A 57,671-nucleotide genomic window follows, 5' to 3' on the forward strand; every position below is an offset into this window, starting at 1 on the left:
TCATCGAGGGCTGCCGTCGCGGCCGCGCGAAAACCGCAGGGCGGATCCAGCACCGCGATCGGCAACTCGCTGTCAGCCGTGGGCGGAGCATCCGATGACGATAGCCACAGCATCGGTTCGCGCAGAATGGCAAGTTCGTCGGGCGTCGGCCCCTCCCGCATGACGATCAGTACTTCGATCAGCCCCTGATCGTAGGCCGAAGTCAGTTCACGGGATCTGCCGACCCTCAAGTCCAACCGCACACGCGGGTGGGTGCGCCCGAAGCGGCGCAAGAGATCCGGCAGATTGCTGTCGGCAAAATCCTGGGTGCAGCCGAGCGCCAGACGGCCGTCGGTGCTGGCACCCTTGAGGCTCAGCCATGCATCCCGGTGAACTTCGAGAATCCGGCGTGCATGAACGACCAATTCCTCCCCGGCCGGCGTGAGAATTCGCCCCCGGCCTGAGGGCGCGAGAAGTGGCTCGCCGATCATCGTTTCCAGGCGCTGCATCTGGGCGGTCACAGCCGAAGGCGTCCGCCCAACGGCCGTGGCCGCATTCGCAAGAGAGCCACTCTCGGCGAAAGCAAGAAAGGTACGAAGCAGATCGGGATCGAAGGCTTGCATTAATTCAATATAATCGAAGTTATGATATTAAACAATTCGATTTTTCCGAAGATAGAGACGTGGCAGATTGGGCTCACACACGAAACAGGAAACCCGAAAGGAACCACCCAATGCCCATCATCAACGTCACCGTCAGCGGCAAGCCGGACACCGCACTCTCGTCACGGATCGCCGCTTCGGTCAGCGAATTGACGGCAGCGCACCTGCGCAAGGATCCGACGATCACGGCAATCGTCGTCACCTATGCGGATCCGGAACACTGGTTCGCTGGCGGAAAGTCGCTTGCCGAACAGGATATCAACAGCTTCTGGCTCGACATCAAGGTCGTCGACGGCACCAACACCAAGCAGGAAATGGCTGCTTATCTCGAAGCCATCTTCGGGCGCTTTGAACAATTGCTCGGACGGGTACACCACGAGAGCTACGTTCTCGTCCACGAGGTTGCGGCTGCCGCCTATGGTTATGGTGGCAAGACGCAGGAATTCCGCTACATCAGTGGCAAGCTCAAATCCGGCATCTGAAGCATTTCACCAAGCATTCCGCAGCCTCCAACGTTCGCGAAGGCGGAGCTCTAAAGGTGCGGAAAGATGGCTGCCGGAAACGCTAGAAGCAAACCGGTGTCGCAGAGCCAATGATGGCCGGTGTACCGCCGGCAGCCTCGTGAACTGGAACGGAAGTATCGGTCCAGCGCCGTCTCATCTATCGGTATCGCGTCAATCGCAACGCGATACCTCCGTATAGACCTCGCGGGCGTCAGAACCGGACGCGCGCACCGACTTTCGCACCAGCCGCCTGCGAACCGTCGCCCTCGATGTTGAAGAGCAGCGAGAAGTCGAGGTCCCAGTTGTCGTTGTTGCTGAGCGCGAGCCCGGCCGAGACCCGGCCAAACAGGCCTTCGCCATCGAGCGACGCAAAGCCGACATCCGCTCCGACCGTCGGCGACAGGATCAGGCCGTTTTCCAGTTCCAGCGTCCGCTCGACATCAAGACCGATGCTGAAGCGGGCTTGCTCCTCGATGAACCCCTTGAGGTCGATCGTCTCTCCGAGCGCGTTCCTGGCGGTGTAATCGTCGACCTCTTCGTTGAAGTAGACGGCCCTGAGCTTCGGGGTTAGCACCGTGATCTCGTCGAGCTGCCACTCGCCGGTCAGCTTGACGTCCGCCATCCAGCGGGTCGTGTCGAAGGTGCCGGTGAAGATACCGGTATCGATGTCGTTCGAGGAGCCGCCATAGAGCAGGTTGGCATCGAGGAACACACCTTGCCCGATTTCGAACGACGCATAGGGACCGGCAAGCCAGCCATTGCCGGTCAGTTCGGCGTCCTCGTCGATCGGGTCGCTCGTGTAGTCGTAGTGGAACGACAGGCCGACCAGCGCCCGCTCGCTGATCAGGTAATCGGCGCCGATCGAAAACAGGGCGAAGTTGCCCCACTTGTCACTATCGTCGTCCTTGTCCTTGTGGAACAGAAAGCTGCCATCCATCCAGACGTCGAAGGGCTGGTCGGTCTTCACGAAGGTTTGGCCGGCAGCCGCCGCGTCGGCTGCGTCGCGCGCCGCCTGGATCCGAGTGAGGCTGCTGGAAAACCCAAGGCGCGCGCCATTCTCCGATGGTGTGACCGCCGTCGTCACCGGATCGGTGCTCATCGCCGCCCGTCGCCGCTCGATCAGCCCCGGAACCTTGACCGTCGACGACAGCAGGCTCTGCCGGTTGCGCACGAAATCGCGTACCAGGCCGTCGATCTCTTCCCCGGCTGCGACACGGTCCAGTGAGATCTTGTAGGTGACAGTTCCAGCACCCGACGTACCGAGTGCGCTTCTCAAGGTGTAGCTAACCACCGCCGAACCGGAATAGGAAGGATTGGGCGTGAACTTCAGATAATAGCCGACCGGCGTAAAGCTGCCGGCGGCTGCAAGCTCGCCCTCGATGATCTCGGCTGTGCCAGCGATCGGCGGCGAGACCGAGGCGACGGCGGCACTGGTGAACGGACCGCCGGTGGCACCGGCGTTGAGATAGACGTTGTTCGGTGTCGTGCCGGCGGGCACGTCGACGACGATGCTGGGCGCCGTCACCGCACGCGGGTTGAGTTTGAGCGTATAGGCCGCCGAACCGCTGGCGCCACGGCTGTCGACGACGCCAATGGTGAAGCGGTAGGTGTCGGGCACCGCATCCGCGGCCAGCGGCCCGGTCAGTTCGCCGGTCGAGACATTGAGCACCATGCCCTTTGGCAAAGTGCCGCTCTTGACGCTGTAAATCAGGGCGCCGGTGCCGCCGCTTGCGGAAATCGGCGCAGAATAGGCCTCACCGACCATGGCATCCGGAAGGCTGCCGGCCGCCGGGCTGAAGACGATGTTGGCCGAGACGACGGCAATGCGATAGCTCGCCTGCCCCGTCGCCCCGTTGGCGTCCGTCGCCGTCACCGTGAAGGCGAAGTCGCCGTCGGCGCCCGGTCGCCCGGAGATCGCGCCGCTGACTGGATCGAGCGTCAGCCCGCCCGGCAATACCCCGGATGTAACCTGATACAGATAGGGTGCCGTGCCGGCGCTGGCCGTCAGGCTCTGGCTATAGGAAACCCCGGCGACGGCGGCCGCAAGCGTGCCACCGGTCGGAGAAAGGACGAGCACCGGCGGCGAGACCGTCACCGTGACGGTTGCCGGCGTGGATGTGCCAGTCGCATTCGTCGCCGTGTAGGTGAAGCTGTCGGTGCCGGAATAGCCGGGTTGGGGTGTGTAGAGGATCTGCAAGCCGGACACCGACGCATTGCCGCGCGACGGCGGGCTTGCGATCGCGAGCGATGCGGCTGCACCGCCCGAAATGCTGGGCGAGATGACGTTTGCCGCCGAGTTTGCGGCAACCGTAAGCGCAACCGCACCGGCCGACGGCGCCTCAACCGCCACTGCCAAACTATAGGTGACAGAGCCGGTCGCGCTGTTCGCGTCGGTCGCCTCGATCGTGAAGTTGAAGTTGCCGTCCACCGTCGGTGTGCCCGACAGGCGGCCGTTGGCCGCGAGCGTCAGGCCAGGCGGCTGCGAACCGATGATCGCGTAGCTGTAAGGCCCGGTTCCACTGGTCGCCGAAATCGTCTGATCGTAGGGCTGGGCAACTGTCGCCCCGGGAAGCGGTCCCGGAAGCGGCGTAAAGGCGAAGATCGGTGGAGACACCGTCACCGTGACCGTCGCCGGCGCCGATGTCCCGGTCGCGTTCGTTGCGGTGTAGCTGAAGGTGTCAGTACCGGAGAAACCCGCGGCGGGCGTATAGTTGAACGACGTTCCAGCCACCGTGGCAGTGCCGTGTGATGGCGCGGTAGTGACGGTTACGGAAGCCGCAGCGCCACCGGAAAGATTGGGCGCAATGACATTCGCCGTCGAGTTGGCGGCAACCGTCTTCGTCGTTGCTCCGGCAATCGGCGCTTGCACCCGAACAATCAGGCTGTAGCTGCCGCTGGTCCCGGTCGCACCATAGGCATCGGTGGCCGCGATCGTGAAGGCGAAGGTACCGTCCTCGTTCGGCGCGCCCGAAAGAACGCCCGACGACGCGAGCGAAAGCCCGCCCGGCAAGGCGCCACTCGCGATCGCGAAGCTATAGGGCGATGTGCCATCCGTGGCCGTGAAGCTCACGCTATAGGCGGTCGCCACGGTTGCAACCGGCAGTGAGCCCGCAGCCGGTGAAAAGGCAAAGATCGGCGCCGAGACCGCGAACGACTGGCTGACACTGGGTGCCGCCAGATAGGCGCCGTCGCCGGCCTGTGAGACCTCGATGGTGCAGGTGCCGCCGTTGCGGAAGGTTGCCGCACCGCTTGAAGTGACGACGCAGATGCTGGGCGTCATGGATTGCCAGGCCACAGGGAGCCCGGAACTGGCGCTCGCGATTAGGTTCACCGGCGTCGTATAGTTCTGAGGTCCGGGATTGGAAAAGATGATCGTTTGCGGCCCCTTCGGGGTGACAAAATTGGAGGCGCCGGACGCGAGCCCCGTACCAGTGCTGTTGGCAGCCGTCACCGTGAACGTGTAGCCGGTGCCATTCGTCAGGCCGGCCACCGTGAGCGGACTCGCGGGGCCCGTCTCGGTCAGGCCGCCGGGGCTGGCTGTGACGGTGTAGCCGGTGATCGGCGCACCACCAGTATTGGCCGGCGCGGCAAAGGAGACCTCGGCCGAGGCGTTGCCGGCCGTGGCTACAACGCCGGTCGGCGCGCCCGGCGCAATCGCGTTGACCACGAACGATCGGCTAACCTGCGTTGCCGGCAGATAGGTGCCGTGGCCGGGCTGGTCGGCGTTGATGGTACAGGTGCCGATCGATACGAAGGTCAGAAGTCCAGCGGGACTGATCGTGCAGACCGCCGTCGTCGACGAGGTGAAGTTCACCGTCAGGCTTGAGTCCGAACTCGCCGTCAGGGTCGGCGTCGTGCCGAAGTTCTGGGCACCCGGATTGGCAAAGGTGATCGTCTGGATCGTGCGCGGCGTCACCGCGTTGGAGGCGGCCGACGCAGGACCAGGACCGGCGCTGTTTTCGGCGACCACCGTAAACGTATAGCTCGTGCCGTTCGTCAGCCCAGTCACCACGATCGGGCTCGTCGTGTGGTTCGCGGTGATGCCGTCCGGACTCGAGGTGACGACGTAGCGCGAGATCGGCGCCCCGCCGCTGCTCCAGGGCGCAACAAAGGCAACCATCGCCTGGCTGTCGCCAGCCGTCGCAACAACTCCCGTCGGCGCCGCCGGGGCAACCGCATTCACCACGAAGGTTTGGCTTACTCGTGGCGCAGCCTCAGTGGCCGCGTCACCGGCTTGGTCAGCGTGAATGGTGCAAGTACCCATCGATTGGAAGGCTAATTCACCGCCGGGATCGATTGTGCATACACCAGCCGTCGCGGACGTGAAGGTGACGGGCAAGCCGGAACTCGCCGTTGCCGTCAAGATTGGCGTCGTACCGAAAGTTTGGGAACCGGGGTTGGCAAACGTGATCGTCTGCGGCGCTTTCGGCGTCACGGCGTTGGAAGCGCCGGAAGCGACACCCGTCCCGGCAAGGTTGGAGGCGGTAACCGTAAACGTATAGCTCGTGCCGTTGGTCAAGCCAGTGACGTCGATCGGGCTTGACGGTCCCGTCGCGGTAACGCCGCCTGGGCTCGCTGTAACTGTGTAGCCTGTAATCGAGCTGCCACCATTAAAGGCAGGCGCAGAGAAACTCACACGTGCGCTAGCATCATTCGCCATCGCCGCGGCCCCAGTCGGAGCATCAGGAGCGATGGCAACGACATTGATGCTGTAACTTTCGCTGGCCGTCCGGCTATGCATGTCGGTGGCCGTGATGGTGAAGCTGAAGGCTCCCGCAACCGTTGGCGTCCCGGTGATTGCGCCGCTTGCAGACGCAAGGCCGAGACCGGGCGGCAGTGTGCCCGATGCTAAGGAGTAGGTTACCGTCCCGAGCCCGTTTACGGCGGCAATCGACATGTCGGAGTAAGCCGTCCCCGCCGTCGCTGCCGTCAACGCGCCGCCCGCGGGCGTGAGCGTCATCGGCGGCGCGGAAATCGCGATGCTGTAGGCGGCCGACGCCGAACCGGCGGTCGAGCCTGTCGCTGTGATCGTGAAATTTTTGGTACCGTATCCGGCCGCCGTCGGCGTACCGGCAATCGCCCCAGCCGAACTCAGACTGAGGCCGTCTGGAAGCGCGCCCGCCGTCACCGTATAGGTGAACGTCCCCAATCCGCCGCTAGCAGAGATCGACGCACCCGGGTAGACGACGTTCACGTCGCCACCGACAAGGGCCCCACCCGCCGGCGTCAGCACCACCGGTGGGGCCGCGATGGTGATCGAATAGGCCTTGGAATCGGTGCCGACGTTCGCAGCCGTGGCCGTCACCGTGAAAGGCGCGGAACCATAGGCGTCAGGAAGCGGCGTTCCGGTGATCGCGCCCGTCGAGGGATTGATGGTGAGCCCTGCCGGTAAGGCACCTGCCGACACCGAATAGGTGATCGCACCGACACCCCCGGTCGCCGAAATCGCGCTGTTTGAGTAGGCAACGCCCACCGTTCCCCCTGACAAGGCGGTGTTGTTTGCCGGCGTCAGCACTACGGGGGGCGCACTGACGGCAATGGAGTAGTTCGCGGTGGCCGAGCCAGAGGTCGCCGCCGTCGCCGTGACGGTAAAGTTTGCAGTCCCGATCGCGGCAGCGGTGGGCGTCCCGCTGATTGCGCCCGTCGTCGTGTTTAAGGCGAGACCTGCGGGAAGCGAACCCGCGGTCACCGCGTAACTGATTGCCCCGGCCCCCCCGCTCGCCGAGATCCCTTGCGAATAGGCGCCGCCAACCGTTGCGGCAGGAAGCGCGCCGCTCGCCGGGCTGAGCGCCACTGGCGGGAAGGAATTGATGGTGGTGGTAAAATTCTGCGCCACGAAATGGACGCCACCGGTCGAGATCGTCGTGCTATCCTGGATTTTTATCTTGAAGTTGAAGCTTCCTGCCGTCGTTGGTGCGCCAGACAGTTGCCCGCTCGTTGAAAGGCTTAATCCGGTCGGCAAGGTGCCTACGTCCAGAGTATATGTATACGGCGGCGTGCCGCCGGACGCAGAAAAATGGACGCTGTAGGCGGCCCCTACTCCGCCGTCCGGTAGACTATCCGGGGTAACGTCAATCACGGGTGCCGCGATCGTCGGATTGTAGCTTTTGTCGTAGGTATGCGCCGTCGGCGTGGTGGAATCGGTCACTCGTACGATGAAGTTATAGGGGCCCGAGCCGGTCGGGGTTCCGGATATGACCCCGGCAGCCGAAAGCGTCAGGCCAGGTGGCAGCGTCGTCCCACCGCTGAGCGCATAAGTATAGGGACCAGTGCCGCCGGTGGTGTTGAGTGTCTGAATGTAAGCCACACCAATGACAGGTGTCGGCAGATTTGCCGGCGTCACGGTCAACGGTGAGCTCGATGGCGCAACCGTCACGTTAAAAGTGACTGGCGATGAGGGGCTTTCATCATAGACGACGAAGCTGTCAGAGGTCGCCCCGTCTCCGTTGTTGGTGTAAATAAGGGCGTTCGTATTGGTGGGCATACCGAAGGTTAGACTGCCGTGGGACGGGTTGGTCACAGCCGGCTGGATAAAGCCCCACTCCGAGCAGGTGATGACACTTGTCCCGCCGGACTGCACTGTCACGTTCTGGGTTGTTCCGCAAAGACCAGCCTGCGCCGAAGACACAGGCACCATCGCCACCAGGAAAAGGAACGTGAGGAAAAAAAAGAACAGCGCAATGTAACCGCGCCCGGCGCCTGCCCGACAAAAGATCTGGTGAAACATTCCTGCCCCTGTACGCACTGCGCGCTTCATGGACGCGGGTCCATCGCCACGATCAGTCCTTCCCAAGCCCAGCCACTGCTTGACACGAAAATTCGAGTCATACAACCCTGACTAGTGCTACTTCTGCGGGAATTTGGACAAGAAAGAGTCCGCACACCCCCCTTTCCAAGTTACGCGTTATGAGGGAGAGTGCGAAGAAGGCGCAAACTAGAGTCGTTGAGATTATCGGAAGGGGCAGCGATGACCGAGGTCTATGTCGGGCAGATCATGATGACCGGATTTGGTTTTGCGCCGAAGGGTTTTGCTCTCTGCAACGGCCAGGTGATGGCAATCGCCCAGAATCAGGCCTTGTTTTCCCTGCTGGGCACTTTCTACGGTGGCAACGGCACGACAAACTTTATGCTTCCAAATTTGCAAGGCCGCACGCCTGTGTCTTACGGCAATTCTCTCGATCCAAGCTGGCAACCTACCACCGCGATGGCGGAGATTGGCGGCGTGGAGACCGTGACATTAAATACGCAGCAGATCCCCTCGCATCTTCATCAGGGCAATGGAACGACTGCCATTGGAGATCAACGTGCGCCGTCGCTCTTCGGTACGACGACCCTGCCGATCTATGCGCAACCCGGTGGATCTCAGGTGCCTTTATCGTCCCAGACCATCGCGCCTGCGGGCGGTGGGCAGCCGCACGCGAATATGCAACCCTTCAACGTCATCAACTTCTGCATCGCGCTGTCGGGCGTCTACCCGTCGCGCAACTGAACTCAGCCACCGGAGGTAAGCATGAGCACTCCCTATGTCGGGGAAATACGGATATTCGGGTTCCCCCGGGTTCCCACCGGTTGGCAGACCTGCGACGGTTCGCTGCTTTCGATCGCAGAATATGAGATGCTTTACACGCTGCTCGGGACCACCTACGGCGGAGACGGCCAGTCAACATTTCGTGTGCCTGACCTACGCGGCCGCGTGCCGATGCACTGGGGCACGGGTCAGGGCCTGACGACGCGGGTGCTCGGTCAGATTGCTGGCACCGAAAACGTGACACTGGTCAGCACCCAACTCCCACCGCATGGCCACCCGATAGTCGCAACGACGGCCACTGCCGACGCCACTGCGGTCGGGCCGACTGTCATGTTAGGAGCGGTTGCCAGCGACACACTCTACGCAACGGACGTGAGCGGCCTGACCGGGCGCGGGACGTCGCCGAATTCGACCAGCCCCACAGGCGGCAGTCAGCCTCATGACAACACGATGCCGACGCTGACGACGCACTTTTGCATTGCATTATACGGAATCTTTCCGCAGCAAAGTTGATTCGGGCCTGTATTTCACAATAAGGGGATAAGAATGACAGAGCCTTTCATTGGCGAGATCCAGCTCTTCAGTTTCAATTACGCACCCTATGGTTGGGCGTTCTGCAACGGACCGTTGATGCCCATCCAGCAAAATACGGCGTTGTTCTCGCTCATCGGTACGTCGTATGGCGGCAACGGTCAGAGCAATTTCCAGTTGCCGAACTTTGCCGGACGCGCACCGTGCAATCAGGGGACAGGTCCAGGTCTTACGCCCCGGACGATCGGAGAGGTCTTCGGGACACAGAATGTTACCCTGCTTTCAACTGAAATGCCGGCACATACGCATTCACTGACCATCTACAACCAGACAGACGGGACGAAAAGAGCGAGTACGCCGTCAGCCGGAAACTCGCTCAGTCTGCCAACGGAGCACACGGTCATGGCGGTGAGCACTGCCCAACCGGATGCCCAGTTTGCTCCTTCCATGATCGGTCTGTCGGGTGGAAACCTCCCGCACGAAAATCGACAGCCTTACCTGGCGGTAAATTTCTGCATCGCGCTTAACGGCAACTTTCCGTCGTTCGGGTGAAGCCGCACACTGACATTGCCGCGGTCGATTTTCCGATCCGGTCTGATCCACTCCGATTGGAGGTGCAGGGCACTTCCCTGCGCCATGCCTGCACGAACGACATTGCGTTCCTGCTCGAGCTTTACTCGTCGTTTCGGGCGGACGAACTGGCGGCCGTGCCATGGTCGCCTGAGCAGAAGCAGGTCTTTCTCGAACAACAATTTATCGCCCAACATCGCCACTACCGGTCGGTCTATCCGGACGCGGACTATCTCGTTGTCGAAATCGGAGACAAGCCGGTCGGCCGGCTCTATCTGGACGCGGAAAAGGAGCGCTGGCTCATCGTCGACATCGGATTCCTGCCTGAGTGGCGCCGCCAGGGCAAAGGCACAGCCTTACTGACGGCTATTCAGCGTGAGGCCGCAACCTCAAAGGCGTGCGTTCTCACCTTGCATGTCGAACAACGAAACTTTCGAGCCCAAGCGCTTTATCAGCGCCTTGGATTTCGGGGCATCAACGATGTCGGCTCGCATATCAAGATGGAGTGGTCGCCCGGCGATTTCGACGAAGCGGAGCCCCGCTGACCGCCCACTTCAGCGTCAATTGAAAACGGCCTGGTAGACAATACCCTGCTTGTCGCGGGCAACCGGCACGAGAAAAATGTCCAGTGCGCCGAGCGACGCATTTTTAAGCCGGTAGATCTGTTGCGGCAGCACGATCGCTGAACCGCTGCGGAAGATCAGCGAAAAGGGCGCGCGAAGCATGCCCGGCAAGATCGGCGTCGTACCGGGTGTGGCTTCCGCAAGTGTCAAAGGCACCGTGCTCTCACCAAGGGACAGATCGAACTCCTGACCGACGCAACCCGCGAAATGTTGAAGCGTCAGCAGTTCCATGCGCAGATCCCCTCGATGATTCCCGTTTGGGTCGTTTCCGGCGTTTCTACACCATGGAAGTTGAACACAAAAGTCTCAAGGGCGAGGAATGGCACGCACCATGCTTTGAACAGCAAGAGGACGCCAATAGCGCGATCGCCCCCACTCCGCAGCAGGCGAGCATCGCCGCCCGCTCTGCCATCGAGATCACTGCAGCAGTCGCGCGAGCCCGGCCCGAAGGTCGGTCACGCAGCGATAGTCGATTTTTGCGTGAAGCGCTTCGACGCACCCCCGCGAGCGCCTGACTTCACCCAACAGGCCGTCGATATAGGTGATGTCCGAGCGGCTGCCGGTTTCCTCGATCATGATCCGCGCAAGGTCGCTGATCGATGTCTCGACACCGCTGCAAACATTGACGATGCGCGCGCCCGTGTCCCAGCGGCCAAGCGCGTGCAGCAAAGCCTCCACAACGTCGTCCACATGGACGAAATCGCGGGTCTGACGGCCATCCCCATGGATCGTGATGTTTTCACCGCGCTCCAGCCGTGCGGCGAACTTCGCGATCACTCCGGAATAGGGAGACGATGGATCCTGCCCCGGCCCGTAAACGTTGAAGAAACGCAGACCCAGGCTCGCTATGCCGTAGACCTCATAGGCAGACCGCGCGTGAAGTTCGCAGGAAAGCTTGTCCGCACCATAAGGCGACAACGGAATGCAACGTCCGGCTTCCGAAAGCGGCAATTCCTGGCTTGCCCCGTAAACCGCAGCCGATGAGGCATAGACAAGCGGAAAATGAGCCCCGGAGTGGGCAAGTTCCTCGATGATCGTGAGGAACCCCGTTATGTTGATTGCGTGCGATGACGTCAGTTGCCGCTTGCATCGCTCGACCGAGGAGATCGCCGCCAAATGGATGCAGGCGTCCACATTGGCGAGCGCACGGCGCACGGCGTCGCGGTCGAGCACCGACCCTTCGATGAAGGTCGCAGCCTGCGGGACGTTTTCTCGCTTTCCCGAACTCAGATCATCAAGGACGGTCACGTCATGGCCGGCCTTTACCAGCCGACGCGCGAGGTGTCCGCCAATGAAGCCGGCTCCACCGGTAACCAGTATCCTGTTCAAGCCGTTTTCCCTCGCGACACCTCATCGCGATCGGAGGCGCCTGGATCTTAAGTGTAGGTGGATTCCTGAGCCGCCGAGCCGACCGTGGAGCGCGACCGGCACTCGGCCAGTGCGTCCGCGACCGGACCTTCCGTCTGGGTTGCAATCTTCCTTGTCGCCCAGACGGCGTCAAGGCTCCCGCAGCCAGGTTTACCGTTTCGCAGAGACTTGAGAAGGAACAAGGCTAAGGCTTGCCCTCGAGAAGACCTATAGGGAGAGCGTCAGGGCGCTGGACAGCCGAGGATCAGGTCTTCAACCTCGGATCCGGAGCCGACGCGCATCAGCACCGTAAACGTGCCGTCGGCGCCCACTTCGAAAAGCGTGCCCCCGTTTTCGCCCTTCTCGTTCGTCCGGGTCACAATCAGCAGGCTTCCAGCGCCGCTCAGATAGGATCGAATGTTGGACACTGCCGACCGGATCTGCGCGGTAGAGAAGTAACTCCTGTTGAGAATGTTCGCGGCTCTGACGAGATCGAAGCGGCCGGCGAAATCCGGTGAGCGTCGCATGATGTCATCCTCGACAAACGCGATGGAATCGTCACGCGATAACGACCGGGTGATCATCTGGACCGGCTCGCTCCTTCCGCTGCGGATCAGCGCGCGCAGGCGCGGCTGCAGCATGGATTTCGCCAGATGCCGCGGGATGAAGGCAAGGGAGACATAGTCGAGCCGTCGGATCCAGGGCCGGATCGCAAGACCGGCGACATCATATTGCAGCGGCCAGCCTTCCGGATCGGCAAGAACGCGAAACCCCGGCGCCACCTCGACGATGTGCGCGTCGATGAAGAGATCGGTGGCTGTGATCTTCGGCTTCGCCCCGCAGGCCTCCAGGTATCGCAATAGCTCGACCGTCGTCACACCGGTAGAAACACCGACATCGAGCACCTCCCGCAACTGCGTCGCCCGCTGCGAAAGCAAGGGCCTGAATGCGGTTTCCAGCTCGCGAAAGCGCGACGGCTGCGTGAGTTTGAAGGTGCCGTTTCGCATCTTCAGTTTTGCGAAGAACTCCGACTCCCGGACCCAGTCCGTCGAGCCGTCGTTTCCAGAATAAAATTGCCGGGCGCTCATCACCATGGTCGGACAACCTGTAAAAATTGCCTGCGGCTCTCGAACCCAGAGGGCACCTGGCAGCGACCGAATACTTTGCCGCCTGCCTTTCCAGACAGGGGCTCAGCGCCCGCTACAGTGATCCCGAGGGTAGATTGGCCGACATCGGCTCCCAAAACATGAAAACGACAACAGTTAATTTCAGTATATTCGAAAACAATGCAGGGATAATACCAACTCCCCCGGAGATTCCAAGTTACATTTCAGCAGTTGCTTTCAAATGAGCCGCTGCGTCATGCCATGCCCCCGTTCGCCAGATCGTGCCGCCTTCTTTCTTCTCTGCTTTCCTCCGGCCGAACGCAACGACGACTCAGCGCAGGTCCTGTGAAGGGTGCGAGGAACGGTGGAACCGAGGGGCGCCGGCATCTGCGCCGGCCGCCGTCAATGACGGCGGACCGGGCTTGATCAGCTCGTAAAGGTCCTCGTAGCACGAGACGGTCCGGTCGATTGAAAAGGCTTGTGCACGGTGGCGCGCATAGGCCGTCGCATTGCGATACCTCTCATCATCGCTGGTAAGTTCGCGAATGCGGTCGGCGAGTTGCCCGTGGTTCTTCGCCGGGAACCGGTAGTCGTCGTTGTCAACGACCACGGCCAGCCCTCCGACATCGCTGACCAGGACCGGCAGGTCCGACGCCATCGCCTCAACCACGGCCACCCCGAAGCCCTCCCAATGGGACGATTGCACATAGAGATCAAGGCGGCTGAGGAACGCCGGGATATCCCGGACCAGCCCGGAAAAGTGGACGCGCTCGCGCAGACCCAGAACCCCGGCCAGTTCTTCGACGATCGGTCGACGGTCCCCCACACCGGCAAAGACCGCATGGACATTGTCCGGAAGCCGCTGCAGGGCCCGCACGATGGTTTCCTGGTCCTTCTTCTCCGTGAAACTTCCGACCATGCCTATGTAAAAGAGCCCATCCTCTCTCGGCTTGCGGTCGCGCGCCGACGCAAACCGGTCCAGGCTGACACCGTTTTCGACGATGTGGATTTTCGCGGCCATGGGCGCCAACCATTCGGACAGGTGGTCGCGGACAGGTGCGCTGATTGCCGCAACGCAGTCATAACGGCCATAGACCCACCGTTCGATACCTCGCAGCCACCGCCTCGCCCTTCGGCGGTTCCAGGTGTTGTGTTCGGTGTAGATTTTCCGAAAAGGCAGAAACGCGCAAAAATAGAGGGACGGAAACAGGTGGACGTGCACGACGTCCGCCGCCCGCATCGCGCGCCATGTTCTGGCAATCGAACGGGGGCTCGACAGCTTGACCGCAATGATCTTCACTGCAGCAAAAGCCGCGTCCTCCAGGAGTTCGTTGTTTGCTCCCTTCCACACGATCACCGTTGCCGAAAACCGCGCCTGCCGCTGCGCCATTTCCACGACCAGGCGCTCGGCGCCGCCGTTTCCGTTAAGGTCGTTGATGATGTGAACGACGCTGCCCGCCATTGTAAGACGATCGCCTCAAATATTCCTCAAAGGCGATTATGCATAGCAATGATCAATTCAACAACTATTAGTAATGTATACATCGAAAATATGAGTTTCCCATTGGCGCGTTAGAAACGCGCGCAGCCGAAAAGTTGCTGACAAAGCATCGTCGCGGTTGTTCTTTCTTGTCGAACACTCTCGACTATTTTGGACAAGATGAAATATTCCTGTCAGATCAATGCCATGCGCTCAAGAAGCAGCTTGTTCACGGCATGCACATCAAACTTTGACTGGGCCAGTTCCCGAGACCTGAGCCCCATGTCTGTGATCAGTGAAGGCGCCCTCAGGAAGCGGCACATGGCTTCGGCCAGTTGCTTGGCGTTGCGCGGCTCCACAAGGTAACCATTGAGCCCGTCGACCACTGTCTCGTCGCAGCCCGGCAGATCGGTTGTGACGATCGCGCGCCCGGTCGACATCGCCTCAAGAATGCTGCGCGGTATGCCCTCGCGATAGTAGGACGGAAGGACGAAGACGCTGCAATCGCTGAGATGCGGGCGCACATCCGTGGTTTCGCCGAGATAGTTCAGGCTGCCGTCCTTGACCCATCCATCGATGGTTTCAGCGGAGATCGCCGCCGGACTGGGATCGAACTGTCCCAGAAGACGAAATTCGGCCTCCGGGAACTGCTGGCGAACGAGGCGCGCAGCCTCGACATACTCGCTGATCCCTTTGTCCTTCAGCAGGCGGGCGACAAGCAGAAAAACCGGCCGCCCGCGAGGCGGGCTCGAAAAGGCATAGTGGTCGAGGTCGACCCCTGAGCCCGGCACGAGCGTCAGCGCGCGCTGGTCGGAAATCAGCCTGCAGCTCTCGATATCAGCCGAATCCGCACGATTATAGGCAAAGACCCCGCCGGCCCCCTTGAGCGCCAGCCGGTAGAGCAGCACGCTCAGTTGCTTGATGCGGCGCCCGACCCACCGCTTTCCTGCGGCCTCCGAGTAGACATGGCCAAGGCCGGTCACGAGAAAATACCGTCGCTTGACGCCGGCCAGACGAGCGGCAATGCCGCCGTAGACGATCGGCTTCATCGTATAGGGGATCACGACATCGATCTGCCGCGAGCGTAACAGCCGCCAGTAGGACCAGAGCGTCGCGAGATCCGTCAGTGGGTTGAGCCCTGTGCGGCTCATGGGCGAGCGCACGAACTCTACACCGATCGCGGCAAGCTGCCGGACGACGTCCTCGTCCTGCTCCGGCCCGACGGCCAGGACCGAATGGCCGGCCTCCACCAGGCGCCGCAGCAACTCCAGGCGAAAATTGGTGAGCGAGCGACTGTAGCTCGAAAGCACCGCGATCCGCTGTTTCGGGACCACGCCGGCAACCGCCGATCCCGCGGCGGCAGCCGCCCGCTGTGGCGGCAGCCTGACCGGAGAATAGTCGCTCGCGTCAATCAACATCAGGGCGCGCTCCATACAAGCGTTCGAAAGATCGTACAGATCACATCGGCATCGGCGTCGAAGGCGGCCCCCGCCTAAGGCTCGACAGCGCTGCTTGCAGGACATCGTCGGTGAGATGCGCGGCATCGGCGTCGGCGGCCACTTCCTCCCCGTCGTCCGACGAGGGCGCGCCAGCCGTGCCTTCAGCCGGATGTTTGTCGAAGCCGGGAATGAGGCTGTTCATGATCGCAAAGACCATCGCCTGATCGCCGAGTTCAGCAAAGAGCTTCAGGCGCGCGAACATCTCCTTGAGCGTCGCCAGGGGCACGGCGTTCGGCATCGCACCGAGCACACCGGGAATAGGTGAACTGATGCGTTGCTCGCCGCTGTCGAACAGCTCCTCATAGAGCTTTTCGCCGGGCCTGAGACCGATGATCTCGATATCGATATCCTTGCCCGGCGTAAGGCCGGCAAGCCGGATCATCCGCTTGGCGATGTCGATGATCTTGATCGGCTCATTCATGTCCAGAACGAAAATCTCGCCCTTGCCGATTTCGCCTTCCAGACCATAGGCAGAAGCCTGCAGCGTCAGTTCGACGGCTTCACGAATGGTCATGAAGAAGCGCGTCATGCGCGGATCTGTTACCGTCAGCGGACCACCCTTGGCGATCTGCCGCTTGAACAACGGGATCAGCGAGCCGCTCGATCCGAGCACGTTGCCGAAGCGAACGGTCATGAAGCGCGGGCCGGAACCCTTCTTCAGGCAATGAAGGTCGAGCGCCTGGCAATAGAGTTCGGCCAGCCGTTTGGTCCCGCCCATCACGCTCGTCGGGTTGACGACCTTGTCGGTCGACACCTGCACCATCGCCTGCACTTTGAAGCGGCGGGCGGCGTTCGCGACGTTCATCGTGCCGATCACATTGGTCAGCACGCCCTCGCAAGGGTTAAGCTCCACCATCGGCACATGCTTGAGAGCTGCGGCATGGAAGACCAATTCCGGCCGGTACTTGGCAAAGACGTCGTTGACGCGATTGGCCCGGCGTACGTTGCAAAGGTTTGCCGTCCGCTTGACGGCCGGATAGCGCTCGCCGAGTTCCATGTCGATCGCATAGAGATTGTATTCGCAGTTCTCGACGAGGATGAGTTCGGCCGGTTCACGCGCCGCCACCTGCAAGGTGAGTTCGCTGCCGATCGAACCACCGGCGCCGGTGATCAGGACGCGCCGACCGCGGACGAGGCGAAGAATTGCCTCGTTGTCGAGGGCTGCCTGCGGGCGCTCCAGAAGATCCGTCAGCTCGATCGAGCGTAGTTCGAAACGGCTTTCCTGCTTGGCGCTCTTGAGTTCCGTGATCTGCGTCAGGCGCGATACGGTCATGCCACGCGCTTCGGCGCGCCGCATCACATCCTCAGCGGCTTCGCCGAACGCCGAAAGCGCTTCGGTAAAGACGACATGGCGCGGCAACTGTCCACTTTCTGCGAGTGCGCAGACCACAGTTTCGAAATCGCTGAGCGCGCCAAGGATCGGAATGCCGCGCAAGGTCATGTCCGTATGCTCCGGCGTCACTTCCAAGCAGCCGACCGGCTTATGGCTGCAATGTGGATCGCGGCGGAGCGCTCTCAGATAGAGATCTGCCGCATGGCCGCTGCCGACGAGCAAGGTCGGGATGCGGTCGGCATTGTCCTCGGCGATCGGCTGCCGCCGCGTTGGGCGCAGCGCCAGTTCGTCGAGCCGGAAGCTCAGTCGCGAAGCCGAAAGGAATGCGGTCAAGAGCAGCGCCTCGAGCGGCACAACGCTTCGCGGCATATCCTGGAGCCGGTTCGCAAAGAACGACATCAACACCAGCGCCGCCGAACTGATCAAGACGGCCTGAAGGATTGAGCGCAGGTCCGAGACGGAGCAGTAGCGCCAGTCGCGAGCGTACAATCCCGCAATCGGAAAAGCGAGCGCACAGGCCAGAAGATATTGCGGTCCGGTCGTTAGCAGCGCCCAGATAAGCTCCGGTCGCGTCGACATGGCGTCGAAGCCGTAGCGCAGAAAAAAGGCGGCCACGAGCGCCAGGGCTGCAGACGCGATGTCCATCGCATAGAGCACGCGCGATCGACGAACCTGCTTGACCGACGATACGGTCGTTCTTGCCGCCAGGCGCAGAAGCGCACGTCCGACGGCAGCAAACCAGGTGAATATGGTGAGGAACCTTGCCCAGTATCTCGCCATTGACGGCGGAGACGGGGCGACGGCTTGCGTGGGCTGGGCAGCGGCCTCGTTGCGATGCATGCGACACCCTTCGATCCATAGAACGCCAGTCAACCGCCGCGCCGAGAACGGACGGACGAATGACGCGCCTTGAGACGTCATGTCTCGTTGAATTTGTTTGGAATAAACTTCTGATACCGATCAGATCATACAAAGTTACCTGAAATTTATTTTATCTATGCACTGATACAAGCTTTGGTCTTAGCAATAAAATACGCCAACTTCGCCAAAACTCTCGCACGCCAAAAACTGCGTGTAAATTATCTTTTCGTTTTATCGGAAGCAATTTCCCTAATTATCTTAGAACTCAATAGTATTACTGCAAATTAATCCATAATCCTTTGGGATTAACTAGCGACCATTCCATCACCAAGGAGACAGAATGCACCGCTCAAAAGAAAGACATAAAACTTAAGATACGAAAGCAAGTCCGCGTCTTTTTTAATATTAAATGGACGATAATTTTCTCGCATGAAATAATGGTCAGAACACTAGAAAGAACACCCGAGGATATACATCGGATAAATCTTGGCGCATCTGGAAATGGCACTCCAATACCCCAGCATGCAGCCTGGAACCGCTCTCAGGTGACGATCGAGGGGCTCCGACAGGAACTCGCCGACCACCGGAAACGGACCAGCCATCCGGACATGCAAAGAGCGCGTCCCTGCGACCTCAGTCTAAATGTCGACCCACTGCATTCCCGCCCCGGAAAGACCTTGTGGGGTCATTCCCCCGCAAAGGCGCGTCGATAGGAGTCGGAAATCGGCCGGATCAGATACTCAAGGAAGGTGCGGTCGCCGAGTTCGATAAAGGCGTCGATCGGCATCCCCGGATGCAGCTGCTCCATGCGCACGCCGGGCGGCAGCGGCGTATCCAGGCGCAACACGGCCCTGTAATAGGGCTCGCGCGTCGCCGGATCGGTGAGGCGGTCGGCAGAAACATGGGCAACCGTCGCAGAAACCTCTGGCGTCAAGCTGGTATTGAGCGCCGAGAGGCGGACCCTTGCCGGCTGACCGACATGGACGACGTCGATGTCCTGCGGATGAATACGCGCGTCGACGACCAAGTCCCCTGTCGGCAGGATCTCCATGATCTTCTCGCCGGGACCGACGACACTGCCGACGGCATTGTAGACCGAGGCGACGACGACGCCGTCCACCGGCGCTTTGACGACGGTGCGCTCGAGCACACGGCGCGCGGCTTCGACTTGTTCTTCCACGTCGGCAAGCCCGGTCTTCACCTCGTTCATCGCGGTCACCGCCTGCTCGACGCGCTGGGTCTTCAGCCGTTCGATCTGCTCACGCGCTTCTGCGACTTGGGTGCGGCTCGACGAGGATTCTGCCTGCAGCATGCCGACCTGGCCGAGCAGGTCCGCTTCGACGCGAAGAAGCTGCGTGTACTCCGTGCGGTTCGTCAGCCCCTTTTCCAGGAGATTGAACTTTCGCTCGGCTTCACTGCGCACGATCTGCGTCTGCTTCTCGACGGCCGCCTTCTGCGCGGCCAGGCCATCGAGCGCATCGTTGATGCTTTCGACCCGTTGCTGCAGAATAACGGTCTCGGAGGTGAAGCGGGCAAGCCGGGTCTGAAACTCCTTCACCTGCTCTTCGGTCAGGTCACGGCTTGCGGCCGACATCGTGGCTGGCGCGTTGCCGATCGCGATCGTCAGGTCCCGCCGCCCGTCCCGTTCGGCGGCAAGGCGCGCCTCCCGCGCCTTCAGCGCCACCCATTGCTTGGCAAGGCGGTTGAGCTGCGTGCGGGCGACGGTGTCGTCGAGGACCACGAGCGTCTGCCCCCTTGCGACCGCATCGCCCTCGCGAACCGCGATTTCGCTGACGATCCCGCCTTCCAGATGCTGCACGAGAACATTGCGGCCCGTGGCCGTGATCGTGCCGGAAGCGACCGCGGCACCGGAGAGCGGCGCCGTTGCCGCCCAATAGCCGAAACCGGCAAGGATAAGAACAAGCGTCCCATAGCCGAGCCGGGCGACCAGCCCGGTATCGGTCACGATTGTCTCCCGCCAGGAGCGCCGAGTGGTCGCCGCCGTCATGGCCGATCCCCGGTTCTGCCAGGCAGGAAGGCGGAAATGTTTGTCGGCGGCGGGTTCGCCTGTCGCTTGACAGCCGCCGCCTTTGCCGCCCGGTCCGCCCTTTCGGACTGCGCCCGACGCGCCACCTCGTCCGTTGGACCGAAGTCATCAATCCTGCCATTCTTCATCACCAGGATCCGGTCACACGTCGTGGCGATCGAAATGCGGTGCGTGACAATGACGACCGTGACGCCGCGCGCTTTCGCGTCTCTCAGCGCCCGTCCGAGTGCCGCTTCCCCTTCGCTGTCGAGGTTGGCGTTCGGCTCGTCGAGAACAAGAAGACGCGGGGAGCCGTAGAAGGCGCGCGCAAGCCCGATGCGCTGCCGCTCGCCGCCGGAGAGATTGTTGGAACCGGGCCCGATCGGGGTCTGATAGCCCTTCGTCTGCGACAGGATGAGATCATTGGCATGAGCCGCGCGCGCGGCCGCAACGACCGCCTCGTCGGCTGCATCCGGCTCGAAGCGAGAGATATTGGCGGCGATCGTGCCCGGCAGCAGCTGCACGTCCTGTGAGAGATAGCCGATGAGGCCGCCGAGCTGCGCCGCGTCCCATGTTCTCAGATCCGCACCGTCGATGGTGATCGAGCCCGCTGTCGGGGCAACGGCGCCGGTCAGAAGCCGCGCGAGCGTCGATTTGCCCGCCCGGCTCGGGCCGACCACTGCAACGCTTTCGCCGGCAGCGATCGTGAAATTCAGCCGTTTCAGGATCGGCTCAGGGTCGGCTCCGGCGTCGGGCGAAACATAGAGCAAATCACGCACGGCGATATCGCCGGCGGGGTTCGGCAGCAGAAGCTTGCGGCTATCGACACTGCCGGCCTCGATCACCTTTTCGAACCGCGACCAGGCGCTGCGCGCATCCATTGCCTGCTTCCAGATCCCGACCAGCTGATCGAGCGGCTGCAGCGCGCGTCCCGATAGGATCGACGACGCGAAAATCATGCCGGCAGTCATCTGCCCCTTTAAGACGAGGGTCGCGCCAACAGCGAGGATCGCCATCTGCAGGATCATTCTGATCGATCGCGATATGCCGCCGAAGATTGCGTTGACGACGAGGCTTCCGTCCGCTGCCGCGGTCGCGGCGGCAAACTGGCGGCCCCAGACCTCACCGACATTGTTCGTCATGCCCATCGCACGCACAGTCTCGGCATTGCGGCTGAACATCTGCGCCGTGAGATTAGCGCTGGTTATACGCTCCTGCGCGAACTGCGACGCCTTCTTGTTCATGTACTGATTGAGGAAAACCAAAAGCAGGATCACGATCGCGCCGATCGTCGTCATCAAAAAGAGCAGCGGATGCAGGAGATAAAGGAGTGCGGCGAACACCGGCGAGAACGGCAGGTCAAAGAGGACCGGCGTGCCGCGTGAAGCGACGAAGCCTCTAACGGTCGCAAGATCGCGCAAAGGCTGGATATCGCCCGGTTCCCGGCCCGTTGCCGCGACCACGTTCGCAAACGCGGCCGCCCCGAGCTCGCTGTCGAGCTTGGCCGCCATGCGCACCGCATAGATCGCCCGAATCACATCGAGCAGGCCGAGGAACGCGAAGGCAAGGAACGCGATAATCGTGAGATAGACGAGCGTTTCGATGCTCGAAGAGGGCAAAACCCGATCATAAACCTGGATCAGGAATAGCGGCGAGGTCAGTGCCAACACGTTGACGACCGTCGAGAACAAGCCGAGATCTATGACGCTGCGCCGGAACGCAGATCGTAAACTGCCGCTTGTGATTCTGTTGTCTACCATGCTGCAACGACACCGTTTCCAGGAATTTGAGTGGGGCCGTATCGATGGAAGTGTTCCCCGATGTCAACGTGCCGGAGGTTGAGTAGGCACTATACATCTGTTGTAGCGGTTGCTTATAGATGCTATTTTAGACCCCCACCATTTAACACGACAGATCACAGTTTTCACACGCTAAGGTCGCTTGCTGTCATTGCGCGGCGGTCGGTAAAAGCAACGGCGCGTATTCTGCCCCACTAATAAAGGATGGAAACATGATCGTTAAGGGAAGACCCGTAGCTGACACGCTTTATGGCACGAACGTAGCTGACACAATTTATGGATATGGCGGCGACGATAGCCTTTGGGGCTATGCCGGAGACGACTATCTCGACGGTGGCGACGGCAACGACCGCATGTACGGTGGCGACGGCAACGACTTCTTCAAGGCCGGTCCAGGCGACGATTATGCTGAAGGCGGCGTCGGCAACGACTCCTTCGATGGCGGCCTTGGCAACGACCACTTCGTCGGTGGCCTGGGCAACGACATCTTCGACGGCGAGGACGGCGACGACATCCTCGACGGCGGCGATGGCCACGACACCATGCTCGGCGGCGCCGGCAACGATACCTTCTACGGCGGCGCCGGCGAGGAATATATCGATGGTGGCGCTGGCAATGACATTATCTATGCCGGCGACGGCAATGACGGTTTCGTCAACCGCGTCAACCCGGCAACCGGCCAGGTAACGACGCAGGCCGTCGGTGGCGGTGCCGGCGACGACTACATCTATGGCGAAGGCGGCAACGACGCGCTCAAGGGCCAGTCCGGCAATGACCATGTCTATGGCGGCATCGGCGATGACCGGGTCGACGGCGGCGACGGCGACAACTATCTCGATGGCGGCGACGGCAACGACATTCTCGATTCCGAGAGCGGTCGCGACGAGGCCCATGGCGGTGCCGGCGTCGACAGGATCAGCGTCGGCGCAGGCGACGACCTCGTCTACGGTGATGGCGGCAACGACAGCATCAGCGGCGAAGACGGCAACGACACGCTGAATGGCGGCGATGGCGATGACCTGTTCTATGGCGGCTCGGGCAACGACACGATCCGCGGCGATGCCGGCAGGGATACCCTGATCGGCGACACCGGCTCAGACTTCCTCTGGGGCGGCGCTGACGCCGACCGCTTCGTGCTCAAGGGCGCGGGCGCACTCGATGGACGGGATACCATCATGGACTACCAGGATGGTCTCGATCGCATCGTGCTCGAAAAGCTCGGCATCACCCGCTACGCCAACACAGGTGGTCCCGGCACGGTCTATGCCTATGACGACCCGAGCGGCGACGTGATCCTGAAGGCACAGGATTCGGCCGGCCACGCCTTCCAGATCGTCGTCGACGATCCGAACGGTACCCTGTCTGCGGCCAACTTCAGCGCGGCGGACTTCACCTTCGCATAAAATACCGGCGGCCGCGGGTTTGAATACGCGCTCCGCGGCCGCCACTTCCGCCAGTTCCTGCCTGTATTGGCAGTCCAGTTCGCGAAAAGCTCACCGAGATACCGCTTCACCAGCGGCGAGTGACTGCAATGCCTCGTCCAGTTCGTCTAGATCGCTGATCCGCCTATCGGCTTGGTGCGCCTCGTCCGGCGCCGCCGTGCGGTGAACCCGCGCTTCGCGCGCGACCATCACAGTTTGCCATCCGCGCCGGCGTGGCGTGACGAAATCCTTGAGCGGATTGTCGGCGATGTAGACGAGATTGTCCTGCTTGACGTCCGCCCAGCTCTCGATCGCCTCATAGGCTCGTGCATGCGGCTTCCAGAATTCTCTCCCCCAAAGATCAGTGAAGATCACCCGGTCGACCAAAGTTTCGAGCCCCAGCGCCTTGACCTTGGCCTGTTGCGTAGCCGCTGGCCCGTCGGTGATGATCGCCCTTCGGCCGACGCGCGCACGCTCCAGATAGCGGCGAGCATCGTCGGCGAGAGCTATCTCCGGCCGGTGTCCGCGGTAGACGGCAACCAACTGGCCGACCAACGCTTCGTCGACGGCAATGCCCATCGCTGCCAGCGCCGTATCGAAAACGCGTCCGCTGTGCCCGCTCGCAGCAGCTGCCTCGCAATGCCCGGCAAAGCCTTCCGCGCCCAGATGGCTCGCCAGCCAGGCATCAACGGCCCTGAAGCCGCTTACGGCAAAATCCCGCTCCAGATAGAGCGTATCGTCGAGATCGAAGACAAGCACCTGCTCGCCCATCCGCCTATCCCCTGAAGACCGCTGCATCGTATCGCAGCATCAGCACACCTTCTCGCCAATCGTCGTGGGCCGTTCTCGGCAAGTCTGCCACTTCCTCCAGCAGCCATTGGGCAAAGGTCGCGCCGGCATGATCCACAAGCGGATAGCCGCCGCCGAAACGGGCGTTGATTTCGATCACCCGCGGGCCGGTGAGCCGATCGTCCATGACCTGGAAACAGAACGCACCGCGCAAGTCCGGCAACGCCCGCAAGATACCCTCAGCCATCGCCCGATGCGCCGTATGTCGCTCGGTAACGCCTTTTTCGACTTCGCCTGCCCTAATGCGCAATCGCCGATGCGAAATGACCGACTGCAATGTGCCGCCGTCATCGACGAACGCATTGACCGTATGCTCCGGGCCGTCCAGATATTGCTGCAGGATCATCGGCTCTGCGGTCGTTTCAGGCAGATCGGCCATTGAGCGCACCATGCTGATCGAGCGGCTTGCGCTCCCGGCATTGGGCTTGAGGAACAGCGGCCAGTCCCAGCGGGAGAGCTCGCCGCGAACCTCCTCCAGCATGCCGGTTCGCGGGACCGGAACCCCGGCCGCGTCGAGCACACGCATGGTTTCGAGCTTGTCGCGCACAACGTCGATGACCGGCGAAGTGCTCACATGCACGCGGCAATCGAAGCGGGCGAAATCCCCCGCCGCTGCCGCAAGCGGCACCAGTTCGGGATCGATCGTTGGTACGAGCAGGCGCACATCATGCGCCCGCGCGATCTCCGCCAGGCGGCCCGTGAACTCCGGGTGATTGTAGGCGGGTACCGCGAAAGCCCGGTCTGCAACGGCACAGGCCGCGCTCAGGTCGGGATCAAGATCGCAGGCCAGAATCTGGAGATCGATGTCCAGCGCGCGCGCTGCCCGGCGAAAACACTCGATCAGGCCAACACGCCTTCCCGCGGAAGAGACAAGGATCTTGAACGATCGGTACGCCATACACGCCTTCTCCTTGACTGTTAGGACGAGGGGCCAAGGCAATCACTGTGGCCCCGCCTGACTGAACCCGATGCACTGCCCGTGCGATTACGCTCCCAACTTGCTGTGCACCGGGGGGCGCCGGCCGTCGGCCGTGCGCCACGCGGTTACCTCGATGCACTGCCGATCTCCGCACATGACGGTAAAGCCATCCGCCGTATGGGTCTGAACTTGCGCGGCAAGGCCGATGTAACGGAAGGAGTCCGCGAAGGGCCGCGCCGCATCGATATGGACGACCTTTCCGTCCGGGCGCGAGAAGGCGCCGGGATAGGGCTCGCCGACCGCCCTGATCAGTCGCAGCACCTCCACTGCCGGGCGCTGCCAATCGATCAAACCATCCTCGGCGACACGCTTTGCACAATAGTTTGCCAGGCCGTGGTCCTGCTCCATCCGCGGCGCCTTGCCGGCTGCGGCCAATTCAACGGCCTCCGGCACCATCTCCGCCAGATTGCGCACATGCTTACCGTAGAGACTACGCGCGGTCTCATCCGGCGCGACGGAAAACAGACGCTGCAGAATGATGGGGCCGGAATCCGTGCCCTCGTCAATCCAGAAGAGCGACGAACCCGTGGTCTTTTCGTCAAGCAGGATGGTCCAGGGGATAACACCCCTGCCTCTCAGACGCGGCAGCGCCGACGGGTGAAACCCGATCACGCCCAGCCGCGGGATGGCACGGAAGGCCTCACGGCAGATCTGCGACCAGCCGAGGACCAGGACGAGGTCCGGGGCGCTCGCGCGGATGGCTGCGAGCGTGTCTTCGGCGTTCACGTTGGTCGTATGGCAGACCGCGCTGCCTGCCGCGCGCGCCGGCGTCGTCAAGTCCGCGAAATCGGAATGGCGATCCGCAGCCTCCGGCGGCAGCGTAACCACCAGGGACGGCAGCATCCCCTTCGCCAACAGGGCATTGAGCGCGATTAGGGATCCTTCGACGGCACCAACCAGAGCAAAACGCATTTTGGTTCTCAAATGCACAATGTGTCAGAGCGCAATATACAACTCGGATCACAACCAAGGGAAGAAATAACCCATCCGGGCGATATTAATGTATTTCAAGTATGATATGACGGAATGCTATTTCAGAGCCGGGCTATACTGCAAGAGAATAATTGCATGACAGTGTCTGCCGTTGTATCTTGAAATCACTGCTTTTCTAGGGTGCGCCCTGGAAGGCCAATTTAGAGTACGAACCTATTTCAGAAATGATCGCGTCCGATGTGTCCTCCAAAATCGAGGCAATAGGAAGTTAATGTCCTGGCGTGCATAGCGCGCCCAGGAATTTAATGCTTGTGACCAGCGCCGGGATACACACCAGTGTGCCCTGTCGTCAGGCTCAGGGAATGCGGAGGAAGGCCCAAACGGCGGCGCAACTTCGGATCCACGGTATGATATTGCATTTGATCACTAATTTCAGCGCAAGCGCCGGAGCTGAGACGATGCTCGCGCGCCTGCTCAAGGCGTCGTCTGACGAACGCGTCATGGTCGTATCGCTGCTCGATGTCTCGGCGCGAAACCGTGACCTCGCGGACAATCCGCGCGTCGAGTATGTGGCGCTCGGCGCACACTCGCTCCCGGCCATTCTGCAGGGCACGATGCGGCTTGCCAATATCATCCGCCAGGAAAAGCCGAGTGTCATGCTTTGCTGGATGTACCACGCCATGGTGGTCGGCACGGTCGCTGCCAAACTTGCGCGACGGGCAACGCCGGTCATCTGGAATGTTCGCCAGTCGCTGGATGATATCGCCTCGCTGTCGCGGAGCTCGCACATGGCGATCGCCGCTGCCCGCGCGCTCTCCGGCTCGGCCTCCGGCATCATCTACAATTCGTCGCGCGCCCGCGAAATGCACCGCGCCTATGGCTACCGCAACCTGAATTCGGTCGTCATCCCGAACGGCTTTGAAATTCCGGCGGTGGCGGCAGGCCACGAAGCACCGCCCCGGCGGATCGGGATCGTCGCGCGTTTTCACCCGCAGAAGGATCACGCCACCTTCTTTCGCGCCGCCGCCTCGGTGTTGCGCACCCATCCTGACACGCGCTTTCTCGCCGCCGGACGGGGACTAGCCTGGGACAATCCCGAAGTCGTCCAGCTGATTGCAGATGCGGGATTGCCAAGCGAGGCCATCGACCTCAGGGGCGAAGTCGCGGACATGGAGGATTTCTACCGCAGCATCGACATTCTCGCCCTGTCCTCCAGGACAGAAGGCTTTCCGAACGTCGTTGCCGAGGCGATGAGCTACGCAAAAATGGTGGTGGCAACGGACGTCGGTGACGCGGCTGAGGTTGCCGGCAATGCCGGAATCGTCGTGCCCGCCCGCAATCCCGAGGCCTTTGCCGACGCCATGCGCAAGGTGCTCGACCTTTCGCCGGAGGAGTATGCCCGCTACGCGCTTCTCGCCCGCGATCGTATCGAAAGCGAATACACGCTGCACAACATCGAACGGCGTTACTCCAATTTCCTGAGGAACTTCTAGCAGCCACCGCACGGCTCAAGCTGCGGAAAGAAAATTCGGAGAGGGGGACCGACACATGAACGACAACAACAAAGGGGCTCGACCTAAGCGAATGTCGGCGGACTTGGCGCCGACAGTCAGGCGGGCAGCATGACCACGCCGATACGCACAGTCATCATCGACGACCATCCGCTCGTCATCGTCGGCGCCCGCGCGACGATCGAGACGACCAACGATATCGTCTGCGTCGGCTCGGCCGGAACGGGTGCGGAGGCGCTCGCGCTGATCAAGGAAACCGGGCCGGACGTTTCGGTCATCGATATCGCCCTTCCCGACATGAGCGGCCTTACGCTGGCGGAGCAAATCCTCAAGCAGCAGCTTTCGGCCTATGTGGTGGTGATGACGATTTACCCGGAGCGCTCCTACGCACAGCAGGCGCTTCAGATCGGCGTCAAGGGCTTCATCCAGAAATGCTCCGCCCCCGAGCACCTGCTGCTTGCCGTTCGCTCCGTCACGCATGGCGGGCTCTATCTCGATCCGCCAACCGCCCAGGAACTCACACGCACGGCACCAAATCCCGGGTCGCGCACGATGAAGACGGCCGGCGTGCCGGGGCTGACCCGTCGCGAACAGGATGTTCTGCGCCTCGTAGCCCTTGGGTACTCCAACAAGGAAATCGGCGCGCGCGCCAATGTCAGCGTCAAATCGATCGAAACCTACAAGGCCCGGGCGACGGAGAAGCTGCAGCTCCACACGCGGGCGCAGATTGTCCATTTCGCCTTGACCCACGGCTGGATGAGCGCCGTCTAGGCCGTGGCCGGGTCGGGTGCAGGCGGGATGCCCGCCTGCCCCAATCGAGACAGGAGCCGCCATTGCGAATTGTGTTTGTGCTTTCAGGGCTTGGTGCCGGCGGCGCAGAAAAGGTCGTCAACATCCTCGCGCGCCATCGCTCGGCCCGCGGTGACGACGTGCACGTGCTCGCGCTCAACGCGGAAACCCCGGAGACCTACTTTGCCTACGACAGGTCGGTCCGCGTGGAGGCGCTCGGCGGCGGCTCTTCGGTGCCCGTGTTCAGGACGGCTGCACGTATCGCCCGATTGCGCGCGCGCCTGCGCGCTCTGTCGCCCGATCTCGTCATTTCCTTTCTGACGAAGGTCAACATCATGGTCGTGCTTGCCAGCCGCGGCCTCGGCCTGCGGCTCGTCCTTTCCGAGCGAAACAACTTCAATACGCAGGACATGAACGGGCTGTGGCGATTGGCGCGGCCGCTGGCGGCTCGCCTGGCAGAGCGGCTGGTGATGCAGACGACGGAAGCGGTCAATTCGCTGCCACCGGCCCTCAAAGCCAAGGCCGTGATCATCCCCAACCCGATCACGCTTCAGCATGTGCGTGACAAACAGTCAGGTACCGTCACCCGGGTGCTAGCCGTCGGCCGCCTGGACAGGCAGAAGGGCTTTGATCTGCTGATAGACGCCTTTGCCGATATCGCTGGGGGCGCGCCGAACATGACGCTGACCATCTTCGGCGAAGGCCCGGAACGGTCGGCGCTTGAGGAACAGGTCCGACGCCTCGGCCTTTCGAACCGAGTTCGTCTGCCGGGCACGACGAAATCACCGGTCGAATGGATAAACGCCGGCGATATCTTCGTCCTCAGTTCGCGCTTCGAAGGCTTCCCGAACGTGCTGCTGGAGGCGATGTCCGCGGGCCTTGCCAGCATCGCCTTTGATTGTCCGTGGGGGCCGTCGGAAATCATCGACACGCCGGCGGTGGGCATGCTCGTCCCCAAAGAAGACATTCGCCGGCTGGCAGACGCGATAGCCCGCCTGGCGGCCGACGCAACACTGCGGCACCAGATCGGCGCCATGGGCGCACGCGCGGTTGCCGCGCGCTACGCGATCCAGTCGGTCCTTCAGCAATGGGACGACGTCATCGCTGCGCCTGAGGAGGCCCAGGCGCTTTACCCGGCAGCGCGCGTATCGACCTGATACGCACCGCCTCAGGAGGCGAGGCCGCATCACCCGATCACGACCCGGGCGGCGTTGCTGGCTTCAGGTAGAGGGTCGGGATCCCATATCTGTCCTTGAAACCGAGAGACGCGGACTGCACGTAGCCGTGGCTTTCGGCAAAGGCACGCATCGGCTTTTCCAGTTCGTCTTCAAAGCCAAGCAGAAACGCCGCCGGCGGGTCTTTCTCGAACAGCGCTTCGATCGTCGATGGTGACGTCATCTTGTAGTACTTCGCCAGCTCGGGGCTCGTCATGTCGGCGGTGCGGTAGGCAAACGGCCCTGTCGCCAGCTCGGCATAGACATCGAGGCCGCCTTCCAGCGGATAGATGGGCGCGAGCGTCGCAACCTTGCCGGTGACGCCGGCAGCCTGCATTCTCTCAGCAATCGTCACGCCTCCCTCATGCACGCGCATCGTCGTCCACTGCTGCGGATGGGTCGCCTTGCCGAGGTATTGACCAAGGCGCGGCGCGTTGACCGCAAGGACGACAAGCACGGCCGACAGCAGGATCGGCCGCACCATGGGGAGTGCGCGCGGACCAAGTGCCTCGAGCAAAAGGCCAAACGCCAGCGGAAGGCAGACGAGCGGCGGCGCAAAATACTGGGGGAACCCGGGCGTCGGAACGAAGCTCAGCACAAAGCTGCAGACGAGCACGCCCGCAAGCACCAGCACCTCCCTCATGCGCAGCTGTGGTTCGACCGCCACGTTGTCGGTGCGCCGGGCAAGAACGATGAACGTGACGGCGATGATCGCGGCAAGCGCCACGGCCACGGCCGGTGCAAGCCATATATCCTGCGCCATGACCAGTTTCTGGGCGAGCGACATCGCACCGCCCTCCCCGTCGCCGCTCATCAGCCGCCAGTATTGCGGATGCGGACCGGTATGGTAGCGCACCACATGCGCCAGGAAGAGTTGCGGATCCCTGACGAGATAGAAAAGGATCGGCGCGCCGCCGACAAGACCGCCGACCAGCAGCGGCGCCGCGACCTTGGCAATACGATCCTTCAGCGCCAGCGATCGCGGCAGAAGGAATGCGGCCACGGCCACGGCCGGGATGAAGGCTATGGCGCTCAGCTTGAAACACACGGCCAAGCCCAGCAGAAACCCGGCCAGCGCCACCAACAACGAACGGCGCTGTTCATTACGCAGGGCGAGAAGAAAGAGGCTGAGGCCGAGAAAGGCGAACGGCCACGGCAGGAAATTGTTGGTGGCGCCGACACCCGTCTGCGTCAGGAACAACTCGTTCACCAGCGACAGGATGCCGACACAGACAGTTGCCCAAGCCGAACGCGTCAACACATACACCACGCCGCCGACAGCGACTGCCATAAGGATCCAGGCCAGGAAGACACCGAGGCGACCGCTTAAGAGCAGGTCGCTGGACCCGGTCAGCTTGCTGATGCCGTAGAAGTACCACGCGGAGGCCGGCGGATGATTGTAGAAGAAATCGGCGTAGAGCGCCTGGTTGTTCAAGAGTCTAGCCGGCGGGACATACAGCTGCTCGTCTCGCCGCATCTCGAAATTCATGATCCGAAGAAACAGAAAATAGAAAACGAACAGGAAGAACAGAGCCGCTGCAACTTGATAGAAAATCCCGACCGATTTTCCTTCAACAGAGTCCTGTCTTTCCGAAGAAACACTTGCTGGATAGGTCATGCAAAAACTCCGAACAAAAATAGACGAAGTATAAAATAAAGGCGGACTGTGGGAACGATGCAGTCGCACACGGCTTCAAATGGATCACACAGGATCGTAATGCGCAGCGGCGCATGGCCTAGCGGGACAACCCCGACAAGCGTGCAGGGATAAACCTGACACGTAAAAAGGCTTGCGGCCAAGCAGAATATAAGGTATTTCTTGTATATTAGTTACTTAACATAACGGAAACCCTGGGACTTATCCAGACATATTCCGTAGCGCGCAGGTAACCACCTGCTTTTATTGACGTGCATTTTTATCAGTTATTGAAAACGCTCAAATCGCGCATTGGATCGCGATTGCTCATGAATAAAACCTGAGACGTCAACACTATCCCAAACATATCTTCTTGGAGACCGCTATGAAAGTCGTTCTCTTTGCGGGAGGGCTTGGCTCGCGCCTGGCCGAGGAAACCACGCGTATTCCCAAGCCGATGGTCGAGATTGGTGGCAAACCCATCATTCTTCACGTCATGGACATTTACAGCCACTGGGGGCACCGCGACTTTGTCGTTGCCGGCGGCTATAAGTGCATGTCGATCAAGAGCTTCTTCCATAACTTCCATCTGTCGACCGCAGACTTTACCGTCGCGCTGGGAAGCGGCTCGATGGTGCTGCACCCCAATCATCCGCTCGACTGGAATGTCTCTGTCGTGGACACCGGCCTGTCGACGATGACCGGAGGGCGGCTCCTGCGCCTTCGCGAGTGGCTCGACAACGAGCCATTCATGGTGACCTATTCGGACGGCGTCGGAAACATCGACATCGAGGCGCTGCTGGCGTTTCACCGCTCGCACGGGCGCCTTGCGACGGTCACCGCCGTGCAGCCACCGGCCCGTTTCGGCAACCTCGAGATCGAAGGCGACCAGGTCGTCGAGTTCACCGAGAAGGTGCAGAAGAAGGAAACCTGGATCAACGGCGGCTTCTTCGTCTTTGAACCCGGCGTCCTCGACTACATTCCGAGCCTTTCCGAACCGCTCGAAATGTCGCCGCTGACCAATCTCGCCAGGGACGGTCAACTGTTTGCCTACAAGCATCACGGCTTCTGGCATCCGATGGACACGATCCGCGATCGCGATTACCTGAACGGGCTGTGCGAAAGCGAAGATCCGCCGTGGCTGCACTTTGAACGCGATCACCTGTCCGCCGCGGCAGCCGCACCCTCCACCCATCACGTACGGATGTAGGACATGGCTTTGATCACCAGCGAGGTCGACCTTGCCGAGGCGTTCCGCGGTCGAAAGATCCTGATCACGGGACACACCGGTTTCAAGGGAGGCTGGCTCTCGCTCTGGCTAAGGCGACTGGGTGCATCGGTGGTCGGCCTCTCGCTGCCACCGTCGACACCGTCCTTCTACCTGGCGACCGGCCTCGGCGACGTTATCGACGGCCATGAGGGCGACATCCGGTCTGCCGCCGACGTTGCGCGGGCAATCGACGGACAGGATTTCGATCTCGTCATTCACATGGCCGCGCAGGCCGTGGTTCGCGCCTCCTTCGAGAACCCGGCTGACACCTATGCGACCAATGTCGTCGGCACCGCGATCGTGCTCGATGCGGCAAGGCGCATGAAATCCCTGAAGGGCGTGATCGTCGTCACCAGCGACAAGTGCTACGAGAACCGCGAATGGGTCTGGGGCTATCGGGAAAACGACCCGATGGGCGGGCGCGATCCCTACAGCTCGTCGAAAGGCTGCGCTGAACTCGTCGCAGCGGCCTATCGATCCTCGTTCTTCAATGACCCCAACGGGCCGCAGCTCGTCAGCGTGCGCGCCGGCAACGTCATCGGCGGCGGCGACTGGGGTGCCGACAGGCTCGTGCCCGATCTGGTCCGGTCGGTGGAAGGCGGCAGCCCCGCGCGGCTGCGCAATCCCTCGAGCATCCGGCCGTGGCAGCATGTCTTCGAACCGCTTCGCGGTTACATGATGCTGGCGGCGCACCTGCTTCACGGCAGAACGCGCTTTGCCGGCGGCTGGAATTTCGGCCCCGACCAGGAAGCGACCGTCAATGTCGGAACGCTTGCCGACATGGTCGTCGCCCAATGGGGTGACGCGCCGCCGAAATACATCGTCGAGCCGCAGGTAAACGCGCCGGTGGAATCGACCATTCTGCGCCTCGACAGCACCAAGGCCCGCACGGAACTCGGCTGGAAGCCGGTGCTGCGCCTGCGCGACACCGTGGCCATGACTGTCGCCTGGTACCGCAAGTACCGGGAGGATCCGAGAAACATCCGGTCGTTCTCGGAGCATCAGATCGAGCAATACGCCGGCGCCTGGAAACAGGAAGTCGAACACGAAGCAAGACCATTGCCATTGCGCGACATCGGAGATTGGAAAGATGCGAGTTAATTACGGACAGTCCGTTTACGGTCAGGAAGAGATCGATGCCGTTGTGGCAGTCCTGCGCTCATCGACACAGATGGGCAAGGCCGTCAGGACGATGCAGGAACGTGTCGCGACCCTCTTTGCGAAACGGCACGGCATCATGGTGAACTCCGGTTCGTCCGCGAACCATCTCGCCATCGAAATCGCCGACCTCCCGAAGGGATCCGAGGTCATCACGCCCGCATTGACCTTTGCGACGACCGTCGCCCCGATCGTGCGCGCCGGTCTTATCCCGGCATTCGTCGACGTCGTCGAAGGCACCTACAATATCGACGTCGATGCGATCGAGCGGATGATTACCAGGAAGACGAAGGCGGTGATGATCCCGTCTCTGATCGGCAACCTGCCCGATTGGGATCGCATTCGCGAAATCGCCGACGCGCACAAGCTGCTGGTGATCGAAGACAGCGCCGACACGCTGGGCGCGACGATCAGGGACAGCAGCACCGGCGCGCGTTCCGATATCAGCACGACCAGCTTCTACGGCTCGCATGTCATTACCGCGGCGGGCAACGGCGGCATGGTCTGCGTCAACGACGACGAGCTGGCGCGCAAGGCGATGCTCTATCGCTCCTGGGGCCGCACATCCTCGCTCTTTGTCGAATCCGAGACCATCGAGAACCGGTTCAACATCGATCTCGACGGCTTCGACTATGACGCCAAGTTCGTGTTCGAGGTGCTGGGCTTCAACATTGAACCGTCCGAAATGGGCGCAGCGTTCGGGCTTGTCCAGCTCGATCGGCTGCAGCAGAACATCGACGCGCGCGAGCGCAACTTCGCCAAGCAGCGCGCCTTCTTCGAGACCTACGAGGACTGGTTCGTCCTGCCGGAGCAACTTCCGCTTTCGCGAACCGGGTGGCTGGCCTACCCGATGACCGTGCGCGCCGATGCGCCGTTCACCCGCCGGGAGATGCAGATCTTCCTGGAACAGCGCGACATCCAGACCCGTCCGGTGTTTACCGGAAACATCCTGCGCCAACCGGCGATGAGCGGCGTTCATAGCAAGGTCGAGCCGCGCGGCTATCCGGTCGCCGACGACGTGATGCGTGGCGGCATTCTGCTTGCCTGCCACCACGGCCTGACGCAGGCGCACCTGGACCATATCCACCAGTCCTTCCGTGATTTCGCCCAGCGGTATGCAAACTCCGGCGCCACGAAGCGCCGGGATCATCAGCCGGCCTCGTTCTTCTGAGCGAACACGAAACGCGCTTCCCCCGGCCAAGGGGAGGCGCGTCAGACGGATCTTCGGTCCTCGGCGGTCACGCGTAGATGAGAAGAGGCGCATGTCGAGAATATTGATAACCGGTGCCGCTGGCTTCATTGGTTCGCATCTAACGCGGACCTGCCTCGACGCGCGCCATGAAGTACATGTGGTGGTGCGGCCCGGCTCGGAAGACAGCCGGCTCGAGGCAGTCGACGGTGCGTTCACCCGGCACAATTTCGACCTTCAGTCCGACGATGCCATGCGGCGTTGCCTGCAGGAGGTCGAGCCGGAAATCGTCTTTCATCTCGCCGCCCGCACGCGCCGACGCGAAGAGGCGGAGCTCAACGATGCCAAGGCGGGCATCCGCGAACACCTCAACGCATTGCTCGGTCTGCTCGGCGCGGCAAGTGCGCTGCGCCACCCGCCGCGAAAGATCATCCGAACCGGATCGCTTGCCGAATATGGCGCGACACCCGCCCCCTACGAAGAAGACAGCCGCGAGATCCCGGTAAATGCCTATGGGGCCGAGCTGACGGCCGCGACCCATTTCATCGGCGGGTTGCAGGCACGCCTGCCATTCCCGGTGATCACCGCGCGGCTGGCACTTGTCTTTGGCCCGAGGCAATCGACCGAGTTCATGATCCCGTCCTTCATCGAGCGTTGCCTTGCCGGCCAGCGCTGCCTCGTCCGCCATCCCAGCGACCGGCGCGACCTGCTCTATGTCGACGACGTCGTCGAAGCGCTGCTGCGGATTGCCGATGCGCCGGTCAGCACCCGGCTCGTCAATGTCGCAACCGGCATCGCCCCACCGATGCGCGAGGTCGCGCGCCTCATCGTCGAACAAACGGGCGCCGATCCCGCCCTCATCGAATACGGCTCGGCCACCTCGACAGGGGGCATCCGCGATTTCCGGGCAGCACCGGGGCGCGCCAAGGATCTGTTCGGGTGGAGCGCCCGCATACCGTTTGCGGAGGGACTGGCCCGCACCATCGCATGGCACCGAGCCGTCGTGCCTCCGGCCTCGACCGACGGCCACGCTACGCGCAAGACCGTTTGAGGGTGGTGACAACGAGATGAAAAAGAGACAGAAAATCTCGATCCTGGTACCGGCCTATAACGAGGAGGCCAACGTCCGGCGCGCCCACGAGGCGATCGTCGACATGTTCCGCAGCTTGCCTGAATACGACCGCGAAATCATCTTCACGGACAACCACTCCACCGACAAAACCTTCGAGATCCTGACGGAGATCGCGAGCGAGGATCCGAGCGTTCGGGTGATCCGCTTCAGCCGCAACATCGGCTATCAGCGCTCGTTGCTCGTGGCCTACAAGGCGGCGACCGGCGATTGCTCGGTGCAGATCGACTGCGACCTGCAGGATCCGCCGCACCTGATACCCGGTATGATCGATCTCTGGCTAAAGGGGCACCAAGTGGTCTACGGCATTCGCCGAACGCTCACCGACGGCTGGCTGACAACCCATATCCGCCGGGCCTTCTACTGGTGCATCAATGCACTCAGCGAGGACGATCTGCCGCTCAACGCCGGCGAATTCAGGCTCGTCGACCGGTGCATCCTCGACGAACTGCGCAAGGTTGACGACACGTCTCCCTATCTGCGTGGCCTCATCAGCGCCATGGGGTTTTCGCAGGTCGGATTCGAATACGACCGTCAGGCCCGTGTAGCCGGCGAAAGCAAGTTCCCGTTCAAAGCGATGCTCTCGCTTGCCGTCGATGGCATTCTCAACCATTCGCTGACGCCGCTCAGGCTCGCCTCGATGGCGAGCCTGGTGATGGGCACTGCCACGCTGCTGCTTCTGTTCGGCTACCTCGTCGGCAAGCTTCTGTTCGGGCAGGACTGGCCCGCCGGCTTCGCGACGACCACAATGCTGCTTTTGCTCTCCATCACGCTCAACGCGATCTTCCTTGGTATCATGGGCGAGTATGTGGGCCGCATCTTCATGCAATCGAAGCACCGGCCCGCCCCGATCATCGAAGCTTCGATCAACAATGACGAACACCGGCGGCCGACGCCGGCGATGCCGGATTGGAGGCGCGGCGATGTCGCTGCCGACAACAAAAGACGCTAGCTCCCGGCAGCGTGCCGGCGAAACGCTTGCCCGGTTCGCGGCGGTGGGCGCCGTGACGACCCTGCTCGACATGGCTCTGTTCAACACGTTCTATTTCGCGGGGGCGCCGCCAACGCCGTCGAACCTCGTTTCCTATTCCTGCGGCATCGCGGTCAGCTACATGCTCAATCGCGCCTGGACTTTCCGCGCCGCCCATAGCCACGTGCAAGCGGTGAAGTTCGTCGCCGCCACCCTGACGGGTCTGTTGATATCGACGGCGATCGTCGCGGGCCTTGCCCTCCTGATCCCGGCACCGGTCGCCAAGGTGATCAGCGTTCCGATCGTCTTTGTCTGGAATTATCTGGCGTCGCGACTTTGGGTCTTTCGCGGCTCAGAGGCGCCAAGTACAGAAACAAGAAATAACGCCTAAATTAACAAGTATTATTTACGCCTACAGTTCTTTAAAACATGATTTTCTACTGAAAACGAAGATAGAATTTCGAGATATATGAATTTTTTATTTTGCAGTTTTGGAGTATTCGCCCGATGTCCTTAACTCATTTGCAGCGCCTGGAAGCCGAGGCGATCCACATATTCAGAGAGGTCGCCGCGACCTTCGCGAAGCCGGTCATGCTCTATTCGGTGGGCAAGGACTCCTCCGTCATGCTGCATCTGGCGATGAAGGCATTTTATCCCGGCAAGCCGCCCTTCCCCTTCCTCCACGTCGACACCACCTGGAAATTCCGCGAGATGATCGAGTTTCGCGACCGCACTGCGGCCGAACTTGGCATTGACCTGCTTGTTCATATCAATCGCGAGGGCGTCGAGCAGAAGATCAACCCCTTCACCCACGGCTCCAACGTACATACGCATGTGATGAAGACGATTGCGCTACGTCAGGCGCTCGACAAATACGGCTTCGATGCGGCCTTCGGGGGCGCGCGGCGGGACGAGGAAAAGAGCAGGGCAAAGGAGCGCATCTTCTCCTTCCGCAACGCCCAGCACGCCTGGGATCCGAAGAATCAGCGGCCCGAACTCTGGAAGAGCTACAACACGCGCGTCGGCCCATCCGAATCCATTCGCGTCTTTCCCCTGTCCAACTGGACGGAACTCGACATCTGGCAATACATCCTCAAGGAAAACATCCCGATCGTACCGCTCTACTTCGCCGCACGCCGGCCGGTCGTCGAGCGGGACGGCATGCTGATCATGGTGGATGACGAACGCATGCCGCTCCACGCGGACGAGAAGGTCGAGCAGCGCCTGGTGCGGTTTCGCACGCTCGGCTGCTACCCGCTCACCGCTGCAATCGAATCCAACGCCACGACACTCCAGGACATCGTCCGCGAAATGCTGACCGCCCGCACGTCGGAAAGGCACGGCCGCCTGATCGACGCGGACGAAACCGCATCGATGGAGAAGAAGAAGCGGGAGGGGTACTTCTAATGACCGCCAGCATTCCCGCAACACCGGGCAGCGTGCTCGAATATCTGGCCAAGCAGGAGAAGAAATCGCTTCTGCGGTTCATGACCTGTGGTTCGGTCGACGACGGCAAGTCGACGCTGATCGGCCGGCTGCTTTACGATAGCAAGCTGCTCTTCGACGACCAGCTTGCAGCACTCAAGCGCGAGACCAAACGCAACAGCACAAACCACGGCGACATCGATTTCGCGCTCCTGATCGACGGCCTGGAGGCTGAAAGAGAACAGGGCATCACCATCGATGTTGCCTATCGCTTCTTCGCCACCTCGCGCCGCAAGTTCATCGTGGCCGACGCGCCAGGGCACGAGGAATATACCCGCAACATGGTCACGGCGGCGTCCACGGCGGCCCTTGCCGTCGTGCTCGTCGACAGCCGCAAGGGTATTCTTCGGCAGACGCGGCGCCACTCCTTCATCGCGTCCCTGCTCGGGGTGCGCCACGTCGTTCTCGCCGTCAACAAGATCGACCTCGTCGGTTTTGACCGCAGGGTCTTCGACACGATCGTCGCCGACTACAGGGCCTTTGCCGAGAACCTCGGCTTCTCGACGATCACGCCGATCCCGATTTCGGCGCGCTTTGGCGACAACATGACGGGGCGTTCGCCGAACATGCCCTGGTATGGCGGTCCAACATTGCTGGAGCATCTCGAGACGGTGCCGATCGAGGAAGAGGCAGCCGAAGCGGAATTCCGTTTCCCGGTCCAACTTGTCCTTCGCCCAAATCTCGACTTTCGCGGCTTTGCCGGCCAGGTGGCATCGGGCAGCATTGCTGTCGGCGATCCGGTCGCGGTGGCAAAATCCGGCCAACTCTCCAGGGTCAAGGAAATCGTCACTTATGACGGAAAGCTTGCGCGCGCGGTCGAGGGCCAGTCTGTCACGCTCGTGTTGGAGGACGAACTTGATATCTCGCGCGGCAACATGCTCGTGCCCCCGGAAGACCGGCCGCATGTCGCCGATCAGTTCATGGCGCACGTGATCTGGCTTCACCCGGATGCGATGCTTCCCGGACGCAGCTACATCCTGCGCACGGAGGTCGACAGCGTCAGCGCGACCATTACCAGCCTCAAACACCAGATCGACGTCAACACTTTTGCCGAGGAAGCGGCAAAATCGCTGCGCATGAACGAGATCGGCGTCTGCAATCTTTCTACCCAGGCGCCGATCGTCTTCGACAGCTACAAGGACAATCGGACCACCGGCAACTTCGTGCTGATCGACCGCTTCACCAACGCCACGGTCGGCGCCGGCATGATCGACTTTCCGCTCCGTCGCGCGCTCAACGTGCATTGGCAGGCCCTCGACATCAACAAGAAGGCCCGTTCCGCGCTCAATCATCAGACGCCGCGCGTGCTGTGGTTCACGGGTTTCTCCGGCTCGGGGAAATCGACGATCGCCAACACTGTCGAGAAAATGCTGCACGCCCAGGGCAAGCACACGTTCCTGCTTGACGGCGACAATGTCCGTCACGGCCTCAACCGCGATCTCGGCTTCACCGAAGAAGACCGCGTCGAGAACATCAGACGCGTGGCCGAAGTCGCGAAACTCATGACCGAAGCGGGCCTGATCGTGCTCGTGTCGTTCATCTCGCCGTTCCGCTCGGAGCGCCGCATGGCCCGCGAATTGTTCGGCCCGGGCGAATTCATCGAGATTTTCGTCGACACCCCGATCGAGGAATGCGCGCGCCGCGATCCCAAGGGCCTCTACAAGAAGGCGCTCGCCGGCGAGATCAGCAACTTCACCGGCATCAGTTCGCCTTACGAGCGCCCGGAGACGCCGGAAATCCACCTGCTCACCTTGGGCCGCGAAGTCACGGCGCTTGCAGGCGAAATCGAGGCCTATCTCGACAATCAATAAGCGCCAGTTCGGCGCAGCAGACGACGCCGCCAGCGGCAGTACGGAGAGAGACGATGATCGATACGCTCACGGCCGCAGCGATAGAGGCTGGCAAGGCCATTCTCGACGTCTACGCGCGTGATATCACGGTCGATGAAAAGGCCGATTGTTCGCCGGTCACCGAAGCCGACCGATGTGCCGAAGAGATCATCCTTGCCATTCTGGCTCGAACTTTCCCTGATATCCCGGTGGTCGCCGAGGAAGCCGTCGCGGCAGGCGCCGTTCCCGAAATCGAGGGCCAGCGCTTCTTCCTCGTCGACCCGCTCGACGGCACCAAGGAATTCATCAATCGACGAAGCGATTTCACCGTCAACATCGCCTTGATCAGCGACGGCGAGCCGGTGGCGGGCGTCGTCTTTGCGCCCGCCCGGCTCGTCGGCTATGTCGCCGAAGGGGGACGGGCGACGAAGTTTCAGGTGACCGCCGACTTTGCCGTCACCGAGACCACGGAAATACGGTGTCGAGAACGGCCTGAAAATCTGACCGCGGTTGCCAGCCGTTCGCACAGCGATGCCGAAACGGCGGATTTTCTGGAGCGGAACGCAATCCGCGACTGCACGTCGATCGGCTCGTCGCTCAAATTCTGCCTGCTGGCCGAGGGGCTCGCCGATGTCTATCCCCGTTTCGGGCGCACGATGGAATGGGACACAGCCGCCGGCGACGCCGTGCTGCGCGCTGCCGGCGGGCGCGTCACGACGCTTGACGGGCAACCGTTCCGCTACGGGAAGCGACGCCAGGCAAATGATTGCGATTTTGCCAATCCCGGCTTCATCGGCTGGGGGCGTGATTGCGGGCCGGAGGTTCGCGAAAAGGAAGCGGACTAAAAGGAAAAAGGCTAGAGTGCCTGAAAACGAGGTTCAAACGCACGGCCTCGTGTCGGTTGAAGGTGACGGCATGCCATGAACATGTTCAACCATACCCTTTCGGCCGGACTGAGTGCTCGTCGCGAAGCCGCGCGCCGCGATGCGCCTGGCATCGTGCTCACCAAAAAGATCGAGTTCCTGCTGCTGGTCGGCGCCGTCTTCTTCTGCTCGATGAACTATTTTCGCTATGGCGATACGAACTTCACCGTCGCCGATTTCCTCGCCTTGCTTTGCTTCTGCTTTGCGCTGCTCAACCGCAACATCGATTTTCAGCTGTTCGGGCGCGTCAGCAGCGGATTGTGGTGGCTGGGACTGACAATGCTGGTCTCCGGCCTGCTGGTAAGCAGCATCGCAGGCCCGGACCCGATGCGCGGCATCGTCGTCGTCACCCAGTATCTCTACGCCTATCTCTTCGTAGTGCTGTTGTTCAGCGGTCGTACGCTCGATCAGCTCGTGCTGCTCGCGAAGACCTATGTGTTCTCGATCCTCGTCCTGTGTTTCCAGGGCATCTATCTCATCCATATTGATGGCCGCACGAACACGAACTTCGTCAGCGGCAACGGCCGCTTCAGCGGCCTGATGGAGCGTGAAAACGAGTGCGCGGCGGTGATAGCGCTCGCGGTCCCGATCCTGCTTGTGTTGATGACGACGAAGCGGATCAACCGCATCTATGCCGTCTTTGCCCTATTGATTCTGATTTACGGGATCCTGCTGACCGGCTCCAACACCGGCCTCATCGCTCTCGTCTTCGGCATGAGCGTATTTGCCGTCATCGGCGTCAACTGGAAGCGGCTTATCGTCAACGTCGCCCTTTTGGCCGGCATGGTTCTCGCGGTCTTCACATCCGCCCGTGACTATCTTCCCGCCGCGTTCCAAAAGCGCGTGCTCGGAGCGCTCGAAAGCGGCGATATCGGCCAGGCCGGCACATTCGATCATCGCGTCGAGCTGATCTATGAAGCGATGAACATGACCGACAGCACCTTGCTGCTCGGAGTCGGCGCGGACCAGTACCGGATCGCGAGCGCCATTCACCAGCCGGTTCATAATCTCTATCTGCTCTTGTGGACGGAAGGCGGCCTGGTCTCGGCGCTCGGTCTTCTGGTGATGCTGCTTTCGGCCTTCGGCCCGGCGCTGGCCGTGGCGCGGCTTCCTGGCGGGCGACCGTTTGCAGGCTGCATCGTCGCCAACGTCTCCATGCTGCTGTTGGTCGCGAATGCCGTGCCGCACGCCTATAGCCGCTTCTGGCCCTTCCCGCTCGTGCTGCCCGTGGCCCTTGCCTGCGCCTACATCGCGTTCTCACGCTCGGCAAAACCGGCAGCGGACGCCTTTGCTCAGCCCGAACCGGTGCCACAACCCGAACTGCGACAGAAGGACCTTATCGCTCAGGCACGCTCTGGCGTGCCGCGCTGAGCCGGCGTTCGCTGATCCGATCTCCGAGGATCATCACCAGAACAGTTTCGGCGATGATCTTGAGATCGACCCAGGCTGATCGGTTGGCAATGTACCAGAGATCAAGATCGAGCTTGTCGTCGTTCGAAAGAATGGCGTTGCCGCTAATCTGGGCCCAGCCGGTGAGCCCCGGCCGAACGCTGCACCGGCGAACCCCGCGCTCGCCCAGCGCGTCGATCGTCTCCGGAAGGATCGGCCGCGGGCCGATGAGACTCATGTCGCCGATAAGGATGTTCCAGAACTCGGGCAACTCGTCCAGGCGCGTCCGGCGAAGCAGAAGCCCGAACCGTCCCGTGCGCTCGGCGTCGCTGAGGGGGCGGCCTTCGGCGTCTCGTGCATCCGACATCGACCGAAACTTCATCATGCGAAACGGACGCCGGTCGAGCCCCGCCCGGGTCTGGTAAAACAACACGGGCCGCCCAAGCCAGATGGCGACCGCAATCCCGACCACCAGCATGATCGGCAGGCTCAAGAGGCCCGCGACCAACGCAAAGACGATGTCAAAGCACCGCTTCATCTCCAACTCCCATGCACCGGTCGGCACATGGCCGGGCAACCGCGTCGCGGCTGCTCGACCGTTCCCGAAATCGCGGTTTTATGCCCGCGCTTCCATTTCAAGCACCGGCGCGCGTTGACCCAGAGCGGGAAGAGACGCTTCGGTGACGACGGCATGCAAGAAGCGGGCGGCCTTGGTCATCGCCTCTTCGCTCTGCGCCGGATCGACGAGAAGCGCGATACTGGTTTCGCCGAGCCGGCGTGCGACCGGGAGCCGCTCGGACGGCGAAAGCCCAAGTTCGGTAAAGCACTTCTCCAGGTAGACCTCCGAGCAGCTTCCGGAAAAACACGGCACGCCTGCCGCGTTCATCGCCGCGACGATCCAATCGCGGTCGTGTCCGGGCTTCAATGCCTCCGGGCGAACGAACGCGTAGTAGCGGTAATAGGCGTGGCGATATCCCTTCGGCAACGTCGGCACGCGCAACGCTGCAAGCTCTAGGGCCACCTCGTCGAGGATCGCAGCGTTGCGAGACCTTGTCGCGTGCCATCCCGGAAGGCGCTCCAATTGCCTTGAGCCGAGAACGGCCGAAAGCGATGTCATCCGCCAGTTCGTGCCGATCGTTTCATGCAGCCAGCGGAAGCCCGGCGGGTGCTCTCTGAGGAATGCTGCGTCGTAGGATTTGCCGTGGTCCTTACGGCTCCAGGCCTTCTTCCATAGTGCCTCGTCGTCAAGAGCGATCAGGCCACCCTCGCCGCCGGTCGTGATGATCTTGTCCTGGCAAAAGGAGAATGCGGCGATATCGCCGAAACTTCCGACCGGCTTGCCGTCAATCTCCGCGCCGTGGGCCTGCGCGCAATCCTCGATCACCCATAGTCCCGCCTGTCTGGCAAGGGCCATGATTTCCGGCATGTCGCAGGGAAACCCGGCCAGGTGAACCGCGATGATGCCCTTTGTCCGGCTGGTGATCTTCGGTGCGATCGTTGCGGCGCTGATGTTTTGGCTATTCTCGTCGACATCGGCAAAGACGGGAACGCCGCCGCAAAACGAAACGCACGACGCCGAGGCGACGAAGCTGCGCGGTGTCACGATCACCTCGTCGCCGGGTTCGAGACCGAGCGCGAAAAGCGCCAGCTCCAGCGCTAGCGTACCGTTTGCAAGCGCGATGGCGTGCTTGCGCCCGAGTGCACGGGCATAGGCTTCCTCGAAGGCTGCGACGTGCGGCCCGGTCCAGGCATTCACCTTGCCCGACCTCAGGACCGCTGCAACATCCGCAATCTGTTCCTCGTCATATACCGGCCACGTCGCCACAGCTTGCTCCCTCGCTCGACTGAAAACTCCGGAAATATCAGATGACCTGCCGAACCATCACGAAGGCCTCGGCGGCCGACTTCAGCACGGTTGCGCCGCGCAATGTGGCGAGCGCGTTCAAGGTCTCGAGGCTGCGCTCATGCGGCGCCGCCCGAACCTGGGACTTGAACGCCTTCATCGCCGCAAGCTTTCGATCGATATGGTCGCTGATGTCGACAAACACATTCGGTGCGAAGCCCGGCGTCACATAAGGCGCGTTCCAGTTTGTCTCCGAAAGCGTCTCGTAAGCCAGGATCACCTTGGGATAGCCGGGCTGATGCGGTCTTGCGGCCACCATCGACGACAGGAAGATCAACTGATGATCGATATGCATGTCACCGACAAAGGGGATGATCAGCGTCTGCGGCGCGATGGAGCGCACCAGCTCGAACAGAGCGGCGTTGAGCGCCGAATGGGAGGTTTCGCAAAGGGCTGCGGCGGGAAAGCCCAGCCAGCGCGTTTCCTTGACACCGAGAATCCGATGCGCCTCATGGGCTTCGGCCTGAACGGCTTCCACCGAGGCGCGATCATAGGCCGGTGGTTTTCCCTCCGTGACAACAGCCACGAAGACGTCGCTTCCTTGCGCCGCCAGCCGCGCCATCGTCCCGCCGGCACCCAGAACCTCGTCGTCGGGATGTGGCGCGATGACCAGCGTTCGTCCGAGCGTTTCAATCAGGCTCATCTTGCCGCCCTCACCAACACGCCGATCGCCGCCGTTCTCAGAACCGTTTCCCGACGATGACGGTCATCCTCTTCGTCAAAGCCCGACGTCAGCCCACATGCGAACTCGCCCCTCACGCAACTCTCCATCTATGCACGGCCGAAGCCCCTATTTTTCCGAAGTTACAAGCCGGCGATCGACACGAAGATGACATCCCCAGGTAGCACCGCGGTAACGTTCGTGGCCTCGATGCTCTGCCTGCTCTTGGCCTCGCCGCGACCGGTCTCCCGGTCGATCTTGTAGAGAAACGATACCTGTTCCTGCTTGCTCGAATCGACCGCCGCAGCAGCCATCAGGACCATCTGCTCCTTGGTTGTCTGACGCTGGGTTTCGAGCTTCTTGAGCGTGGCCTCGCGCTCCTGGAGCAAGGTCAGGATCTCCTTCTCGCGGTTTGCCTTCAAGGTTTCGAGCTGTAGCTTCAGGTTCGCGAGCTCGCGGTTGGAGCGCCCGATCTCGGAGATAAGCTCCAGCAATCGCGATTTTTCGCTCGAGGTCGCCATCTTCACCCGTGAAAGCTCGGATTCCGTGTTCAGCTCCCGTTTCCTGAGCGCGAGCGTCCTCGCCTCAACCTGTTCGTTGAGCGCGACGACCTCCTCCTGCTGCTCCTTGAGCTTGTCGAGGATCGTGAGGCTCGCCTCGGTCTGCATGATGCTCTGGTTGAGGATCTCCATCTGGTTCTTTGTCGACAGCAGGTCCGTCTTCAGGATCTTCTCCTCGATCGCGACCACGGGACCGACGGAAGCTTCATCGACATACATCTTGACGCCTTCCGGAATATCCTTGAGGTCGACCTTCTCGGAACCGCGCAATTGTGCGTAAAGCCGGGCGGTGTAGATCGCCTCCCGCACGATCTCGACATCCGTTTCCTCGATCGTGCCGCGCAGCTTCGCCTGGGCGATGATGCGGTCAGCCGGATTGCTCATCGCCGTCTGCGGTCCACCGGCAAGGCCGACGGCCTGCTCGACCGTCAGTCCCGGATAATAGGCGAAGGAGCCCGGCGTGCGCACTTCGCCAAGGATCAGCACAGGTCGAACCGTTACGATGGAAAGCGACAGCTTTGGATCGGTCAGCAACTGGCGGGACAGATATTCGCTGCGCAAGGCGTCAACCGCCTCGGGAATGGTTCGCCCCTCGATCTTGAACGCGCCGATCAAGGGAAAGGCGGCTGCTCCATCGGTGCCGATCGTCAAGGGCGTCGGCAGCTCGGCATCATCCAATATGTCGAAGGACAGCACGTCCCCGACCGAAACCCGGTAGGCGGCAGGCGCCGCTTGGATCGTGGGCACGGCTGTTGCAGCGCCCGATGGGGTGGCGCTGGGCGTACTGGCGGTTGATGCGCCGGCAGCGTGAAGGGGACCCGTCAGCAACAACGTCGCCGTCGCGACGAAAGCGATATGACTGACGATGCGAAAGATTGTTTGAGCCGGAAACTTCATGCTTCCCTCTAATGAATAAATCCGAACTTCACGGTGGTTCAACCGCACCAAAAGAAGCGGAAATTAAACTCCAACAATGGATGAATTTATTTTACGAGACCTCTGTAATTTCTTTCGGTCACTATGATATGCTTCAAAAACAGGTTCCACTGCACAATTTTTAATTGCATATGGATAAGTAATTAAATTTTCCCAGAAACAGGGAAACAAATTTTCCTCGCAGTGCGAGAACACTAAAACACATATTAGCATTCTTCCATGAAACAGACGTAATTGCAACCTCGAAGCAGGATGTAATTTTGTGATATTATTGGAATCACTACTAAAAAAGACAAGAAAGTATCGTTTAGCCTGGCAAGCCGAGGCGGACCTCCACGGACGGCTCAAGAACATAGCGCACCTGCTGACCGGCAACTTCGCCAGCGCCTTCATCGGACTGGCCGGCTTTGCCCTGACGGCGCGTGCGCTCGGCCCTGCCGACTATGGCCTCCTGGCCCTCTCCTTCGCCTACACGCGCGGCATCGAGCGCTTCGTCAGCTTCCGCTCCTGGCAGCCGCTCATCAAATACGGGGCGAAGGCCCTTCAGGTCGGCAAGACCGACGACCTCAAGGCATTGTTCAAATTCGGGCTGCTGATCGATCTCGCCACCGCCCTTGCGGGATGGGGTCTGGCGGTGCTGATCGTGCTGTTTGCAGGACCGCTTTTCGGCATTTCCGAAGAGATGAGCCGCTTCGTGCTGATCTACTGCGCGGTCCTGCCTTTCCAGGTGACCGGCATGCCGACAGCGGTGATGCGCCTTTATGGCCGCTTCAAGATTGTCGCCTATGGCCAGGTCGCCGCCAGCATCCTCAGGGCACTCCTGTGCCTTGCCGGCGTCTATCTCGGCTGGGGGCTGTTCGAGTTCATGCTTCTGTGGATGGCGTCGCAGATCTGCAGCAGCCTGAACAGGACCGCCTGGGCTTTCCGCGAGTTGCGCAAGCAGGGGCTGACCGGCGTCATGTGGGTGCCGCTCGGCGATATCCGGACCCGCTTCCCCGGTTTCTGGAGCTTCTCGCTGTGGACCAACATGGCGCTCATCATCCAAGCCTGCGCCTTCGAATTCGACACGCTTCTTGTCGGTTATCTCGCTGACCCGGGGTCAGCCGGCCTCTACCATATCGCCAAGCGGGTGGCGAAGATCGCGCAGCAGGCGGGCGAGCAGGTTCAGGCCGTGCTCTATCCGGATCTTTCGCGCGTCTGGGCAACCGAGGGGATCGACGAATTTAGGAAGACCGTCAGCCAGACAGGATGGCTGCTCTTCGCCTTCGGCGTCTGCGCCCTCGTCGGCGCGCACCTGACTATTGAATGGGTGCTGCGCGTGACGGCCGGCCCGGGTTTCGAAGCGGCCGCCTCTCTCGTCATGGTGCAGTTCGTCGCCGTCATCATGTTTCTTTGCGGCAGAACCCTCTATTCGGCCCTGCTCGCCATGGGGCACGAAAAGATCCTGCTGCAAAGCGCGCTTCTTGGGGGCGTCCTCTTCCTCTTCACGGCAGTCGTCCTCATCCCACGTGTTGGTGCTGTGGGCGCGAACGTTGCGCATATCGTGATGTCCGGCGTCTGGTTCGTGCAGATGGCGATCGCCTATCGCCGCAAGCTGGACAGCAAGCGCTGACCTCTAGCAATCGGTTTTCCGTTTGCCGGGCTCACCGTCAGCCTGACCCGCCCCCCCTATCGACGCGAGCGAACTCATGTGTCGCACTGACTTTCGACGAGTTTACGCCGATCCGAGGGAACAAGAACTTTGCCAAAGCGGCTGCACCGATCGTTCGGACGCAGACGTTAGCGACGATCACCGCACACCGAAAGCTGTTTCGGCACGAAGCCAGACCAACGCGCGCTCGAACGAGCCGGCAACGGACGCGACTGTCGAACATCAAGGCTTTCGCTATTTAACGATGGGCCGATCAACAGACCGGCTGAGGCGACTTTGGCCGTCGGCGCTCGCCAGTTGCGAACGCCCCCCCGCGCGGCTTGACGGCGGCGCCTACTCCGACCGGTCGCAGTAGTTCATGACGCTGCCGAGAATAACCGCGTGGTTCAGCGACAACCGTTGCTGAACATTGGCGAGCTGGCGATCCGTCGTGCCGCCCGAGCGGCAGACCAGAATGACGGAATCGACGTGCGACGCGAGCCAGATCACGCCTTCGTTTTCTTCGACGGCCGGCGCGTCGACGATGATGAGATCGTAGCTGTCGCGCAGTTCGGCACAAAGGACATCGAGGTTCATCAGGCCCGGCCGCACCGAAATGAACTCGAGGTGGGGATAGGCCGGCGACGTCGCGATCCGGCTCTTGATATCGACCTTGCCTTCGAGCGGCGCCGTGATCGCGGTATCCTTGGTGTTGGCACCGGCAATGTTCGGCGCGCTCTGCGCAGACATGTCAAGGTCGATGACGATCGGGCGCAGTCCGTCGACCTTTGCCATTGTCGCCATGCCGAGCGCGACTGTGGTCTTGCCGTCTCCGAGCGCCGGCGAGCACAACATCACCACCTTGCCGCCCGCCTCATGGTCGATCGTGAGCCAGGCCATGCATAGCGTGCGCATGGCGGTCGCCGCCGGTGACTCCGGATTGTTCAGCATGTAGTGATAAAAGGCCGACGAATTCCGCAAGCGCTTGCGCATATCGGGGACACTGGCAAGGTTCGGACGGTTGAGCAGTTGCTCGGCGTCGCGCGGCAGGTACAGCCTGCTCTCCAGCGAGTCCGAAATGATCACCCCGACGACCGCGAGCAGAACGGCCCCGATGCTGCCGGCGACGATCACCAGCGTGTTGTTCGGGAACGTCGGCTTCGTCGGCACTTCCGCATAGGACGCGATCCGTGCGGTCGGCTTGTACTCGCCTCTTTCGGGATTGAGCGCACCCAGCCTGAGCACGATCTGGTCGTAGATCGCCTGTTCCGACTGAAGGTCGCGGGCAAGTTCACGCCGACGGATTTCGGCAAGGTTGCGCCCCTGGACCTTGTCCTGCAGCGCGCTCAGTTCCGTCTGGAATTTTTCGGCGCGCACCGTTGCCACCTTGGCGTTGTTTGCCAGCTCGTGCACGAGGCGCTGCGCCTCGTTGCCGATCATGGTGCGCACGGACTCAAGCTCGTTCGTGGCGTCGAGGACCAGCGGGTGGTTCTTGCCGAACTTGGCGCCGAGCTGCGCACGCGTGCGCTCGAGCCGCGCCTCTTCACCACGCAACTGGTCAAGCTGCGTCGAGGTCAACGCACCGCCGGCCAATTCCTTCCCGTCGGAAGACACCAACTGCTTGGCCTCGTTGTATTTCGCAACCGCGCCGGCTTCCTCGACGCGCAAGGTCACATATTGCTCGTTGAGCTGCAGCATGCGGGCTCTTAGAACATCATCCTGCGGATCGAAGGTCAGGTCGCTGTCGCGGGCAAAGGCGGCGATATCGCGCTCCATGCCGGCAATTCGGGTCGCGCTGTTGGCCATCTCGCCGCGCAGATACGCAACCGTGTTGTTCGTGGCCTCTTCGGTCTTTTTCGCCGTCCAGGAGAGATATTGCTCGGCGAGTGCATCGGCGATCGTGGCCGCCTTCAAGGGGTTCGATTGCACCACGCGGATCGTCAGCGCGAGGCTTTCCCCGGTACGGGTGACGACATAGGAGTTCAGCAGCGTCGAGATGGCGCGGTTGCGCTGCACATTTTCCGAGATCAGCCGCTCCTTCTGGGTGCTCTCTGCCGGCGCGCCGAAAATGAACTCGGAGATGTTGGCGAAGAACGACTGCAGGAACGTCTCGTGCTCGCTGCGGGTTTCAGGCAGGTAAGTGTTGAAATCGGGATCGTTGACCAGGTTGAGCGCATCGACGACGACGCCCACGAAGACGCGCGAGCGGATCACGTCCAGCTCCGTTTCCATCACCGACCGGTCGCGTTCGAGCTTGCGCAACTCGACCTGCGCCTCGTAGGGGCGGACGTCGTTGCGGTCGAAGACGATGGCCGAAGCTGCGGTATAGGAGCGCGGCAGCAATGCGGCCGTCAGCAGCGTCGCAAGCAACGCAAACCCCAGCAGCGAGAAGAAGATCACGCGATACCGGCGGAAAAGCTCGACCAGATCGCGGATGCCATATCCGCGTGGCGCAACACGCGCCTCCCGATACTGAACCGCAGGCATTTGGCCTCGCCCTGGAGGCGCTTCGACTTTGCGATCGATGGTCAGCATGAGAGCCCTAACATATAAATTTGATAGAAATACCTGACGTCAAAGAACTGTAGCCACGCTCACACAGAATACGCGCGGCAAAAGGCAACGCCACGCAGGTAAATTACTGACATAGAAATAACATTCAAATTTAGAAAACTATATTATACCACGTCCGGAAGAGCAATAGTTGGTTGCCGCCGAACCACGGAACGATTTGACCTCCATGGTTGCGACAAACATTCTCGGGCACGTCCGACAATTGCGGGCCGCTGCAGAAGAGAAACCGTAGGCCACCTCTAGTTCGGGTAGCGACCGGCAATCCGCTCCTGCGACAACCATTCCATGAACTGATCGAAGCGCGTGCCCCCACCGGTCGAGGCAGGCTCCCAGGCGTCATTCACACCGACGACGCCGCCGAATTTTTCCTCCACGCTATCGGCCATGCCATCGCCGTCCTCGTCGGCATAGGCATCTGCCTCTTTAATCGCGGGGATCTCGCCGGGCGCAACCACCATGCGCCCTGCTCCTCTCTCGCCTTGTGCACCCATATCCTTGATCCAGGCGACATCGAGATCGTCGCGGGGAAACGCACCGGACTGGCCGCGCACCTCTTCATATGCCTCACCCGCTGCAAGGAGCGCATCAACCGCCAAGGGGCAAGGCGGGCGGTTCACCACGAATTGGTCTGTTCCTGGCGAAAGCAATTGAAGCGACTTGGATGGCGGCGCCCACAACTCGTTGCCGCTCTCGTAGATCTGCGGCTGGCCGGCGCTTTCGACATTCTGCCACTTGATTGCGTAGGTTTTCTCGACCGTGCTCGGACCCGCCTTGAAGTAGTTGCCGACATAGGAAATCGGCGTGCCGCCCGGATACTGCGAGAACACCTCGCCCCACTCGGAACGTGCATTGAAGAACACGTTGTTGACAATCTCGATGCAGGATTTTCCGTAGTGGTTGTTGTCGGGATTCCGGTCATTGTTGGAAATGCAGGCGTTTCGCCAGAAGGTAATGTTCTGCGGGACTCTGGGATCGGCGCCGAGAAGGGTGCACTTGCTGTGCTTGTTCAGCCCCTCGGCAAAGATCGAATTCGCGATGGTGATGTCGGTCGTGTTGGAATAGGTGCTGACGTTCTCGTCGGTCGCCCAGGACATCGACGTATGGTCGAAATAGACGCGCTGGCTGTTTTCGATCACCGCCGCATGGACGTTCTTGACGGAGTTCGGCAGCCGCGGCCGAATGCGCAGATGCCGGACGATCACGTCGTGCGTCTGCTTGGCAACAAGCGGGGTATGCCTCAGTTCGTCATTCGTCTGGTCGATGGTCAGCAAAATGCCGCCACCCGGCGCCGTCTGCCCGAGGATCGAGACCGAGTTGTTATCCTCGCCGATCACCAGCGAGGATTTGAGCTGGATGATGCCGGAAACGCGAAACACGCAATTTCGTGCCCCAGTCGCCTCGATGCATTCGCGCAGCGTGCCCGGGCCGGAATCCTCAAGGCTCGTCACCTGGATGATGCGGCCGCCGCGGCCGCCCTGCGCCATCTTGCCGTGCCCTTCGGCACCGGGAAACGCGACCATCTGCGGCTCGCTGGCGGAAGCCGCGACACCCAAGAAGGCGGAAAGCAGGGCAAGCGTGCGCGCACCATGCTGAAAAGCCTTTGCGCGTCGAGTCTGTTGCTGGAAAGACCGAGAACCGAAATGGCCGGCCGACCGCGGCGCACGTGGCGATGTGCGCGGCATGACAATCTCAATCGGCATACAGTTTACTCCCAAAGCCTTTTGGCGAGGCCCCGCTCCAGAAGCTTGAAAACGCTCGTGCAGGGCAATTCATTCCGCCCTATATCGTCAATCAAAAGAATATTTTTCGCGCAATTCGGGGCGAAGCTTTCCACTTTTGTTATAGTTCGTCAATTCGATTTATTTGCATCACCCGAATTAGGTATATAACTCGCGCTTTTGACCTCTCGAAGTAGCATTGAGACGGTGCTACAGTCTCGCGAATATTTAGTTTACTTTCGGGACCTCGTTTCGTGTCTCAAAAAGCAATTACCGTCGGATTTCCATTTTCGGGTGATGACATCGGGGGGAGCCATATTTCCGCGCTCAACCTCATATCGTCGTTTGACAGGGACCGGATAACCCCCATCGTCTTCGTGCATCATCCGCGCAAGGCGCTTTCCAGATATCTGGACGAAAACAAGATCGACTATGTCACGATCGAGGACATCGACATCCTCTCGCCGCAACGGGATCGTCCTTTCGCGACGCAATCCTTCTCGGCGCTGCGCTATCCGATCTCGATTATGAAGATCATCAAACTCCTGAGACGGCACAAGATCGACATCGTGCACACCAACGACGGCGCGATCCATACCACCTGGGCGCTTCCAACTTACTTGGCCGGCGCCAAACTTCTGTGGCACCACCGTGGCGACCCCCGCGCCCGGGCGGTCAACATGCTTGCGCCGCTTCTTGCCAAGCACGTGGTCACGGTTTCGCGATTTGCGCAGCCGGCAAAGCCGTTGCTCCCGCTTGAGGGGCGTATCTCGGTACTGCACAGCCCCTTCCGGCATCCGGATCAGGTCCCCGATCGGGAGGAAAGCAGGCTCGCGCTGGTGCGCGAACTCGGCCTGCCGGAGGAGACGCGGTTCGTCGGCTACTTCGGGCTTCTCAACGAGCGCAAGCGCCCTCTCCGTTTCGTCGAGGCGGTGCACGCCTTTCACCGCAGCAATCCGGATTTCCCGATAGCCGGCCTGCTTTTCGGCGCACCCGAACAATCAGGGCCGCGGCTCGACCTTGAGACAGCAGAACGCGCGCGCGCGCTCGGGATCGCCGACAAGATCCACCTCATGGGATTTCGCCATCCGGTCGCGCCCTATATGTGCGCCGTCGACATTCTCCTCGTGCCGGCCATGAGCGAGCCGTTCGGCAGAACGCTCATCGAAGCCATGATGTACGGCACCCCGGTCGTTGCCACCAATCACGGCGGAAATCCGGAGGCAATCGAGAACGACGTGACAGGTTTTCTCGTCGAGCCGGAAAACCCGGAGGCTTTCGTCGCCCCGATGGAGCGCCTGCTGAAAGACCGTAACGAGTGGCAGCGCATCAGCGAAACGGCGCGCACCTCGACGCTTGCCGCCTATGGCATCAAGCCCCATGTCGACGGCATCGTCAGCATTTATCAGCGAATTCTCGGAAGACGGCCGTCCGACATCTCGGCACACGCCGCGCACTGAACCCACCGACAGCGGAAAGAAAGAAACGACATGCAGCTCTCGGATATCGATTTCCTGATCATCGGCGCCGCCAAGAGCGCGACCACCTGGCTACAGCAGTCGCTGCAGCAGAACCCTTCCGTCTATATGCCGGATCCCGAGCTTCACTTCTTCAGCCGCAACTTCGAAAAGGGCGACGGTTGGTATCTGGGGCAATTCGAGCCCAAACCTGAACAGACCATCGTCGGCGAGAAATCCAATTCCTACCTCGACGAGCCGGAAGCAGCTGCTCGCATCAAAAAGGCGCTGCCGCGCGCACGGCTGATCGCGCAGCTGCGCAATCCCGTCGACCGCGCCTATTCCGACTACTGCATGCTTTATCGCCGCGGGGAAGTCGGCACCGACATCACCCGGTATCTCGATCCACGCCAGGCAAAGGGAGGACGTTTCCTGGTCGGTGGTCTCTATTGCCGCCAGCTCGAAGCCTATCTCGATCTGTTCCCAGCCGAAAACCTGCAGGTTCTCCTCTATGAGCATATGCGCCAGAACCCGCAGGCGCATCTCGACGCGGTCAGAGACTTTCTGCAGCTGTCGTCGCCGCTTTATCCAGTCGTCAATAAAGTCAAGGACAAGACGGTGCCTGTCGTGCCGCCGAAGCTGCGCCGACTTCTTCAGCCGCTGAAGCCGATCGCGGCACCGTTCCGCAGCAACCCCATCGTGAAGGGCCTGCGCTCGATGGTCGCCCGCGAACTCGACTATGTGCCGCTGCCGACGGATCTGCGCAACCGGCTGGTCGAATTCTACGCGCCGGAAACCGAAAGGCTCGGCGCGCTTCTGAAGCAGGACCTTTCAGGCTGGCTGCAGGCGGCCGCCGGTAGCGCGCGACCAGCGGCCTGATGCAGGCGCCTAGCCCTCGGCGCGCCGCCCAAATCGTAAGAACAGAACGAGCGGTACGGCCACCAGATAGACGGCGACGACCGACAGCCAGATGGCGCCTGGCCATTCCTGCCTGAAGACGAAATAGAAGCTCGAGAATGCGAGCGGACTGGCAATCGATGCCAGGCTTACCGCCGACGCCAGCACGCCCTGAAACTGGCCTTGCTGGGTCTCAGCGACCTGTCGGGTTGCAAGGGACTGCAAGGCCGGCGCGCCGATGCCGCCAAGAACGAATACCGGCATGATGGCGAAGATCATCCAGCCTTCCGTCGCAAATGCCATGACGACCAAGCCAACGCACGCGCCGGCAACGCCCGTCAGGATCGTCGCGCGTTCGCCGAGCCTTCTCACCGCCGGCCCCGGGAGGAAAGCCTGGGCAAGGGCCTGACAGACCCCAAAGGCACCGAGCGAAAGACCGATCCACAGCCCGTTCCAGTGAAAGGCATCGCTGCCCCACAGCGCCCAGCAGGTGCTGTAGGCCTCGCCGGTCGCACTGAAGGTGATGAACAGAACGACGATCGGCATCAAGCCCTTGGACGAGAAGGCCCAGCGGAGCGGACGGAGCGGATTGAGCGCGGCCAGGTCGATCTTCTGCCGGCCGGGAATGCGTGATTCCGGCAGGACGAAAAGCGCCAGCAGCAAATTGCAGGCGTTGAGAACGGCGGCTGCAATGAAGGGCAGCCGCAAGCCATGGTCGCCGAGGATGCCGCCAAGCACCGGGCCGACGATAAAGCCGATGCCAAACATGGCGTTGAACAGGCCGAAACGGCGGGCGCGTTTTTCCTCCGGCGATATGTCGGTGATATAGGCGGTCGCCACCGCCAGGTTGGCGCTTGTGAGGCCGGCGATCGCGCGACCTGCGAAAAGCATCCAGAGGTTGGAGGCGAAAGCCAGAAACAGGTAGTTGATGGCGGCTCCTGCGAGAGAAAGCAGCAAGACGGGCCGCCGGCCGATGCGGTCGCTGAGCGCACCGAGCACCGGTGCAAACACGAACTGCATCACTGCATAGAGGGCCGTCATTGTGCCGATGAGCGGCGCGACGTCGTCCGTCTGCGTGAGCTCCTTAAGCAGCGACGGCAGAATGGGAAAGATCAGCCCGATGCCGACGGCATCGAGGATAATGGCAGCAAAAATGACGATAAGTGGCTTCTTCATGGTGAGGGGTGTGGTCATGGCACGCTCCGGTAGACGCGAGCGTGCGGCACCGACAGGCGCCAATGGCTCGCGAGCAGGGGCTGACGAAATGTCAGATATCTGGTTTCTGGGAGACGCTGGCCGATCCGCGCCGAAATAGGCGGGGATGGCATGTACTCGACCGCCTGGACGCCAATTCGTCCACCTGTTTACTCCGCCATTGAGCGGATCAAGGGAAGCGGTCGCTTTTCGCGACGGGCAATATCTACGTCAGATTGCCGTGCGCCGCAATCCCTACCTCCGCGCACGCCTATAAGATGATATTTAAACTCCACTATTGCGCTTGGCTCTGCGGCCCGCTATCCCGGTGCCCAGCGCCGGGCGCCGGCCGGCTCATCGCCCGTGGCCCGCCGAACCAAATCATGGAGAAGTCGACGCTTGGCCGATCGCGTCATCGCCGTCCCATGTTGATGGAAGGGCACCCCCGCTCCTGTCGCTGAATTGGAGGCCGGGAGGCCGTACTTTTCCCGGCTCCGCTGCCGCTTAGGCAACCTGCGCGTCGGGCTCTGCGTCCGTGGCCAGCACGACCGTATTCCTACCCATGCGCTTGGCTTCATAAAGCGCGTCGTCTGCTTTCTGCAGCAGTCGCTCAAGCGTCGTATCCGCGGCGATCGCCGACGCTGTCCCGAGGCTCGCGGTCACGCAGCCATCGGTCAGGCCGCGATGCGGTATGCGCAGCCCTTCGATTGCAGACCTGATCCTCTCTGCCATCGCCAAAGCCTGCAGCGGCTCCCGTCCAGGCGCCAGCACCAGTATCTCCTCGCCGCCGAAACGGAAGACGAAAGCGGCCTCGTCGACGGCGGCGCGGATGCACTGCGAGACTGCGCGGATGCAGGCGTCACCTTCAATGTGGCCATGAACGTCGTTGAACCGCTTGAAGTGATCGATATCGAGCAGGATCGCCGAAACTGCGGTCTCCCCCGGCGCTTCGTTCCACAGCATGCCGCCGATCCGCACCAGCGACCGGCGGTTCAATAGCCCCGTCAGTTCATCCCGTTCCGCGTTGCGTTCGAGATGCTGGCAGAGGAGGCTGCCCCTCAACTGATTGAGAAAATTCTGCCGGTCCTTCTGTTCCAGAAAATAGGCACTCACCGCCAGGAAGATCGACAGCGTCAGATAGAAAGTAATGATGCCGGAATAAGTTACGTCGTCGAAGGCGCCGGTCATATGCGTCGTGGTGAAGTGCGACGCGCACATCAGCGCAAGCCCCGAAAGAACGGCAAAGAACCGCGGCCGGAGTGCGATGACGAAGAACAGGAAGGCAGCGGAATTGCCGTTCTGGTAGACAAAAAGGTAAGGGCTGGTGCTCTGCGTGGCCACGGCCATGGGCAGGGTCACGCCCAGCACCGCAATCGCCACCGCCAGGACATCGTAAAGACGGACATCCGGCCAGCGCCGCACCGCCAGGATGCAGGCGATAACGAAGGGCGTGAACACCAGGAAGCGAACGGTGAACAACCCGGTGAAGACATCCGGCAACATGGTGTGGTCGCCGAAATAGACGAGATCGTAGATAAAGATACCGATCACGCCCCAGATTGCGGCGAGCCGCACGCGCTCTGCCGCATAGTCCTTGCAGAAGAGTTCTTCTATTTCGGG

General features: G+C 61.4%; 44 protein-coding genes (2 of these 44 only partly in view). 22 read left to right on the forward strand and 22 right to left on the reverse strand.

The window, feature by feature from the left end; genetic code table 11:
- Positions 1–602, reverse strand: partial view of a LysR substrate-binding domain-containing protein gene (locus IB279_RS20670; protein WP_112984706.1) — the 5' portion only. 262 nt of this gene lie to the left of the window's left edge; 602 of the gene's 864 nt are visible here — the first part of the coding sequence; the start codon lies at positions 600–602; its stop codon lies off the left edge, out of view.
- Between the two features lie 110 nt (positions 603–712).
- On the opposite strand from IB279_RS20670, the gene IB279_RS20675 reads away from it, so the two are divergent.
- Positions 713–1,123 carry a 4-oxalocrotonate tautomerase family protein gene (locus IB279_RS20675; RefSeq protein WP_060610274.1) on the forward strand — a complete coding sequence of 137 codons (411 nt, stop codon included), beginning with the start codon at positions 713–715 and terminating at the stop codon, positions 1,121–1,123.
- Positions 1,124–1,355: 232 nt separating this feature from the next.
- Here IB279_RS20675 and IB279_RS20680 read toward each other — a convergent pair whose 3' ends face one another.
- Positions 1,356–7,730 (reverse strand): putative Ig domain-containing protein, encoded by a 6,375-nt coding sequence (locus IB279_RS20680; protein WP_192339727.1) that lies wholly within the window; start codon positions 7,728–7,730, stop codon positions 1,356–1,358.
- A 381-nt stretch (positions 7,731–8,111) separates the two neighbouring features.
- Here IB279_RS20680 and IB279_RS20685 point away from each other — a divergent pair, with 381 nt between their 5' ends.
- From IB279_RS20685 to IB279_RS20700, 4 genes are read left to right on the forward strand one after another with little or no spacing between them, the layout of a single operon-like run.
- Positions 8,112–8,633, forward strand: coding sequence for a phage tail protein (locus tag IB279_RS20685; protein ID WP_192339729.1), 522 nt, complete (start codon positions 8,112–8,114; stop codon positions 8,631–8,633).
- 21 nt (positions 8,634–8,654) lie between these two features.
- Positions 8,655–9,185 carry a phage tail protein gene (locus IB279_RS20690; RefSeq protein WP_060529400.1) on the forward strand — a complete coding sequence of 177 codons (531 nt, stop codon included), beginning with the start codon at positions 8,655–8,657 and terminating at the stop codon, positions 9,183–9,185.
- 33 nt (positions 9,186–9,218) lie between these two features.
- Positions 9,219–9,755, forward strand: coding sequence for a phage tail protein (locus IB279_RS20695; RefSeq protein ID WP_060610265.1), 537 nt, complete (start codon positions 9,219–9,221; stop codon positions 9,753–9,755).
- Positions 9,752–10,318, forward strand: coding sequence for a GNAT family N-acetyltransferase (locus IB279_RS20700; RefSeq protein ID WP_110819753.1), 567 nt, complete (start codon positions 9,752–9,754; stop codon positions 10,316–10,318). The genes IB279_RS20695 and IB279_RS20700 overlap by 4 nt, the downstream gene beginning before the upstream one ends.
- Before the next feature lie 15 nt (positions 10,319–10,333).
- On the opposite strand, the gene IB279_RS20705 is transcribed toward IB279_RS20700, so the two are convergent.
- From IB279_RS20705 to IB279_RS20740, 8 genes are all read right to left on the reverse strand, one after another.
- The gene (locus tag IB279_RS20705; RefSeq protein ID WP_110819752.1) at positions 10,334–10,627 is read right to left on the reverse strand and encodes a DUF6916 family protein; all 294 of its coding nucleotides are present in this window, start codon (positions 10,625–10,627) and stop codon (positions 10,334–10,336) included.
- A gap of 186 nt (positions 10,628–10,813) precedes the next feature.
- Positions 10,814–11,725, reverse strand: a complete 912-nt coding sequence (locus IB279_RS20710) for an NAD-dependent epimerase/dehydratase family protein (RefSeq protein WP_192339731.1) — start codon at positions 11,723–11,725, stop codon at positions 10,814–10,816.
- A gap of 260 nt (positions 11,726–11,985) precedes the next feature.
- Positions 11,986–12,837: an ATP-binding protein gene (locus tag IB279_RS20715; RefSeq protein WP_192339733.1), complete on the reverse strand. Its 852-nt coding sequence runs from the start codon at positions 12,835–12,837 to the stop codon at positions 11,986–11,988.
- Positions 12,838–13,180: 343 nt separating this feature from the next.
- Positions 13,181–14,311, reverse strand: a complete 1,131-nt coding sequence (locus tag IB279_RS20720) for a glycosyltransferase (RefSeq protein ID WP_192339736.1) — start codon at positions 14,309–14,311, stop codon at positions 13,181–13,183.
- A 212-nt stretch (positions 14,312–14,523) separates the two neighbouring features.
- Positions 14,524–15,747, reverse strand: a complete 1,224-nt coding sequence (locus IB279_RS20725) for a glycosyltransferase family 4 protein (RefSeq protein WP_113295001.1) — start codon at positions 15,745–15,747, stop codon at positions 14,524–14,526.
- Positions 15,748–15,787: 40 nt separating this feature from the next.
- On the reverse strand, positions 15,788–17,941 hold the full coding sequence (locus IB279_RS20730) for a nucleoside-diphosphate sugar epimerase/dehydratase (protein ID WP_112984713.1): 2,154 nt from the start codon (positions 17,939–17,941) through the stop codon (positions 15,788–15,790).
- A gap of 766 nt (positions 17,942–18,707) precedes the next feature.
- Positions 18,708–19,988, reverse strand: coding sequence for an HlyD family type I secretion periplasmic adaptor subunit (locus IB279_RS20735; RefSeq protein WP_226020765.1), 1,281 nt, complete (start codon positions 19,986–19,988; stop codon positions 18,708–18,710).
- A gap of 38 nt (positions 19,989–20,026) precedes the next feature.
- The gene (locus IB279_RS20740) at positions 20,027–21,808 is read right to left on the reverse strand and encodes a type I secretion system permease/ATPase (RefSeq protein ID WP_192339738.1); all 1,782 of its coding nucleotides are present in this window, start codon (positions 21,806–21,808) and stop codon (positions 20,027–20,029) included.
- 251 nt (positions 21,809–22,059) lie between these two features.
- On the opposite strand from IB279_RS20740, the gene IB279_RS20745 reads away from it, so the two are divergent.
- Positions 22,060–23,250, forward strand: a complete 1,191-nt coding sequence (locus IB279_RS20745; protein WP_060610239.1) for a calcium-binding protein — start codon at positions 22,060–22,062, stop codon at positions 23,248–23,250.
- Between the two features lie 90 nt (positions 23,251–23,340).
- Here IB279_RS20745 and IB279_RS20750 read toward each other — a convergent pair whose 3' ends face one another.
- The 3 genes from IB279_RS20750 to IB279_RS20760 all read right to left on the reverse strand — a co-directional run bounded on the left by IB279_RS20750 (position 23,341) and on the right by IB279_RS20760 (position 26,008).
- The gene (locus IB279_RS20750) at positions 23,341–24,039 is read right to left on the reverse strand and encodes an HAD family hydrolase (protein WP_162727296.1); all 699 of its coding nucleotides are present in this window, start codon (positions 24,037–24,039) and stop codon (positions 23,341–23,343) included.
- Between the two features lie 4 nt (positions 24,040–24,043).
- Entirely contained in the window at positions 24,044–25,015 is a 972-nt protein-coding gene (locus tag IB279_RS20755) for an ATP-grasp domain-containing protein (RefSeq protein WP_192339741.1), read from the reverse strand.
- An 87-nt stretch (positions 25,016–25,102) separates the two neighbouring features.
- A complete protein-coding gene (locus IB279_RS20760) occupies positions 25,103–26,008 on the reverse strand; it encodes a methionyl-tRNA formyltransferase (protein ID WP_192339743.1) in 906 nt (301 codons plus the stop codon).
- Between the two features lie 428 nt (positions 26,009–26,436).
- Between IB279_RS20760 and IB279_RS20765 the strand changes: the two genes are divergently transcribed.
- The 3 genes from IB279_RS20765 (at position 26,437) to IB279_RS20775 (ending at position 29,486) form a co-directional block, all read left to right on the forward strand.
- On the forward strand, positions 26,437–27,522 hold the full coding sequence (locus tag IB279_RS20765) for a glycosyltransferase (protein WP_060521000.1): 1,086 nt from the start codon (positions 26,437–26,439) through the stop codon (positions 27,520–27,522).
- Positions 27,523–27,651: 129 nt separating this feature from the next.
- Entirely contained in the window at positions 27,652–28,311 is a 660-nt protein-coding gene (locus tag IB279_RS20770; RefSeq protein WP_113294464.1) for a response regulator transcription factor, read from the forward strand.
- 71 nt (positions 28,312–28,382) lie between these two features.
- Positions 28,383–29,486 carry a glycosyltransferase family 4 protein gene (locus IB279_RS20775; protein WP_309142307.1) on the forward strand — a complete coding sequence of 368 codons (1,104 nt, stop codon included), beginning with the start codon at positions 28,383–28,385 and terminating at the stop codon, positions 29,484–29,486.
- 37 nt (positions 29,487–29,523) lie between these two features.
- Here the strand turns inward: IB279_RS20775 and IB279_RS20780 are convergent, their stop codons facing one another.
- On the reverse strand, positions 29,524–30,978 hold the full coding sequence (locus tag IB279_RS20780; RefSeq protein ID WP_192339747.1) for a glycosyltransferase family 39 protein: 1,455 nt from the start codon (positions 30,976–30,978) through the stop codon (positions 29,524–29,526).
- 586 nt (positions 30,979–31,564) lie between these two features.
- Here IB279_RS20780 and rfbF point away from each other — a divergent pair.
- The 10 genes from rfbF (at position 31,565) to IB279_RS20830 (ending at position 42,503) form a co-directional block, all read left to right on the forward strand.
- Complete coding sequence (gene rfbF / locus IB279_RS20785; RefSeq protein WP_192339749.1) at positions 31,565–32,389, forward strand: glucose-1-phosphate cytidylyltransferase; 825 nt, start codon at positions 31,565–31,567, stop codon at positions 32,387–32,389.
- A gap of 3 nt (positions 32,390–32,392) precedes the next feature.
- Positions 32,393–33,550, forward strand: coding sequence for a CDP-glucose 4,6-dehydratase (gene rfbG, locus IB279_RS20790; RefSeq protein ID WP_127890623.1), 1,158 nt, complete (start codon positions 32,393–32,395; stop codon positions 33,548–33,550).
- Entirely contained in the window at positions 33,540–34,778 is a 1,239-nt protein-coding gene (locus tag IB279_RS20795; protein WP_192339751.1) for a DegT/DnrJ/EryC1/StrS aminotransferase family protein, read from the forward strand. The genes rfbG and IB279_RS20795 overlap by 11 nt, the downstream gene beginning before the upstream one ends.
- Before the next feature lie 91 nt (positions 34,779–34,869).
- Complete coding sequence (locus IB279_RS20800; RefSeq protein WP_192339753.1) at positions 34,870–35,847, forward strand: NAD(P)-dependent oxidoreductase; 978 nt, start codon at positions 34,870–34,872, stop codon at positions 35,845–35,847.
- A gap of 16 nt (positions 35,848–35,863) precedes the next feature.
- A complete protein-coding gene (locus IB279_RS20805; RefSeq protein WP_060610216.1) occupies positions 35,864–36,877 on the forward strand; it encodes a glycosyltransferase family 2 protein in 1,014 nt (337 codons plus the stop codon).
- Complete coding sequence (locus tag IB279_RS20810; protein ID WP_060610213.1) at positions 36,849–37,286, forward strand: GtrA family protein; 438 nt, start codon at positions 36,849–36,851, stop codon at positions 37,284–37,286. Before IB279_RS20805 ends, IB279_RS20810 begins: the two co-directional genes overlap by 29 nt.
- 116 nt (positions 37,287–37,402) lie before the next feature.
- Entirely contained in the window at positions 37,403–38,302 is a 900-nt protein-coding gene (gene cysD, locus IB279_RS20815; RefSeq protein WP_034798293.1) for a sulfate adenylyltransferase subunit CysD, read from the forward strand.
- On the forward strand, positions 38,302–40,191 hold the full coding sequence (gene cysN, locus IB279_RS20820) for a sulfate adenylyltransferase subunit CysN (RefSeq protein ID WP_089045701.1): 1,890 nt from the start codon (positions 38,302–38,304) through the stop codon (positions 40,189–40,191). The genes cysD and cysN overlap by 1 nt, the downstream gene beginning before the upstream one ends.
- A gap of 53 nt (positions 40,192–40,244) precedes the next feature.
- The gene (gene cysQ, locus IB279_RS20825; RefSeq protein ID WP_060520989.1) at positions 40,245–41,054 is read left to right on the forward strand and encodes a 3'(2'),5'-bisphosphate nucleotidase CysQ; all 810 of its coding nucleotides are present in this window, start codon (positions 40,245–40,247) and stop codon (positions 41,052–41,054) included.
- Positions 41,055–41,129: 75 nt separating this feature from the next.
- On the forward strand, positions 41,130–42,503 hold the full coding sequence (locus tag IB279_RS20830) for an O-antigen ligase (RefSeq protein WP_060520988.1): 1,374 nt from the start codon (positions 41,130–41,132) through the stop codon (positions 42,501–42,503).
- On the opposite strand, the gene IB279_RS20835 is transcribed toward IB279_RS20830, so the two are convergent.
- From IB279_RS20835 to IB279_RS20850, 4 genes are all read right to left on the reverse strand, one after another.
- Positions 42,469–43,059 carry a sugar transferase gene (locus IB279_RS20835; RefSeq protein WP_060520987.1) on the reverse strand — a complete coding sequence of 197 codons (591 nt, stop codon included), beginning with the start codon at positions 43,057–43,059 and terminating at the stop codon, positions 42,469–42,471. The two genes, IB279_RS20830 and IB279_RS20835, sit on opposite strands and share 35 nt — an antisense overlap.
- A 78-nt stretch (positions 43,060–43,137) precedes the next feature.
- Positions 43,138–44,346 (reverse strand): DegT/DnrJ/EryC1/StrS aminotransferase family protein, encoded by a 1,209-nt coding sequence (locus IB279_RS20840; RefSeq protein ID WP_192339755.1) that lies wholly within the window; start codon positions 44,344–44,346, stop codon positions 43,138–43,140.
- Between the two features lie 37 nt (positions 44,347–44,383).
- On the reverse strand, positions 44,384–45,067 hold the full coding sequence (locus IB279_RS20845; RefSeq protein ID WP_192339757.1) for a PIG-L deacetylase family protein: 684 nt from the start codon (positions 45,065–45,067) through the stop codon (positions 44,384–44,386).
- A 161-nt stretch (positions 45,068–45,228) separates the two neighbouring features.
- Positions 45,229–46,542: a polysaccharide biosynthesis/export family protein gene (locus IB279_RS20850; RefSeq protein ID WP_083523808.1), complete on the reverse strand. Its 1,314-nt coding sequence runs from the start codon at positions 46,540–46,542 to the stop codon at positions 45,229–45,231.
- A gap of 301 nt (positions 46,543–46,843) precedes the next feature.
- Here IB279_RS20850 and IB279_RS20855 point away from each other — a divergent pair, with 301 nt between their 5' ends.
- Entirely contained in the window at positions 46,844–48,193 is a 1,350-nt protein-coding gene (locus IB279_RS20855; RefSeq protein ID WP_309142305.1) for an oligosaccharide flippase family protein, read from the forward strand.
- A gap of 372 nt (positions 48,194–48,565) precedes the next feature.
- Here the strand turns inward: IB279_RS20855 and IB279_RS20860 are convergent, their stop codons facing one another.
- A complete protein-coding gene (locus tag IB279_RS20860; protein ID WP_162727300.1) occupies positions 48,566–50,698 on the reverse strand; it encodes an exopolysaccharide transport family protein in 2,133 nt (710 codons plus the stop codon).
- Positions 50,699–51,024: 326 nt separating this feature from the next.
- Entirely contained in the window at positions 51,025–52,485 is a 1,461-nt protein-coding gene (locus tag IB279_RS20865; RefSeq protein ID WP_110819731.1) for a polysaccharide lyase family 1 protein, read from the reverse strand.
- A gap of 272 nt (positions 52,486–52,757) precedes the next feature.
- Here IB279_RS20865 and IB279_RS37975 point away from each other — a divergent pair, with 272 nt between their 5' ends.
- Positions 52,758–53,963: a glycosyltransferase family 4 protein gene (locus IB279_RS37975; RefSeq protein WP_110819730.1), complete on the forward strand. Its 1,206-nt coding sequence runs from the start codon at positions 52,758–52,760 to the stop codon at positions 53,961–53,963.
- Between the two features lie 30 nt (positions 53,964–53,993).
- The gene (locus IB279_RS20875) at positions 53,994–54,839 is read left to right on the forward strand and encodes a sulfotransferase (protein ID WP_060520981.1); all 846 of its coding nucleotides are present in this window, start codon (positions 53,994–53,996) and stop codon (positions 54,837–54,839) included.
- A 9-nt stretch (positions 54,840–54,848) separates the two neighbouring features.
- Here IB279_RS20875 and IB279_RS20880 read toward each other — a convergent pair whose 3' ends face one another.
- Both IB279_RS20880 and IB279_RS20885 read right to left on the reverse strand, forming a co-directional pair.
- Positions 54,849–56,033 (reverse strand): TCR/Tet family MFS transporter, encoded by a 1,185-nt coding sequence (locus tag IB279_RS20880; protein ID WP_246802075.1) that lies wholly within the window; start codon positions 56,031–56,033, stop codon positions 54,849–54,851.
- Between the two features lie 522 nt (positions 56,034–56,555).
- Positions 56,556–57,671: the 3' portion of a GGDEF domain-containing protein gene (locus tag IB279_RS20885; protein ID WP_110819728.1), read on the reverse strand. The gene runs 69 nt beyond the window's last position; 1,116 of the gene's 1,185 nt are visible here — the last part of the coding sequence; its start codon lies off the right edge, out of view — the gene reads right to left on this strand; it ends in the stop codon at positions 56,556–56,558.

It is taken from the genome of Ensifer sp. ENS06, assembly GCF_014852205.1.
Lineage (GTDB): Bacteria > Pseudomonadota > Alphaproteobacteria > Rhizobiales > Rhizobiaceae > Ensifer > Ensifer adhaerens.

Bases quoted from the DNA above. Each gene is read 5' to 3' on its own strand.
- IB279_RS20675 (WP_060610274.1), top strand. From the start codon at position 713: ATGCCCATCATCAACGTCACCGTCAGCGGCAAGCCGGACACCGCACTC.
- IB279_RS20685 (WP_192339729.1), top strand. From the start codon at position 8,112: ATGACCGAGGTCTATGTCGGGCAGATCATGATGACCGGATTTGGTTTT.
- IB279_RS20690 (WP_060529400.1), top strand. From the start codon at position 8,655: ATGAGCACTCCCTATGTCGGGGAAATACGGATATTCGGGTTCCCCCGG.
- IB279_RS20695 (WP_060610265.1), top strand. From the start codon at position 9,219: ATGACAGAGCCTTTCATTGGCGAGATCCAGCTCTTCAGTTTCAATTAC.
- IB279_RS20705 (WP_110819752.1), bottom strand. From the start codon at position 10,627: ATGGAACTGCTGACGCTTCAACATTTCGCGGGTTGCGTCGGTCAGGAG.
- IB279_RS20715 (WP_192339733.1), bottom strand. From the start codon at position 12,837: ATGGTGATGAGCGCCCGGCAATTTTATTCTGGAAACGACGGCTCGACG.
- IB279_RS20720 (WP_192339736.1), bottom strand. From the start codon at position 14,311: ATGGCGGGCAGCGTCGTTCACATCATCAACGACCTTAACGGAAACGGC.
- IB279_RS20725 (WP_113295001.1), bottom strand. From the start codon at position 15,747: ATGTTGATTGACGCGAGCGACTATTCTCCGGTCAGGCTGCCGCCACAG.
- IB279_RS20730 (WP_112984713.1), bottom strand. From the start codon at position 17,941: ATGGCGAGATACTGGGCAAGGTTCCTCACCATATTCACCTGGTTTGCT.
- IB279_RS20740 (WP_192339738.1), bottom strand. From the start codon at position 21,808: ATGGTAGACAACAGAATCACAAGCGGCAGTTTACGATCTGCGTTCCGG.
- IB279_RS20745 (WP_060610239.1), top strand. From the start codon at position 22,060: ATGATCGTTAAGGGAAGACCCGTAGCTGACACGCTTTATGGCACGAAC.
- IB279_RS20750 (WP_162727296.1), bottom strand. From the start codon at position 24,039: ATGGGCGAGCAGGTGCTTGTCTTCGATCTCGACGATACGCTCTATCTG.
- IB279_RS20755 (WP_192339741.1), bottom strand. From the start codon at position 25,015: ATGGCGTACCGATCGTTCAAGATCCTTGTCTCTTCCGCGGGAAGGCGT.
- IB279_RS20760 (WP_192339743.1), bottom strand. From the start codon at position 26,008: ATGCGTTTTGCTCTGGTTGGTGCCGTCGAAGGATCCCTAATCGCGCTC.
- IB279_RS20765 (WP_060521000.1), top strand. From the start codon at position 26,437: ATGATATTGCATTTGATCACTAATTTCAGCGCAAGCGCCGGAGCTGAG.
- IB279_RS20770 (WP_113294464.1), top strand. From the start codon at position 27,652: ATGACCACGCCGATACGCACAGTCATCATCGACGACCATCCGCTCGTC.
- rfbF (WP_192339749.1), top strand. From the start codon at position 31,565: ATGAAAGTCGTTCTCTTTGCGGGAGGGCTTGGCTCGCGCCTGGCCGAG.
- rfbG (WP_127890623.1), top strand. From the start codon at position 32,393: ATGGCTTTGATCACCAGCGAGGTCGACCTTGCCGAGGCGTTCCGCGGT.
- IB279_RS20795 (WP_192339751.1), top strand. From the start codon at position 33,540: ATGCGAGTTAATTACGGACAGTCCGTTTACGGTCAGGAAGAGATCGAT.
- IB279_RS20800 (WP_192339753.1), top strand. From the start codon at position 34,870: ATGTCGAGAATATTGATAACCGGTGCCGCTGGCTTCATTGGTTCGCAT.
- IB279_RS20805 (WP_060610216.1), top strand. From the start codon at position 35,864: ATGAAAAAGAGACAGAAAATCTCGATCCTGGTACCGGCCTATAACGAG.
- IB279_RS20810 (WP_060610213.1), top strand. From the start codon at position 36,849: ATGTCGCTGCCGACAACAAAAGACGCTAGCTCCCGGCAGCGTGCCGGC.
- cysD (WP_034798293.1), top strand. From the start codon at position 37,403: ATGTCCTTAACTCATTTGCAGCGCCTGGAAGCCGAGGCGATCCACATA.
- cysN (WP_089045701.1), top strand. From the start codon at position 38,302: ATGACCGCCAGCATTCCCGCAACACCGGGCAGCGTGCTCGAATATCTG.
- cysQ (WP_060520989.1), top strand. From the start codon at position 40,245: ATGATCGATACGCTCACGGCCGCAGCGATAGAGGCTGGCAAGGCCATT.
- IB279_RS20830 (WP_060520988.1), top strand. From the start codon at position 41,130: ATGAACATGTTCAACCATACCCTTTCGGCCGGACTGAGTGCTCGTCGC.
- IB279_RS20835 (WP_060520987.1), bottom strand. From the start codon at position 43,059: ATGAAGCGGTGCTTTGACATCGTCTTTGCGTTGGTCGCGGGCCTCTTG.
- IB279_RS20845 (WP_192339757.1), bottom strand. From the start codon at position 45,067: ATGAGCCTGATTGAAACGCTCGGACGAACGCTGGTCATCGCGCCACAT.
- IB279_RS20850 (WP_083523808.1), bottom strand. From the start codon at position 46,542: ATGAAGTTTCCGGCTCAAACAATCTTTCGCATCGTCAGTCATATCGCT.
- IB279_RS20860 (WP_162727300.1), bottom strand. From the start codon at position 50,698: ATGCCTGCGGTTCAGTATCGGGAGGCGCGTGTTGCGCCACGCGGATAT.
- IB279_RS20865 (WP_110819731.1), bottom strand. From the start codon at position 52,485: ATGCCGATTGAGATTGTCATGCCGCGCACATCGCCACGTGCGCCGCGG.
- IB279_RS20875 (WP_060520981.1), top strand. From the start codon at position 53,994: ATGCAGCTCTCGGATATCGATTTCCTGATCATCGGCGCCGCCAAGAGC.
- IB279_RS20880 (WP_246802075.1), bottom strand. From the start codon at position 56,033: ATGAAGAAGCCACTTATCGTCATTTTTGCTGCCATTATCCTCGATGCC.